This is a genomic window from Noviherbaspirillum massiliense JC206, from assembly GCF_000312045.1.
Classification (GTDB): domain Bacteria; phylum Pseudomonadota; class Gammaproteobacteria; order Burkholderiales; family Burkholderiaceae_D; genus Noviherbaspirillum; species Noviherbaspirillum massiliense.
The window spans coordinates 2,617,546-2,674,234 of record NZ_HE978634.1; the positions used below are offsets into that span (position 1 = coordinate 2,617,546).

Consider the following 56,689-nt stretch of genomic DNA (forward strand, 5'->3'; position numbering starts at 1 on the left):
ATTCGTATCATCTCAACATGACGATGCGATCATCGACATGACGATAGAAGCAGCGCGGAAGTCGTTTGCCGCGATTGCGTGATTGACCCGGCCTTCCTGTTGATGAGTATTGGAGGAAGGCCGCACTCTCCTACTTGAGCCAGCCGCGCCGGCGGAAATACCAAAATGGCGCGATCGCGCTGCCCAGCATGAGCGCTAATGCGAAGGGGTAACCCAGGTCCCACTGCAACTCCGGAAGGATCCTGAAGTTCATCCCATAGATGCTGGCAATCAGGGTCGGCGGCAGGAAAGCGACGCTGGCGACCGAGAAAATCTTGATGATCTTGTTCTGGTTGATGTTGATGAAACCAACCGTCGCGTCCATCAGGAAGTTGATTTTGTCGAACAGGAATGCGGTGTGCCCATCCAGGGATTCGATATCGCGCAAGATTTGCCGGGCTTCCTCGAACTGATCTGAATTCAGCAGGCGCCCACGCATCAGGAAGCTCACCGCGCGGCGCGTATCCATCATGTTGCGGCGGATGCGACCGTTCAAGTCTTCTTCCTGAGCGATCGCATTCAAGGCCTGTGCCGCATCCTGGTCTGTCAGTTCCTTCTGCAGTACGCTGCGACTGACGTCTTCGAGGCTTTGATAAATGCCCTCCAGTGCATCTGCAGAATATTCGGCATCGGTGGCGTACAGGTCGAGCAGCACATCCTTGTAATCCTCAATGGACCCGGGACGGGAACGTGCACGCATGCGCACCAGACGGAAGATGGGCAGATCATGCGCGTGCACCGAAAACAGCATGTTCCGGGCAAGGATGAAGGCAACGGTGACTGTGCGAGATGGCCCATCTGCTTCGTCCAGCAGGAAATCGGTGCGCAAGTGCAAATCGCCGTTTTCAGCTTCGTAATAACGGGCCGACGCTTCAATGTCCTTTACCTCATCCTCCCCCGGCAAGGTCACGCCATAAATGCTCTTCACCCATGCGCGCTCGTCATCGTTCGGATCAGTCAGATCCACCCATATCGGCGCAAGCTTTTCGAGGTCGTTTCGGCTTTCTATATTGACTTGATTCAGACGTCCGTTTTGCAAGACGAAAACATTAATCATGTGTTCTCCCGGCCCTGCGCCTTCCGTCAAGCACAGGACATCCTGCAGTCTCATACTGCAAGTTAAATCAATCTTTCAAGGGAACGCGACCATGAACATGGTCAGAACGCGCCCACCCACCAGTATGGCGAGAGGCGCCTTGCAAGGACGTGCCGAGAAGCGCTATCTCGCCAGAATGCCATCTTTCGACGGCGTATCAGTTGTAAAGGGACTCCCCAACTCCGGGTCTCCACGAACGAAAACAGCGCAAGTGTACTGACATCAATCAGGGCAGGCAAGCGCAGGGCGACAATCATCGTTGCCATTCGAATGTCTTGCTTTATGTTTGCTCAATCAGGCAAGCTTTCCGCGGCATTCGACGCGTGGCAGTCTGCACCTTATTGCCATTAATGCAATGGCCGGCAAGCCAAAGTCGCGCTGCAACCTGTAGAGCAGGCGCTCTTCAGGGCAGCTCCGCGCCGCTCATGCGCCGCAGGATCAAATCAGTACGCCGTGACAGGTAGGCGGAACCGCGATGCTTGTCATAAAAGCGCGGTCTGGGCAGCATGACCGCCAGGCGGGCCGCCTGGACCGAATTCAGATTGGCCGCGGAAATGCCGAAGTAATGCTGGGCTGCGGCTTCGGCGCCGAACACGCCGTTCCCCCACTCCACGACATTGAGATAGATTTCGAAGATCCGCTCCTTGTCCATCCAGTACTCGAGCATGTAGGTGATGACCACCTCCTGCGCCTTGCGCACGTAGCTGCGCTCGCCGGACAGGAACAGATTTTTGGCCAGCTGCTGCGTGATAGTGGAACCGCCGGCGACCACCTTGCCCTTCTTTGCATTCTTTTCATACGCCTTTTGCAGCGCTTCCCAGTCGACGCCTTCATGCTCGGAAAAATTCGCGTCTTCCGATGCAATGATTGCGCGCTTGAGATTTTTCGATATCCGGTTGTAGGGAATCCACTTATGCTTGAGCTGAGCCTTGGGATTCCTTTCGCGCAGCACATCCAACTGGTGGCGCATGAAACTTGTGGAAGTCGGATTGTGGTCGACCCACCACCAGATCTGCACGAAGAAATACAGCTGAATCGCCAGCACGACGGCAATCGGCGCGAGAATCAGCCACAGGATCAGCTTGCGCAGCAACTTCATGATCGTTACAACTGACTGCGCAATTTTTCAAAGACGGGAGCAGTCGCCGGGCGCACGTCGCGCCAGACGTGAAAGGCTTCCGCCGCCTGCTCGACCAGCATGCCCAGGCCGTCACGCACAATGGCGCCATGTTGTGCGGCAAAGCGCATGAATGCCGTCGGTCCCTTCCCATACATCATGTCGTAGGCCAGCGCCTTTACAGAAAATACGCCAGGCGCAACGGGAGGAACCTCATCAGCAAGGCTGGACGAGGTGGCATTGATGACGATATCGAACGTGCCGCGCAAGGAGGCAAAATCGCATGATCGAAGATTGCCAGTGCCGGCAAACTGCTGCACAAGCACTTCGGCCTTGGCCGGCGTACGATTGGCAACCACCAGCTCATCCGGCTGCTCCTGCAGCAAGGGCAGAATCGCGCCGCGTGCCGCGCCACCGGCGCCGAGCAGAAGCACGCGCCTGCCCTTGATCGCCACTTCGGCATTGTACGTAATGTCAGTCACGAGACCGACGCCGTCGGTGTTGTCACCGAGGATGGCGGAACCGTCGAATTTGAGTGTGTTGACTGCGCCGGCAGCCCGCGCCCGCTCGGTTAGTTCGGTCACCAATGCAAAGGCTTCGAGCTTGAAAGGCACGGTGACATTCGCGCCCTTGCCGCCTTGCGCAATGAAGTCCCGGACGGTGGCGGCAAAGCCATCCAGCGGTGCCAGCATGCGCCCGTACGACATGGCTTGACGAGTCTGGGCGGCAAAGCACGCATGGATTTCCGGTGATTTGCTATGCGCGATCGGGTTACCGATCACCACGTAACGGTCAAGCATTTCAGTCAATTCTGGTTTCCGCGCAGCTCGGCTTGCAAGCCTTCTTCTCGGGTGAACTTGAAGCGGGTGATGACTTCCCACACGTCATCCTTGCCCCTGGTGCGCATGTTTTCGGGGAAACGTCCGAAGGGTGCTGCCCGTCGCACGATGCGCAGGGCGGCCTCATCCAGCGCAGGGTTGCCCGACTTCCGCTCGACCCGCGCACCGCCTTCCTTTTCGTAGATTGAGCCGTCCTGATAGATTGGAATGTATACCACCAGCTCGCCATACAGTTTCTTGCCATCCTTCTGCGGGAAGTTCAGCGTACCGATATTCTCGATCCGGGTTTGCAGGTTCTTGTAGTACATCGCGTACTCGACTTGCTGCGTGCTGGGCGTGATCTGCGTCTTCTTGGGGCGCTTGTTGTAGTCCTCGATGTTCTTTGAAATTTCCGCTATCCGACGTGCAATTGCCTTGTCATGCTCGTTGAGGTCGGCGCCGTCCGGATTCGGCATTGCATCCTTGGGATTATTGGCATCTGCCTTGACCGAAGTGGCAAAAGGCGTCTTCTTGACCATCTGCGCCAGCATCCGCTGCTTCTTTTCCAGCTCCTCGACGCGACGCCTGGTCTCCTTAAGGCTGGTGCCATCTTCACTCTTGCGCATGTCCGGCAAAGGCGACTTGGCACGCCCGGCATCGGCGTCGCCGCCGCCATCCAGGTTGGCCTGCGCCAAAGCGTCAGCCTTAAGCGGCTTCTTGTCATGCTTCGCATTGACGAGAATGACTTCCAGTCCGGGATCAGCCGGTTTCAAATGAAAGGCATCGGGGGCAACGAAGCGCACAGCCAGCAATGCGCCATGGACCAGCAAGGAAAGTGCAACCGCGATGGTCAGGGTAGGATTTTGAGCAAGCAGCTTCACGCGTAGAGTGGCAGGCGAATGCAGAAGTCTTGAATTTTACGATAAAGGTCGCCGGTTTTAAGAGAACTGTTCCATTCCGTCACATTACTCTTGTACCGATTCCGCATCGATTTCGGTTTCGTTCGTAGCAATTTCGCCATCGATGACAGCCACAGCTTCCTCTTCCGCCGCCGCTGTCGTCATTTCCAGCAAGCGTGCCTCGACCGCCAGATCGACTTCATCCCAGCGGATCAGCTCCAGCCTGACCTGAGTGCCGCGCGCTGCCGCCGGCATGCCCGGCAACCTGATCACCAAAGGAATATCTGTCAGGCGCAGCAACTCCTCCTTCAATACCACGGCTTCGACATGCCGCGCATTTTCCTGTGCCAGCCAGCGCAAACACCAGTAGCGCTCCATGTTCGACTGGAAATCGGCATAAGCGGCATAGGCGGCATCAAACGCGGAGACTATCGCGAACAGGTCCGCATCCTTCGGCTTGAACGGCGCTGCCAGAGGTGCAGTCACGCCATGCTCGACGCAAGCGAGGATCTGCCACTGGTTTACCAGGTCGGGATAGCGACGCAGGGGCGACGTGCTCCAGGCGTACTGGTCAACTCCTAAACCTTGGTGGGGTGCTGCATGCGTCAGCATGCGCACCTGCATCTTTGCCGCCCAGCCGCCGCCCCCTCCCCCCTGGCTGCGATAAATTCCCGGCACGCCATGGTCGTGCAAGAGCTTGCCCCAGGTGCTGTTGGCGAAAATCATCAACTCCGCCACGATCTTGTCGAGAGGCGCACCACGCTTGCGACGCGTGATGGTCACCACGTCGTCTTCGACATAAAAATTGAAGTCCACCCGATTGGTCTGTTCCGGCCTCAGGCCAAAGCCCTCGCGTTTGACCATGCGCGCCTTCTCCAACACTTGCGCCCATTTCCACAACAGGGCGATGTCGTCCTTGTGTGCATAATCACCGGTGCCTGCGTTCAGACTTTCTGCGGTAATGAGGTCATCCAGATCGTTGTGGCGCAGGTTGACTGCAATCGGCACGGCCTCCGCCCTGGTCTCGGTCGAAATCACCGACCAGTCGCTGGGGTCCAGGTTCGCATACAGCGATACCGCGGGACATGTCCTGCCTTCCGCCAGCGTGAAGGCATCCACCAGTGCATCGGGCAACATGGTGATCTTGTCACCCGGCATATAGACTGTGGACAAGCGCTGGCGCGCGATAGCATCAATAGCGTCGCCGTGCCGGATGCCGAGCGCCGGCGCCGCGATGTGGATGCCGACGCGGATGGTGCCGTCGGCTTGCTTCACGACGGAAAAGGCATCATCGATTTCCGTGGTAGTCACGTCGTCGATGGAGAATGCCTGAACATCCGCAACGGGCAGCGTTGAAATGACGGGAACATCCACGGCGGGAAAGCCGGTGCCTTTCGGGAAGTGCTCGAACAGGAATTTCGACAGATGCAATTCCTTGGCCGACGCAATCCCGCCTACCGACAGCATCAGACGTTGCGGCGAAGTTTGCAGCTCGTTGCACGCGGCATCGAATGCCTTGTATTCGATGCTGTTCTTGTCGGGCTTGAACAGCAGCTGCAAGGCCAGCGGCTGCATCGTTGCCGGCAGGCGCCCTGCCTTCAATTCGTCCACATACTGCGCCTGGATCAGTGCCTGCTGCTTTTTCTTTTCAATGCCGGCGAGCGCGGCCTTCAAGGACGCCTCGGGAGCTGCCTTGTAGCGGCCCTTGCCCTTCCTGTAAAAATAGATCGGTGCGCTGTGCAGCTTCAATAACAGTCCTGCCGCCTCATGCGGCCTGGGCTCATGACCGAAATATTCGGCGCCCAATTCGGCATAGCCGAACTCTTCCAGGCCTGCGACTTCCCAGAGGAAGTCGAGATCGATCTCGTCAGAAACCGACTGCGCCTGCGTCATCAACTCCGCCGGCGCCGGCGCTGCGAATTGCAGCAGCACATCCTTCGCCCTTACCTTTACCCGTTTTCCGGTTTGCGTCTCGACCTGATAGGCTTCGCCCTGCTGCGACAGGATAGCGCCGGCCTTGAAGTCGCCGGATTCTTCGAAGAATAAATTCATTGCGTGTTTTGCTGACTAGTGGATCGAACAGAACCGATCGTTTGTTTGCTGGGACCTGATTGTTGCCGCGTACCGGTAGCCGTCCTCATGCCAGGTCGACATCCCGAGATGCAGACCAGGCTTTCCGGGAGTAAAATCTACTGCCGCGAGGAGGATGATTGCTATGCTTCTTCCGGGTAGCCGCAGAAAGCCAGGACTTGTCCGGCATATCGGGCGAAATCGGACAAGCCATGATCGCCGCCTTCGATCACATATTGCCGGGCGCCGGGATAGTGCGCAACCATTTCCCTCCAGTCGAGCACCTCGTCGCCCTTGGCTGCGATCAGGAAATAGCGTTCCGGCTGTGAAATGCGATCAATGGCAAGCGCTTTCAGTTCCTCAATATAAGCCGGCTTGAATTCGAAGGGCTCGCCCGAATGGTATGTGGTCGTCACGCCCACATATCGCTCCAGCTCACGCGGCGGCTTGACTGCGGGATTCAGCAATACCGCGCGGCAGCCCAGTTGCTCGGCGAGCCAGCTTGCGTAGTAGCCGCCGAGCGATGAACCGATCAAGGCCAAATCTTGCGGCGGATACTGGCGCGCGATGTCTGTAGCCATTGCGACTGCTTCACGGGGAGAGGCAGGCAATTGCGGACAGAGGTATTCGCTGCCATGCCCCATTGCCTCCATGCGGTCTGCGAGCAGGCGCGCCTTGAAGGATTGCGGCGAGGAACGAAAGCCATGCAGATAGAGAATCATTTCCCAAGTGCATCCAGGATCTTCTGATGCACGCCGCCAAAGCCGCCATTGCTCATCACGAGGATATGATCGCCCTGACGCGCCGCCTTCACGATGGCCTGCACCAGTGCAGTTATGTCATCGTATGCGCCGGCACGTTCTCCGAGTGGCTCCAAAGCTTCACCTAGGTTCCAGCCGAGCGCATCCTTGCCGCTTTTCGCGCCGTAGCCAAACACCAGGTCGGCATCGACCAGGCTACCTGGCAAGGCCTCTTTCATGGTGCCGAGCTTCATCGTATTGGAGCGCGGCTCCAGTACTGCAAGAATCCGCGCACCGCCGACTTTCTTGCGCAGGCCGGCCACCGTGGTGGCAATCGCCGTCGGGTGGTGCGCGAAATCATCATAGACCGTGATGCCGTTGACCGCGCCGCGCACTTCCATGCGACGCTTGACGTTTTCAAACCGGGACAGCGACTCGATCGCCTGGACTGCCGGCACACCGGCGTGGCGCGCAGCACCGATCGCGGCCAGGGCATTCAGGCGATTGTGTTCGCCGGTCAGCGACCATCGGACGGTACCCAGCAGGTCGCCGTTGAAGAGAACATCGAAGCTGCCATCACCGTGTTCTGTCAGGCTCCAGCCCGCGGCATCTTCAGCCACGCCAAACCTTTCCTTTTCACTCCAGCATCCGCGCGCAATGACGCGCTCCAGCGATGCTTCGCGGCCGTTGACGATCAGTCTTCCCACGCCCGGAACGGTGCGCACAAGATGGTGAAACTGGGTTTCGATCGCAGCCAAGTCGGGAAAGATATCCGCATGGTCGTATTCGAGATTGTTCAGGATCGCCGTCTTCGGACGGTAGTGCACGAACTTGCTGCGCTTGTCGAAGAAGGCGGTGTCGTATTCATCGGCTTCGATCACGAAGAAGCTTGAACCGGCCTCCTTGCCAGACAATCTTGCAGAGATGCCGAAATTCATCGGCACGCCGCCGATCAGGAATCCCGGATGGTAGCCCGCATCTTCCAGTATCCACGCCAGCATCGAAGATGTCGTGGTCTTGCCATGGGTTCCGGCTACTGCAAGCACCCATTTGTCCTGCAGAATATGTTCGCCTATCCATTGCGGCCCCGAGATATAAGGCAAGCCGCGATTGAGGATTTCTTCCATCAGAGGATTGCCCCTCGACACGACGTTGCCGATCACGAACAGGTCGGGGTTGAGCTTGACCTGTTCCGGGCCGAATCCTTCTATCAATTCTATGCCTTGCGCTTCAAGCTGCGTGCTCATGGGCGGATAGACGTTGCTGTCGCATCCGGTCACTCTGTGACCGGCTTCTTTAGCAAGCACTGCAAGACCACCCATGAAGGTGCCGCAAATGCCAAGGATATGGATATGCATGGTAGAGTTTCAAATCAGACAAGAGGGCGTTAGACAAGCACGAACGCTTTTCAAAACGGAGCCGAGATTTTACCCGACGCGCAGCCTTGCGCTTACGGAGTATCATGAAGAGATGAATACAACCAACATCGAATCTCTGCGCGCCGAAATTGCTGCAACGGCTGCACGCATGATTGCGGAAGATGGTGCCGACTACGGCACCGCCAAGCGCAAGGCGGCCAAACAGATACTCGGCAACACCAAAGTACGCGGCGATTTCATGCCGGACAATGCGCAGATCGAAGAAGAGGTTCGTCAGTACAATGCCCTGTTCTTCGGCGATACACAACCGGCTCGTCTGCTGCAGCTTCGCAAGCTTGCCTTGCGCCTGATGGAAGAACTCGAAGTCTTCTCGCCCTACCTGACCGGCGCAGTATTGAACGGTACGGCCGGCGAACATTCGGACATTCATTTGCAGCTGTTTACCGAAAGTGCGAAGGACGTCGAAATTTTTCTTCTTAATAAGAATGTGGATTTCGAGGTCTCCGAAACCGCCCACTTCAGGAAACGCACTGAACCGGTCGAGACCCTGAGTTTCATGTGGAGCAACGAAGGCGTACATCTTGCCTTATATGAAACGGACGATTTGCGGGGTGCAGTTCGGGCGACGGATGGGCGCGTTGTGCGCGCCGACGCGAATGCATTGCGCGCATTGATTACAGAGACAGAAGAATAATGAAAAGAAAATTCGTGACCTTGGCAATTGTGGCATTGGTGGCCGGCGCACTTGGGCTTGCCGTTGGGCTGAAAAAACACGAAGCCAGCCCGGCTGAAAGCACTGCGGTTGCCAATCTGCTGAACCAGTCAATGACCAACCTCCAGGGCAATCCAGAATCGCTGTCGAAATGGAAAGGCAAGGCCTTGGTTGTTAATTTCTGGGCAACCTGGTGCGAACCATGTGTGGAGGAAATGCCGGAACTGTCCGCATTGCAGGCGCAACTTCAACCCAGGAATATACACATCCTGGGAATCGGGATCGATTCTCTCGACAATGTGGCCCGTTTTGCCGAGAAATACAAGATCGCCTATCCCTTGTATATCGGCGGAATGAGCGGATCGGAGCTGTCGCGCCAGCTCGGCAACAAGGCCGGAGGTCTGCCTTTCACCGTTTTGGTCGGATCGGATGGCAAGGTCAGAAAGACATATCTTGGCCGCCTGAAAATGCAGGAATTGCGACAGGACCTTGAGTCGCTTTGAAGGACATCGCATTTCCGCTTGCCAATCTGCATTATTTGGCGGCAAAATGCGGCATCCTCGTCAAACGGCATTATTCTTCCATGGCAAAAAACATCCTTCTGCTCAATGGGCCAAATCTGAATTTACTGGGCACCCGTGAGCCGGAAGTCTATGGAAGAGTTACGCTGGCTGACATTGAAAAGGCAGCCTTCGAGCAGGCGCAGCGTGCCGGCGCAAAGCTTGAATGCTTTCAGAGCAACCATGAAGGCGCACTGATTGATCGCATTCATGCCGCAAAATCTTCCGGTACAGATGCGATCGTCATCAATCCTGCAGGTCTTACTCACACGAGCGTCGCTTTGCGTGATGCTTTGTCCGGCGTGGCGATCCCGACGGTGGAAGTCCATATTTCCAACATCCACCAGCGCGAATCGTTTCGCCATCATTCCTTCATCTCGCCAATTGCGGTTGGCGTAATTTGTGGCCTGGGCGTCGAAGGCTATCGCCTTGCGATCGACTTTGCGCTCAACAATCTCTAACTTCGATTATCTGTCCACAAAGCGCTTATAATTGTGGCGATTTTCCACACTGAAAACAATTCCGGGGATTTCAACATGGATTTGAGAAAACTGAAAACGCTGATCGACCTCGTTGCCGAATCAGATATCGCCGAGCTGGAAGTGACCGAGGGCGAAAGCAAGGTCCGCATTGTCAAATCTTCCGGAGCCCAACCGGGGCAGGTCGTGATGATGCAGCCGCAAGCGGCGCCGCAAGCACTTGCTGCCCCCGTTGCTGCTCCCGCTGCATCCCAGGCGGCACCCAGCGCTCCGGCAGAACCTCAAGGCCATGTCGTCAAGTCCCCGATGGTCGGCACCTTCTACCGGGCGTCCTCACCGGGCAATCCTCCTTTCGTCGAAATCGGTTCGACAGTCAAAGCGGGCGACACACTGTGCATCATCGAGGCAATGAAGCTCCTGAATGAAATCGACGCCGATGCTTCGGGCGTCATCAAGGAAATCCTGGTAGAGAACGGCCAGCCCGTTGAATTCGGCCAGCCGCTTTTTGTGATCGGTTAAGTGCCGCGCATCCGGCACGTCCGGACTCCCGACTGTGCCGCGCCGCCTTTTAACGCCGTCTCTTAACGCATCACCCTCCACTTATGTTTGAAAAAATCCTCATTGCCAATCGTGGCGAAATTGCGCTGCGTATCCAGCGCGCCTGCCGCGAGATGGGCATCAAGACCGTGGTCGTCCACTCGGAAGCCGACCGCGAGGCGAAATATGTGAAACTCGCCGACGAATCCGTCTGCATTGGCCCGGCCCCCTCTGCGCAGAGCTATCTGAACATGCCTGCGATCATCAGCGCTGCGGAAGTCACCGATGCCGAAGCCATCCACCCCGGTTACGGCTTCCTGTCGGAGAATGCCGATTTCGCCGAGCGCGTTGAGAAATCCGGGTTCGTCTTCATCGGGCCGCGCCCCGAATCGATCCGCCTCATGGGCGACAAGGTGTCGGCCAAGAATGCCATGATCAAGGCTGGCGTGCCTTGCGTGCCCGGCTCGGACGGCGCACTGCCGGACGATCCGAAGGAAATCATCCGCATCGCCCGCAAGGTCGGCTATCCCGTCATTATCAAGGCAGCGGGTGGCGGTGGCGGCCGCGGCATGCGCGTGGTTCACACTGAAGCCGCCCTGCTCAATGCCGTCACCATGACCAAGACGGAAGCCGGCGCGGCATTCGGCAATCCGGAAGTCTATATGGAGAAATTCCTGGAAAACCCACGCCACGTGGAGATCCAGGTGTTGGCCGATGAATTCAAGAATGCCGTCTGGCTGGGCGAGCGCGACTGCTCGATGCAGCGTCGCCACCAAAAGATCATCGAGGAAGCGCCGGCACCCGGCATCCCGCGCAAGCTGATCGAACGCATCGGCGAGCGGTGCGCGGAAGCCTGCCGCAAGATCGGCTACCGTGGCGCCGGCACCTTCGAGTTCCTGTATGAAAATGGCGAGTTTTATTTCATTGAAATGAATACCCGCATCCAGGTTGAGCATCCGGTCACCGAGATGATCACGGGCGTTGACCTTGTGCAAGAGCAGATCCGGGTGGCTGCCGGTGAGAAGCTGCGCTTCAAGCAGCGCGACATCGTACTGACCGGTCATGCGATCGAATGCCGTATCAATGCGGAAGACCCGTTCAAGTTCATCCCCTCCCCTGGAAGAATCATTTCCTGGCATGCTCCCGGCGGTCCCGGCATCCGGGTCGATTCGCATGCCTATGCTGGCTACTTCGTGCCGCCGACCTATGATTCAATGGTAGGCAAGGTGATTGCTTACGCTCCAACCAGGGAGCAGGCAATCAAGCGCATGCAGATCGCCTTGTCCGAAATGGTGGTGGAAGGGATCCAAACCAATATCCCCCTGCATCGCGATCTGATGGTGGATGCTCGCTTCATCGAAGGCGGTACCAACATTCACTATCTCGAACAGAAGCTGGCCGCCAAGCCCGACTTGCCGAAGGAGACAGGCTGACCAGCGGAGCGGAAGGCACTTGTCCATGAGCTGGATTGAAATCGTCATCGAAGTGTCGCGCGATCATGCAGAGGCCTTGTCCGATGCATTGATCGAAGCCGGCGCCTTGTCGGTCTCGGTGGAAGATGCCGATGAAGGCACTGAAGCGGAGCAACCGCTGTTCGGCGAACCCGGCATGGAGCCGGCGGAAGCCGCATGGGAACGCAGCCGCGTAGTGGCTCTGGCGTCGGCCGATGTCGACTCCGAAGCGCTGGTTGCGGAAGCGGCGGCGATGAGCGGACTGGACTTCGGAAAATCTTCCGGTCCCGAGTTCACGACGAGGCCGGTTGCGGAACAGGATTGGGTGCGCCTGACGCAATCGCAATTCGATCCCATTCATATCGGCAAAAACATCTGGGTAGTGCCGAGCTGGCACGACGCGCCCGATCCCTCTGGTCTTGTGCTGGAACTGGATCCCGGCCTTGCCTTCGGTACGGGCAGCCATCCGACTACCCGCCTCTGCATGGAATGGCTGGAAGCCCATGCACTGCAGGGGCGCACGGTGCTCGATTACGGTTGCGGCTCCGGCATTCTGGCAATGGTCGCGAAAAAGCTTGGCGCGGCCAAGGTGGCTGGCGTCGATATCGATCCGCAAGCGATTGAGTCGGCGCGCCATAACGCGGTGCGCAATCATTGTGAAATCGACTACTGGCTGCCCGAGGAATTCTCTGCGGTCACCGGATCAGGAAGCTTTGACGTCGTAGTGGCCAACATTCTCTCCAGCCCGCTGAAACTGATGGCGCCCATGCTCGCTGCCCGCGTCGCGCCCGGCGGCATGCTGGTCTTGTCGGGGATTCTCGCGCGGCAAGCCGATGAAGTCGCTGCTGCCTACGCGCCATTCATCACGATGTCGGTCTGGGCGGAACACGAGGGCTGGATCGCCCTGTCCGGACAACTCGGCCAGGGCGCCGGCTCCCAGTAACTGCAATGGCGCTCGCTACCCAATGTCCGCACTGTCACACGACATTCCGGGTCGCGCATGACCAGCTGAAACTGCGCTCCGGCCTGGTTCGCTGCGGCGCCTGCAAGCAGGTTTTCAACGGCATCGAGCATTTGCTGCGCCTGGATGAAGTCGCTGCGCCATACGGTCCAGAGGCACCTGTACCCGCCAGTGATACGCAGCGGCCTTCCGCATTCACCCCGCCTGCCACTCCAGCGGACACATCTAGTCCGATTCAGGAAGAGACCACGCCCGCAGAATCGGCGGTACAGGCGGCAGAACCGGCTTCCGAGAGTGCCCCTCCCGCGGAGCCCGCACCATCGGCCCCGTTGGCGCCATCCGACAACGAACAGGACGTTGATCCGCTCCAGCGGATGACCCTGATCGATTTCGCCGATCCGGGAGAGTTTCAACCCTCCACGCATCCCATGACCGAGTCGCCCCCGGTCGGAGCGGACGCAGGCGAAGCCGATCCGCTGGCAAAGGCGATTGATGAACTCCAGAGCAGGCCGATGCGCGGCGAAAAGAAAGCGGCGCCGCACAAAGCCGGTGAAAACGAGCCACAGAGCGATGAGATCGACGACGAGCCGAGCTTCGTCAAGCAGGGCAAGCGGCGCCAGCGCATCAGCCGAGCACTGCGCCTCATTACCTCGGTCGGCTCGCTGCTCCTGCTGCTGATACTGTTGGCGCAGGGCATGTACCTTTTCCGCAACCAGATTACCGCTTCCTATCCGGCCGCAAAGCCCGTGCTTATCGAAAGCTGCAAGCTGCTTGGCTGCGAGGTAGGCTTGCCGGCCCGGATTGATGCAGTATCCCTCGAGTCGAGCGAACTGCAGGCGCTGCAGCAGGACAAGAATGTCTTTCTGCTAAATGCCCTTCTGCGCAACCATGCATCGACGGCGCAGGTCTGGCCGAATATCGAATTGACGCTCCTCGATGCGAATGAAAAGCCGGTGGCGCGCAAGGTATTTACGCCTCGTGACTATCTTCCTGTCTCCCAGAATGTGGCGAAGGGCTTCGACCCGAAATCGGAGCAGCCAGTCAAACTGTATTTAGAAATTTCTGGACTGAAAGCCGCAGGCTACCGGGTCTACCTGTTTTATCCTTGAAGGACTGGAAGCAGCAGGCTTGCCAATACCGACTCCTTCTCACTTGACGACGGCATATCTATGACATCCCTTATCTGCGGCTCGCTGGCCTTCGATACCATCATGTCCTTCCACGGGCGCTTTTCGGAAGCACTGCTGGCGGACCAGCTGCACAAGATCAATGTCTCCTTTCTGGTTCCGGGCTTGAGGCGGGAATTTGGCGGCTGCGCCGGCAATATCGCTTACAACCTGAAGCTGCTCGGCGGCGATCCACTGATCATGGCAACCGTGGGTCAGGATGCTGCGCCCTATATCGAGCGTCTGCAGCAGCTGCAGATTTCGCAGCGCTGCATACGCTCGATCGAGTCCTCCTATACGGCGCAAGCCTTCATTACTACCGATGCGGCGGGCAACCAGATCACCGCCTTCCATCCCGGCGCAATGACCTACTCCCATCACAACCGGATCGCGGAAGCAGGGTCGGTCAAGCTCGCGATCATTGCGCCGGACGGACGCGACGGCATGCTGCAGCATGCGCAGGATTGCGCGGAACTCGGCATACCTTTCATCTTCGACCCGGGCCAGGGAATGCCGATGTTCAGCGGGCCCGAACTCGACTCCTTCATCGACCTTGCCACTTACGTCGCAGTCAACGATTACGAAGCTGAATTGTTAACCGAGCGCACCGGTCACAGCCTGGCTGACATTGCCGAAAGGCTCTCCGCCTTGGTGGTTACGCGTGGAGAACTCGGTGCCGAGATTTTCACTGGCGGCGAACGCATCGATATTCCTTGCGTCGAAGCAGATAAGGTTGTGGATCCGACTGGCTGCGGCGATGCCTTCCGGGCCGGGATGCTGTTTGGCTTGACGAATGGCATGGACTGGCCTACCACTGGCCGGCTTGCCAGCCTGATGGGCTCCATCAAGATTGCCTATCAAGGTGGCCAGAACCACGCCCCGACAGTGGCCGAAATCGAGGACCGCTTCCAGCGTGCATTCGGCTACCGCTTCTAGAACGCGCATGCCCGGCCTGCGCGTAAGGAAGGGCAATGAGACTTTCTGAACGATGGTATGCGGGCATGTCGGCAATCCTGTTGACCGCTTGCGCTATGGATCCCCAGTCGCCCTTGCCCTCAACCGAGGGGACGCTCCTGGTGCAAGGCGGCGAAGTGGTTGACGTTCGGGATGTCACAACCCGTAGCGCACAGACTTCGGGCATAGGTTCCGTCATCGGTGGAGTAGCTGGCGCTGTCCTCGGCAGCAGGATCGGCAGCGGCAATGGTCAAGCCATAGCCGGGGTCGGCGGTGCGCTGGGTGGAGGCATGGCTGGCAATGAACTCGAAAAGGCTACGCGCGGATCAAATTTGACCACAGAACTGTCCGTCCGCCTCGACAATGGAGAGGTGCGTACCTATAAGATCGATCCGGGCGATTCTTTCCGGATCGGGGAACGTGTGACAGTGACTACCAGGAATGGAATTGTGCGCGTAGCACGTCCGTGACCGATGGCATAAGGCCCGAAAGGCGCATCAGGGAACGAACGCTCGCCTGGCCAGTTCTACCGTTACCGAGCTGGCGCGTACTTCGACAATCTTGCGCCTGCTGCTTTGCCCATGGGTAATCTGCACGGACGTCTTTGGCACATCGAGGATCTCTGCAGTGTAGCGGATCAAGGCTTGATTCGCCTTTCCGTCCACCGGCGCAGCATGTAGGCGGATCTTCAGGATGTCTTCTTGAACGCCGGCCACTTCACTCTTCCTTGCGTTCGGCGCGACTTGCAGGACCAGGCGGATTCCGCCGGGGATCGCGGATCACCAATCCTGGTTCACAGAGATGAGACGATCAGGGTGCTTACCAACCGCAACCCGATCTGCAACAGCAGGAGGGCAATCAACGGGCTGAGATCGATGTTGCCGATCAGGGGAACGACGCGGCGCAAGGGGCGCAGGAGAGGATCGTTCAGTGCCTGGACAAAGGGTGCCAGCGGCGCATGCGGATTTACCCAACTGAAAATGGCTTCGAGTATGAGCAGCCCCATGAAGCCGTAAAACACCCATTCGAAGAAACGTAATACCGACAGTGGCACCAGGAGTTCGGGCGCGAGACCGGAAGTGACGGCGAGGTCGATCGCAGTCGCAGCTACAATGACGAGAATGGCGCCAATCAGGCTGGCCCAATCATATCCCCCTACGCCGGGCAGCAGGCGCCGCAACGGACGTACCAGCCAGTCTGATAGCTGAAAGATGAAGTGGCTGATCGACACTGGCGGGCGCACACGGACGACCTGCATCCAGAACCGCAACAGCAGCACGCCTCCCAGCAGACCGGCGGCGGTATCGACGATCAGGGTAAAGATACTATGCAGCACAGCTTATTCTCCCAATAAAAAACCCGTTGTGTGACACCAGACCACACAACGGGCATTGTGCCTGAACTCAATCAGGCGTCCAAGCGAGCTTGGTTATTACGGACGGGTGCCGGTCGGAAACGGCCAAGCCGCTGCCGGGTTCAACACTGTCTTTACCGCAGGCGCTGCAGCAGCGGCCGGCTTGGCAGCCGGCTTTTTAGCGGCGGCTTTTTTCGGAGCAGCGGCTTTCTTCGGAGCGGCAGCTTTCTTGGCTACCGGCTTCTTAGCAGCAGCTTTCTTCGGAGCGGCGGCTTTCTTGGCTACCGGCTTCTTAGCAGCGGCTTTCTTCGGAGCGGCGGCTTTCTTGGCTACCGGCTTCTTAGCAGCGGCTTTCTTAGCCACCGGCTTCTTGGCGGCTGCTTTCTTAGCAGCGGGTTTTTTCTTTGCGGCTGTTGCCATTTGTTTCTCCTTCACGTGATGGAAAAAATCAAACTACGAGGTTGTAAACCCGCCTGACTCATCGCGATGGGTTCGGCGGATTATTCATCGGCACAAGCATGTTCGTCGCTTGCGCTAATGAATACGGCACCAGCTGAACTGCTGCATCCCCTCATTCATGCAGCACTTCAGCCTTCATTGGTTACCCTCTTTTCCGGTGATCGCGCACGGTGGCGAAAACCCAGGGGCGGTTCGGCGCAGAATCAGACAGCGCTGCCGCGTTCGTAACCAAGAAAAACGCCAGCACCAAGGCCAGCGCAGGAATACCCTTTCCGAAAAATCAACAGATTTTTCAAAGAAAACGCCGCCTTGCCTGACTCGGTCAGACGCAGCGGCGCTAGCAAATAGGATCGGCTCAGTCTTCTACTGTCCATTAAACTTGGTTGCAGCCTCTTAGTGTTGCGGTCGTCTCTCTTTTCGATTTTTTCGACCGCTCTTGTCTCTCCACCGCTTCGCTTTAGCGCGAAGTCCTTCTTGACTTACTCCCAGCTCAGCGCACCACCAGTTTGGTATTCGATCACGCGTGTCTCGAAGAAGTTGCGTTCCTTTTTGAGATCGATCATCTCGCTCATCCACGGAAAAGGATTTTCTTCCTGAGGGAACAAGGGATCGAGACCGATCTGCTGAGCGCGGCGATTTGCGATGAACCGAAGGTATCCTTTGAACATCGGCGCATTCAAACCCAATACTCCACGCGGCATTGTATCTTCTGCATAACGATATTCCAACTCTACTGCACGTAAAAACAACGCTTTGAGCTCTTCGCGGAACTCCGCAGTCCACAAATGCGGGTTCTCCATCTTGATCGTATTGATCAAATCGATCCCGAAATTGCAGTGCATCGACTCGTCACGCAGGATGTACTGATACTGTTCTGCTGCTCCCATCATCTTGTTCTGACGGCCCAACGCGAGAATCTGCGTGAAGCCGACGTAGAAGAAAAGACCTTCCATCAGGCATGCAAACACGATCAGCGAGCGCAGCAGCGTCTGGTCTGCTTCCACCGTACCGGTCTTGAATTCCGGATTGGTCAGCACGTCGATGAACGGAATCAGGAATTCATCCTTGTCCCGGATCGAGGGAACCTCGTGGTACGCATTGAAGATCTCGCCTTCATCCAAGCCCAGCGATTCCACGATGTACTGGTAGGCATGGGTGTGGATCGCTTCCTCGAACGCCTGACGCAGCAGATACTGGCGGCACTCCGGCGCGGTGATATGCCGATAGGTGCCAAGCACGATATTGTTGGCAGCCAGGGAATCGGCGGTCACGAAGAAGCCGAGATTGCGCTTGACGATGCGGCGCTCGTCTTCGGTAAGACCGTTCGGGTTTTTCCAAAGTTCGATGTCGCGCTGCATGTTGATCTCTTGCGGCATCCAGTGGTTGGCGCAGCCAGCCAGGTATTTGTCCCAGGCCCATTTGTACTTGAAGGGCACCAGCTGGTTGACGTCGGTCTGGCCATTGATGATGCGCTTGTCGGCAGCGTTCACGCGGCGACCGTCATCGACTGGTGCAGTCTGGCTTGCGGCCATTTGCGGTGGCAGCGCGGTATTCCCGAGGTGAGGAATTGAGGAAGCGTGCGCCGCGGACGGCATCACGGGTGCCAGCCCAGGCTGCAGTGCCGGGGCAGGTTTTGCGGCGGGGGCAATTTCGTCATCCCAACTAAGCATAGTCATTCAATCCTTACTGACATTGTAGAGATACTTGCTCTGTGTTCAAGCAAGCGCAGGCTGAAAGCCTGCGCTGCCTCATAGTCCAGAGCCCGTGTATTACTGGCAGGCCTCGCACTCTTCGAAGCCGGGATCACCCGGGCGCATCATGCAGACCGGGCCGGCCGGCTCTTCTGCTGCCATGACCGGCGCCGCATTCGCCGCCGGAATGGCGCCAAGGGTACCGGTCGCGGACACTGCGTTGAGTGCGCCCGCCTTGGTGGTCGACTTCTCGGCATGGGTAGCGCCGATTGTGCGGAGGTAATAGGTCGTCTTCAGTCCACGCAGCCAGGCCAGCTTGTAAGTCTCGTCGAGCTTCTTGCCGGAGGCTCCCGCCATGTAGATGTTGAGCGATTGCGCCTGGTCGATCCACTTCTGGCGGCGCGACGCGGCTTCGACCAGCCACTTCGGCTCGACCTCGAACGCGGTTGCATAGAGATCGCGCAGATCCTGCGGAATGCGGTCGATCTTTGCCAGGCTGCCGTCGAAGTACTTCAGGTCGGAGACCATCACCTCATCCCACAGGCCACGTGCCTTCAGGTCGCGCACCAGGTGCTCGTTGATTTCCGTAAATTCACCCGACAGGTTCGACTTCACGTACAGGTTCTGATATGTCGGCTCGATGCAGGCAGATACGTCGATGATGTTCGAGATGGTCGCCGTCGGCGCGATCGCCACGCAGTTCGAGTTGCGCATGCCGTACTGCTTGATACGCTCGCGCAATGCCGGCCAATCCATGGTTTCGGACGTATCGACTTCCAGGTAGCCGCCGCGTTCCTCGGCCAGCAGTTTCAGCGAATCCTGCGGCAGGATGCCACGGTCCCACAGCGAACCGCGGTAGGAGCTGTAGCGGCCGCGCTCTTCGGCGAGTTCGGTCGATGCCCAGTACGCGTAGTAGCAGACGGCTTCCATCGAGCGGTCGGCAAATTCCACTGCTTCCATCGAGGCATACGGGATGCGCATCATGTGCAGGCAGTCCTGGAAGCCCATGATGCCCATGCCGACCGGACGATGGCGCAGGTTGGAGTCGCGCGCCTTCTTCACCGCGTAGTAATTGATGTCGATCACATTGTCGAGCATGCGCATTGCCGTGCGGATCGTCTTCTGCAGCTTGGCATGATCCAGCTTGCTGTCCTTCATGTGGGCCGGCAGGTTGACCGAGCCGAGGTTGCAGACCGCGATTTCGGAATCGTTGGTATTCAGCGTGATCTCGGTGCACAGGTTGGAGCTGTGGACCACGCCGACATGCTGCTGCGGCGAACGGATGTTGCACGGATCCTTGAAGGTGATCCAGGGATGGCCGGTCTCGAACAGCATGGACAGCATCTTGCGCCACAGGTCGAGCGCCTGCACCTTCTTGAACAGCTTCAGCTCTCCGCGGGCGGCCTTGGCTTCATAGCCGGTATAGGCTTCCTCGAAGGCCTTGCCGTACTTGTCATGCAAATCCGGGCAATCGCTCGGGGAGAACAGGGTCCACTCTCCCTTTTCCATCACGCGCTTCATGAACAGGTCGGGAATCCAGTTCGCGGTGTTCATGTCGTGCGTGCGGCGGCGGTCGTCGCCGGTGTTCTTGCGCAGGTCGAGGAATTCCTCGATATCCATGTGCCAGGTCTCAAGATAGGCGCAGACCGCGCCCTTGCGCTTGCCGCCCTGGTTCACCGCAACAGCGGTGTCGTTGACCACTTTCAGGAACGGCACCACGCCCTGCGACTTGCCATTGGTGCCCTTGATGTGCGAGCCGAGAGCGCGTACCGGGGTCCAGTCGTTGCCAAGGCCGCCGGCGTACTTGGCGAGCAGCGCGTTTTCCTTGATCGCCTCATAGATGCCATCGAGGTCGTCGGCCACTGTGGTCAGGTAACAGGAAGACAGCTGCGACCGCTGGGTGCCGGAATTGAACAGGGTCGGCGTCGAGCTCATGAAGTCGAAGGACGACAGCAGGTTGTAGAACTCGATGGCGCGTGCTTCGCGGTCGATCTCGTTGAGCGCCAGGCCCATCGCGACCCGCATGTAGAAGGCCTGTGGCATTTCGATGCGGGTTCCCTGGATGTGCAGGAAATAGCGGTCATACAGGGTTTGCAGGCCGAGGTAGCCGAACTGCAGGTCGCGTTCCGGCTTGAGCGCCTCGGCCAGCTTCTTCAGGTCGAACTGCGCCAGCTTCGAATCCAGAAGATCGGCCTCGATGCCCTTCTTGATGAATTTCGGGAAGTAATCGAGGTAGTGCGACTGCGCGTCGTTTTGCGCAACTTCCTGGCCGAACACTTCCTTGCGGATGGTGTGCATCAGCAGGCGGGCCGTGACCTTGCTGTAGGCCGGGTCCTTTTCCATCAGCGCGCGGGCGGCGAGGATCGCCGACTTGTGCAATTCCTCGACCGGCACGCCGTCATACAGGTTCTTGACGGTCTCGGACAGGATCGCTTCGGGATCGACATGCTTTTCCAGACCAACGCAGGCGGAGGTGATCAGCTTGCGCACTTCGCCGATGTCCAGCGGACGGCGCTGGCCGTTTTCGGAAACATGCAGTTGCGGCGCATCGCTTGCCGCTTTTGCCGATTGCTGCTGAGCACGCTCCTCCATGCGCTTTGCGCGGTACAGCACATAGGCGCGCGCCACATCGTGCTCACCGGAGCGCATCAGGGCCAGCTCAACCTGGTCCTGCACATCTTCGATGTGGAACGTACCGCCAGCCGGCTGACGGCGCACCAGCGCCGACACCACACTCGCGGTCAATTGCTCCACCAGCTCGCGCACGCGGGCCGAGGCAGCTCCTTGGCCGCCATTGACCGCGAGGAAGGCCTTGGTCATCGCAATGGAGATTTTCGAGGGTTCGAAACCGACGACGGCGCCGTTGCGGCGGATGATCTTGTAATCGCCGAGATTGGTAGCCAGATTGGCTGCGGGCGAAGTGGAACCGGTTCCGGGAGAGGCCAGACCGAATTCGTTTACGGATTTCATGGAAACTTCCTGAGTAGAGTGCATCTAGCCTCCTTAGATTTTCACGACAGCTTTTCAGCTGCTTGTGGTTATCAATTAGAACCTCGGGCCTACCCCGGGTTCACGCAGACTTCTTTACGGCGCGCATGCCAAATGCATGTTTTCATTCGACTTTCACGCCAAGGATTCGCCTCGACGGGCGGGGCGCTCACGAGTCTGTCAACGCTTACTATCCAAATTCACATCAAGACAACGCGAATCGCCCCAAGGGAACCGCGACCACTATATATAGTGCTTATCGCTTCGATTCGGACTAATTCTAGTGCCGACGCAGGCCAGGCGCAATCATTTTTTTATGGAAACCACAAGAAATTAATGCGCTTAATCAATTGACTTTTTGCGCGCGAAATGACAGACGCAAGGCGCAAGCTGACAGATTGGCGGCGGGCCCGACGGGTCGCTACCCTTGCAGTGCTAGACGGTAGCGCATCCAGTCGAAGAATGGACCAGGATCGGTCTTTCGTCCCGGCGCGATGTGCTCATGCCCGACCACATCGGTCAATGGATAACGGGAGCGCAGGGCATGTGTGAGGGCGATCAAGGCATCGTACTGATTTGATGCAAACGGCTCGAAGTCGGTGCCTTCCAGTTCGATCCCGATCGAGAAATCATTGCAGCGCTCCCTGCCGCAGTACGAGGAAACGCCGGCATGCCAGGCACGATCATTGGCAGAAACAAACTGCAAGACTTTGCCATCACGGCGGACCAGGAAGTGCGCGGACACCTTCAAACCACGCAGTTGATTGAAGTAGGGATGAGCGTCGCAATCGAGCTGATTGGTAAACAGGTCGGCGATATGATTCCCGCCGAACTGACCAGGTGGCAGACTGATGTTATGAATCACCAGCAGATCGATCTTGGTATCGGCCGGACGCACATCGAAGTTGGGCGACGGGAGGCGCACGACGCCGTCGCACCATCCGTCGGAATTGACGCGAAATCTCGCCATCATTCCGGCTCATGGATGGAGAGGCGCTGCATGCGATACCGCAGCTGCCGGAAACTGATGCCGAGCAGTTCGGCGGCCTGAGTGCGGTTGAAGCGGGTTTTCGCCAGGGCCCGGCGGATGATTTCCCGTTCAACGTTATCCAGGTGCTCTGGCAAAGAATGCGGCAAGTCTTCGGCGAGCGCCGGCTGTGCCGGAGCAGGCGCATGCGTCGCTCTCTCGGGCTTGGACTGCGGCACCGCCGCTGATTCCCCAATAGCCGGCTCGGATGGCGCAGTACGCAGCGTCTCGGGTGCAACCGGTGCGCCTACCTGTTTCAGGGCGAGGTCGGCGACTTCGATCACACCGTCATTGGCAAAAGCCAGGGCGCGCTCGAGGATGTTCTCGAGTTCGCGCACGTTTCCGGGAAAGGGATAAGACTTCAATGCATCCAGCGCCTGGGCGGAAATGGCCGCCCGGCTGCCTCGCGGCGCCAGACGCGCAAGTATGCCCTCCGCCAGCAGGCCGATGTCGTCCAGCCGCTCGCGCAACGGTGGCAAGCGCAGTTCGATGACATTCAGGCGATAGTACAAGTCTTGCCGAAACTTTCCCTTTTCGACGCATTCGGCGAGATTCTGATGGGTTGCGCTGATCAGCCGCACATCCACCGGCTCCTCGACCGTGGCGCCCACCTTGCGCACCCGCCGCTCCTGAATGGCGCGCAGCAGCTTGACCTGCATCGCGAGCGGCAGGTCGGCCACTTCATCGAGCATGAGTGTGCCGCCATTGGCTGCCTGGAAGAAACCGTCACGGTCATCGGCAGCACCGGTGAATGCCCCCTTGCGATAACCGAAAAATTCCGCTTCCATCAAGGCTTCCGGGATGGCACCGCAGTTGACCGCGATGAAGGGCTTGTCGGCACGGGCGCTATGCGCATGGATATCGCGGGCAGCAAGCTCCTTGCCGCTGCCCGACTCCCCGGTGATCGCTACCGGCGCCATGCTGCGCGCCAGGCGCACGATCTGCGCGCGCAAATCCCGCATTACTGCCGACTCGCCTACCAGACGCGACACGGCCGTCGCAGCGTGCTCAGGGTGGGCGAGCTCATCGGATTTATTGATGCGCAAAGCCGACTGGACCATCTGCCGCAATTGATCCAGCGCAACCGGCTTAGACAGATAGTCGAAAGCACCCGCCTTCAGCGCCGCAACCGCGTTGTCGGCACTGCCGAAGGCGGTAATGACGGCAACCAGCGTATTTTTGTAATTACCGGACACTTCCCGCACCAACTCGATGCCGACACCGTCGGGCAACCGCATGTCGGTCAGGACCATTGCATATTCAGTCTGCGCCAGGTACTCGCGCGCCTTGCCGATCGAATCGGCGCTGTCGACATCGAGCCCCATCTTGAGAAGCGTAATTTCCAGCAGCTCCCGCAAATCGGCTTCATCGTCAACGATCAGGATACGAGGGGAAGTCATGTCAATATTCGTATTATTGGTTCGCCTGCGGCGGCAGTCAGAGTGGCGCGGGCACGGTGAAAGTAATCACGAACCTGCCGGTCGGCTCGCTGCGGCCTTCATGAAAACCGTCCGCCCTATATTCATAGTCGAGCATCGCACCGTTATTCAAGCACAATTCGCGCGCAACGTAGAGCCCCAAGCCCGTGCCTTTGCTGGATGTTGTATAAAACGGCTCGAACAGATGCGCACGCACCTCGGGCTTGATGGTCGGCCCGTCATCCTGCACATGCAGCTCGAGGCGGTTGGCAACTTCTGCAACCAGCCGGATGCGAATGCTGCCATCCCGGCCGCTTGCGTAGCGCAACGAGTTCGACAGCAGGTTCACGATAACCTCACGCAAGTGCAGGGGGTCGAACCGCACCCGGTAATGCCGCATGTCGTCCATCCGGATCAGTCCCGGCCGGACTGCGTGCGCGTCCCGGAACTCGTTCAGGATATCGGCACAAAAGGCAGCCAAGTCAATCGGTTCACTGCTCGACTGCGCCTTGCGCGAGAGCTTCAGGATATCTTCGATCAGCCGATTCAGGCGAGCCACGTTGTCGCCGACGATCTTCAGCAGCCGGGCCTGTGTCGGGCTGCCCTCTTCTTCAGCCATTAGCGACGCCGCATGCGAAATTGCCGACAGCGGATTGCGCACTTCATGCGCGATACTGGCAGTCAGCCGCCCCATCGATGCCAGTTTCAACTCCTGGGCCCGATTCTCTATTTCCGTCACATCCTGAAGAAAGATGACCGTGCGCTCGTCTGCCAGGTCGCCGGTTTCCACGGGCACAAAGCGCAGCTGAAGGCGTGATCCGAGCTCCCGGCGCACATCCCGATACGACGCTCCCATCTGGAGGGTCGTGACTTCATCGAGCGGCTTGATCATTACAAAAACCGGGGCCTCGGCAGCAGGTTTCCCGTGCAAGACATTTGCCCAGGAAAAGAAGGCTTCGGCAATCGGCGCGAGCGATGGATTGTCGGCCAGCCTGTCACGAGCCCTGCCGCCGGACAGGATCAGTCCGAGCATGCGTTCTGCCGCTGGATTGCCGGCAAGTACCGTCGTGTCGCGCTCGATGACCAGAATACCGTCATCCATATCAGCAATGACGAGCCGGTTGATCGCTTCCTGGACCCGTAGATCATTGCCGCGCTGCACCGCCAGTGTCTCTTGATTGATCAGTCGCGCCGCCAGCCGGTTGGTCACGAATACGGCCGCAAAGAATGCCGCACCATACAGACCGGGCTGGAGCATGGTGGCATCTATTGCGGCATACAGTATTTGATAGCCGGCGACCGCCAGCAATATCAAGGTAACCACGGAGGCGAAAAACAGGGCGAGTACCAGGGGCGCCAGGATCGCGCCGCCGGACAGCGGGAACAAGTACAGGATCGCCAGCCCGCTTTTGGCGCCACCGGCCAAAATGTACAGCATCGAGATCACGACGATGTCCGCCGTCACTTGCGAGGTCAACTGGAACAGGAAACGACGCCGGAAATAGCTGGCTGCAGCGGCGAATCCAATCGCCACCAGCAAATAGACGAGGCAAGTATCCCAGTCCAGGAGATGGTTACCCTGCTCCCCGCCCCCCTTCAGATTAAAGAAGATGAAGATGAGCAGGACAAAGGCAATGACGATCCGCGTGACGCAGAAAGTCTGCAGCGTACGCCAGAGGGTGTCGCGAGGCGCGACGAGATTGGAGGCGGCTTCCCGTTTCATTCGGATGCCAGCTTCAGGATGCGCCGTGCTGGCGGCGATGCTCTTCGCAGCAGAACATTGCGCCGGAAGAGCTGACCACTGCTTCGGAAGCAGGCACGTGCACCCCGCAAAGCACGCATTGAACCATCGACTCGATGCGATCTTGTTCGGGTTGGCGCGCCCCGCTGCCCGAACTGTCCTGAGGGGCAGACAACTTCTTTATCCAGAATGCAATCAGGAATGCGAAGGCCAGCAGTACAAGCAATTTCATGCCAAGCCTCGGTGCAGAACGACTTCCAGCACGAAACGACTGCCGACATAGGCAAGCAGCAGCGTGGCAAAACCGGTGAGCGTGAAAGTCAAGGCTGTCTTGCCTCGCCAGCCGCGCCATTTCCTCCCCGCGAGGAGAAGGCCGAACAAGACCCAGGACAGCATGGTGAAGATATTCTTGTGGTCCCACTTGAAAGGTATGCCGAACAATTGCTCCGAGAATACGATCCCGGACAATACCGTAAGCGTCAGCAGACCGAAACCGAAAGCAATCAGGCGAAACAGCAGCTTTTCCATCGACAGCAGGGCCGGCAGCCGGTCGAGTGCCGCAGCCAGCCAGCCTTCGCGCAGCATTCCGCGACCGGTATGCAGTTTCGATTCCTGCAATGCCATCAAGACTGCATGAAAGGCAGCAATCGTCAGCGTGCTGTAGGCGAGAATCGCGATCGCAATATGCCAGGAGAACAAGGGAGATTTGCCGCTGAGCGGCACGACACTACCGGGGAACAGCGCGGGCAGAATGACCACCACTGCTGCGCTAGGCAGGACCAAGACCCGCAAGCCATCGAGGGCGAAATTGCGGTTTTCCAGCCAGTAGGCGGCCACGGTAATCCACAAGGTGGCCGACAGCATGACGGCAAATCCGACCCTCAGGGAGCCCGGTGCAAGCACGTCCGCCCACAACGCGCCGCCATGCAGAAGCCAGCCGGCCGCCGTGCCTGCCGCTATCGTGGCACGCCGGTCCGCCGGCAATATTGCGCAGCCAAGATAGAGCAAGGATGCCAAAACGAAGAAGTAGGTCTGCATCATGCACAGGAGATTGAGCGAACTTCGAGTTTACACCATGTAATTGCCTTCCCAACGGGCATAGGCATGGAGCGCAGCCGCTTGCAGTCCAATGCGCTGTCTGCACAACACCTTGTCTGCCACTGGCGTCCGGCTTGGGTCTGGATGATGCAAGCGTTTATGCATTGACAATTCCAATCCGGACCGCTGCATGGATAGGATTGCGCGCACCAGCGCCCAGGAAGAAAGGCTGGCAGCGTGCATCGGTTAAAATGAAAGCCTCATTCTGGCGCGCGTTCGTGCGCGCATCCCCAGCCCGAATACTTGATACATCACCATTTTTTATGCTCGACAATCTCACTCAACGCCTCGCCAAAGTTGTCAAAACCATGCGCGGCGAAGCCCGCCTCACTGAATCCAATACCGCCGAAATGCTGCGCGAAGTGCGCATGGCCTTGCTCGAAGCGGACGTAGCGCTACCCGTCGTGCGCGAATTCATTGCGCGAGTCAAGGAAAAGGCGGTCGGAGAGGAAGTGATCGGTTCCCTGACCCCAGGCCAGGCGCTCGTCGGCGTCGTGCAGCGCGAACTGGCTGCCATCATCGGCGCCGACCTCGGCCCGGACGCCTCCCAGCTGAATTTCGCCACCCAGCCTCCGGCTGTCATCCTGATGGCCGGCCTGCAAGGCGCCGGCAAGACCACGACCGTCGGCAAGCTGGCCAAATACTTGCGGGAAGAAAAAAAGAAAAAGGTGTTGACGGTATCCACCGACGTTTACCGACCGGCGGCGATCGGCCAGCTTGAAACGGTGACTGCCCAGGTCGGCGCCGATTTTTTTCCGTCCAAGCCCAGCGACAAGCCGGTCGATATTGCGGTTGCCGCCGTGGATTACGCCAGGAAGCATTACCACGACGTGCTCCTGATCGATACCGCCGGCCGCCTTGGCATCGATGAAGCCATGATGCAGGAAATCGCGGCGCTGCATGCCGCGGTCAAGCCGATTGAGACGCTGTTCGTCGTGGATGCCATGCTCGGCCAGGACGCGATCAATACCGCCAAGGCCTTCAACGATGCATTGCCGCTGACTGGCGTCGTCCTGACCAAGCTCGATGGCGATGCCCGCGGTGGCGCAGCGCTTTCGGTGCGTAACATCACCGGCAAGCCCATCAAATTCGCCGGCGTAGGCGAGAAGCTCGACGGACTGGAAGCCTTCGATCCGAACCGGATGGCCAACCGCATCCTCGGCATGGGGGACATCCTGGCGCTGGTGGAAGAAGCGCGCAAGGGCGTGGACATGGAGGCCGCCCAAGACCTGGCTCAGAAGATCAAGGGCGGCGGCAAGTTCGACCTGAACGACTTCAAGGCCCAACTCTCGCAGATGAAGAAGATGGGCGGTCTGGCCGGCCTGATGGACAAGCTGCCGGCCCAGTTCCAGCAGGCCGCCAGCGGCGCCAGTATGGATCAGGCAGAGAAGCAGGTGCGCCGGATGGAAGGCATCATCAATTCCATGACGCCGCAGGAACGCGCCAAGCCGGAATTGATCAAGGCTTCGCGCAAGCGCCGCATTGCTGCCGGCGCCGGCGTGCAGGTACAGGAGGTCAACCGCATGCTTTCCCAGTTCGAGCAGATGCAGTCGATGATGAAAAAGCTCAAGGGCGGCGGCATGATGAAAATGATGCGCAGCATGAAGGGCATGCTCCCGGGGATGCGCTGATCCTCTTCCGAGGTCGCAACGGTCTCGAATTCCTCATCTTCAGGCGAAGGAATGGGGTTGGGGAATTCGGGCCGGTCCGCATACTGGTCGACTGCCTATCCAAAGGGGTAGCGCTGTCCTTAGTTTTCCATGCTGGCCGGCGCTGATCTCCAGACTGTCCCCTCCTCCGCCAAGCCACTCTCCAATCTGACCCGCCCTCTGGCTGTACTACCACTACCCATCATTTGGGCGAGCCGTTCAGTCTCACAACGACGTCCATTCACACCGGGCACGCCCCCCCGGCGATCTGCAAAAAGTATGCAGCATAGAGTGCCGCTGAGTCTCGCGACGCCACTGTTTGCATCGCGCCTGCATCCTTTCACGCTCCCTCTGCAAAGCCAGTGGCGCCAAGCCCACAAATGCGAGAGAAAGCGTGCAAAAAAGACTTGCATACATGGCAAAACCGCACCACTATTAGCGGTGCGTAAATGACGCATATTCCCAACACACTTTGTGAAGGAGGCTTGAAGATGGCAACAGCCAAAAAGTCCGCGGCCAAACCAGCCGCCAAGAAGGCCGCTGCGAAAAAACCGGCAGCAAAGCCGGCAGCCAAAAAGGCTGCAGCTAAACCCGCCGCAAAAAAAGCAGCTCCCGCCAAGAAGGCAGCAGCAAAGCCGGTAGCGAAAAAAGCGGCAGCAAAACCGGCAGTGAAGAAAGCTGCCCCGGCAAAGAAGGCAGCAGCAAAGAAAGCCGCTCCAGCCAAGAAAGCGGCAGCAAAGAAGACCCCGCGCAAACCTAACGCCGCATTCATGAAGCCGATGACCCCCTCGCCGGTACTCGGCGCTGTAATCGGTGCCAATCCGGTTCCGCGTACCGAAGTGACCAAGAAGGTCTGGGACTACATCAAGAAAAATAAACTGCAGGATGAAGCCAACAAGCGCATGATCAATGCCGACGATAAGCTGAAAGCCGTGTTTGGCGGTAAGAAGCAAGTGTCGATGTTTGAGATGACGAAGCTCATCAACGGCCACCTGCAATAATTTCTTTCCAAGAGCCAAAACAAAAACGCCCGCATTGCGCGGGCGTTTTTGTTGGTGTATACCCTGCGTAGGTGCTTCCTGCACCTGATTGGTGGGGGACCATCAAGTAGCTGCTATTGATCCCCCTTGTATTCCCACTGCTTCCATGCGGCCAGAACCGCATTCGGATATTCCGGCCGACCGCGACTCCCGTTGTACCGCCCCAGTGCAAGAAAGAGATTGCCGCCCTCCATATCGATATACATGCGCAGGATCGAGCAGCCGTAGCGCAGATTGGTCTGCATGTGGAACAGCTTGGCACGGTCTCCATCGCCAATCACGCGCGTCCAGAACGGCATGACCTGCATGTAACCATGAGCGCCGACCGGCGATACGGCATATTTGCGGAAGGCCGATTCCACCTGGATCAGGCCGAGCACCAGCGCCGGTTCGAGCCCTGCCCGCTTCGCCTCGTACCACGCAGTTTCCAGGAATTCGCGCCGCACCTGCCGGTCAGGCAGCCTTTTCTTCAGGCGCTCCGACATCTCTCCTAGCCAGCGCAGATAGTGGATGCGTTCCCGAATGTCTGAAAATTGCGGTTTGGGCGGGCGGGCATCGGTGATCGCGTTGGCCAAGGCAATGCGTACCGAGTCTGCAAGCGCTTCTTCCTTCTGGTTGCCGGCGCCGGCATGGGTGCAGGTCAGCAGCGCCGCGACAGCCAGGACGCGGCGCAACGGCAGGCTCAGAACCACGAGTCGCCAACCTCAGGCTGCAAGTTTGGCCTTGATGAAATCCAGCATTTGCCCGGACGGAACGGCGGTTGCTGCCGCATCCCTGCGGGCCTGGTATTCAAGCTTGCCTTCCTTGAGCCCACGCTCGCCGATCACCACGCGATGCGGTACGCCGATCAGTTCCCAATCGGCGAGCATGGCACCCGGGCGCTCGCCGCGATCATCCAGGATCACGTCGACGCCCGCTGCCGCCAAGCCGGCATACAGCTTGTCGGCTTCGGACCGGACGGCTTCGCTGCGGTCATAACCCATCGGGCACACCACGACCTCGAAAGGCGCGATCGCCGCAGGCCAGATGATGCCCTTATCGTCGAAATTCTGTTCGATCGCCGCGCCCAGGATACGGGTCACGCCGATGCCGTAGCAGCCCATCTGCATCAGCTGGGGTTTGCCGGATTCGTCGAGGTAGGTCGCTTCCATGTCCTTGGAATAGCGCGTGCCGAGCTGGAACACGTGACCGACTTCGATCCCGCGCTGGATGGCCAGTACGCCTTTGCCATCCGGGGATGGATCGCCCTCGACCACATTGCGCAGGTCGGCCACGATCGGTTCCGGCATGTCCCTGCCCCAGTTCGCGCCGGTGTAATGGAAATCGACCTGGTTGGCGCCGCACACGAAATCGCTCATGTTGGCAACAGTGCGGTCGGCCACCACATTGACCGGTTTCTGGGTGCCAATCGGACCGAGGTAACCGGGCGGCGTGCCGAACCATTCCACGATTTCCGCATCGCTTGCAAAGCGGTACTCGCTCAGGCCGGGAACCTTGCTCGCCTTTACTTCATTCAATTCATGGTCGCCGCGCAGAAGGAGCAGCCAGATTTCCTTCTTGGTCGTGCCTTCCTGCTCGCGCTCTACAGTGAGCACGATCGACTTGACGGTGCGCTCCAGGGGCAGGCCGAGCAGCTTGGCCACGTCTTCGCACTTAGCTTTGCCCGGAGTGGGTGTCTTGGTCAGCGCCTCGGTGGGAGACGGACGGGAATCAGTTAAAGCAACTGCCTCGGCCGCTTCCATGTTGGCGGCATAGTCGGAAGTCGGGCAGTAGACCAGTGCATCCTCGCCAGTATCCGCAATGACGTGGAACTCATGCGAGCCCGATCCGCCGATCGCGCCGTTATCCGCCGCGACAGCCCGGAACTGCAGGCCGAAGCGGTTGAAGATGCTTACATAAGCGTCATACATGATCTTGTACGACTTCTGCATGCCCTGCACATCGCGGTCGAAGGAATAGGCGTCCTTCATCGTGAATTCGCGTCCGCGCATCAGGCCGAAACGCGGCCGGCGTTCGTCACGGAACTTGGTCTGGATGTGATAAAAGTTGAGCGGCAACTGACGGTAGGATTTGATCTCGGTGCGTACAACGTCAGTAATCACTTCTTCCGAGGTCGGCTGGATGGCGTAATCGCGGCCATGGCGATCCTTGACCCGCATCAGTTCCGGTCCCATCTTGTCCCAACGTCCGGTCTCTTGCCAGAGTTCGGCAGGCTGGACAACCGGCATCAGCAATTCGATTGCGCCGGCGCGGTTCATTTCCTCGCGAATAATGTTTTCGACCTTGCGGATCACGCGCAAACCCATCGGCATGTAGGTGTATATGCCGGATCCGAGGCGTTTGATCATGCCCGCGCGGACCATCAGTTTGTGGCTGATGATTTCTGCGTCGGAAGGGGCTTCTTTAAGGGTAGAAATAAAAAATCGTGAGGCGCGCATGGCGGTGAATTCTTTTTAAAAAGAGAGAGTTATAATCGACTCAATTTTAAAGGATTAGCTGGCTGATGCACCCATTCTTCGAACAATTGATTCACGAGAGCGAACCTGTTCGGCGTGAACACGACTCCCGGACAAGGCGATTCGTGCCAGATTTGTAATGAGAGAGATGCAGCGGCCGCAGAAAGTTTGAGGTGCACTATGCTGGACCGTGAAGGCTTCCGCCCGAACGTCGGCATCATCCTGCTTAATACCAATAATGAGGTATGGTGGGGCAAGCGAGTGCGCGAGCATTCCTGGCAATTCCCCCAAGGCGGGATCAAGTTCGGCGAGACGCCGGAACAGGCAATGTTCCGGGAACTGGAAGAAGAAATCGGCCTGAGGGCGGAACACGTCAAGATCCTCGGCCGCACACGCGACTGGCTGCGCTATGAGGTGCCCGACCGTTTTATCAAAAGGGAAATCCGTGGCCATTACCGGGGCCAGAAGCAAATCTGGTTCCTGTTGCGCATGGTAGGCCGTGATTGCGACATCAATTTGCGTCTTACCGAGCATCCCGAATTTGATGCATGGCGCTGGCATGACTACTGGGTGCCGCTGGATGTGGTCATCGAATTCAAGCGCGATGTTTACCGAAAGGCGCTGCAGGAACTGTCGCGCTTTGTGACTCGGCCCGCCCAGCAAAATCATGGGCAGCGTCATGGTGCCCGGTACTTGCGCCAAACCCACCCGGCACGCTCCTCGGCCGAACCGAGCCCGCATGCGGCCAAACCCAAAGAGAAATAATTCCGGCTGATGCTCTCCAATAATTCATTCAATGCATATCCGGCAAACCGCTCGCGCCCGGCATGGAAGCAAGCACGGCTTGCCGCCATTTTCCTGGCCATGGCAACGCTCTGGCACGGCGCGTGGGCGCAGTCGCAGTTTGAAAAGGATTTCGACGATCAGGAAAAACCTTGGCAGGAAATTGCGGTGCAATTCCCTTCGGCACCGAATAACGAGAATTTGCTGCCTTTCTACGTCAGCCCGACCGCAACCCAGTCATTCGCAATCGATGCGCATTCGGTATCAGTCGGCACCGATGGCGTGATTCGCTACACCTTGGTGGCTCGCAGCGAAGAGGGGGCAACCAACATCAGCTATGAAGGCGTCCGCTGCCAGTCGTTTGAGAAAAAGCTGTATGCCTTTGGCCGTCCCGATGGTTCATGGTCGCGCTCCCGTCGTAATCAGTGGGAGCCGATTCCGACGAAGGTCGCGAATCGCCAGCATGCGGCACTTGCGCTGGATTATTTTTGCCAAGGAAATACTGTAGCCGGGAAGGCAGAGGATATTGTGAAAAGGATCCGCTACAAGCAACCGTTATCGGAACAAAGATAACGGAGTTAAGGCAGCCCCTTTAGTTCACAAGCCATCATCGGGCCACAAGTCATCATCGGGCACGCTGCCTCGTCTTTCCATCCCTGCAAACAAGCATGGAACAGCGGCCCTGAAAGTATGATTTACAGCAAGACCATGTTGTCGCGGTGAATCAGTTCCGGCTCTTCAACAAAGCCGAGAATGGCGGGAATCTCCCCTGACGGGTGGCGCATGATGCGACGTGCGTCTGAACTGCTGTAGTTCGTCATGCCGCGTGCAACTGCTCGTCCCGCTTCATCGATGCAGGTGATAACGTCACCTCTGCCGAATTCACCACTGACTTCAATGACGCCTATAGGCAGCAGGGATTTGCCTTCATGGGTGAGTTTCTGGACGGCACCCGCGTCGAGCATGACCTTGCCGGCAGTTTGCAGATGGTCGGCCATCCATTGCTTCCGTGCAGTCAATTGCGCCGTCTGCGCAACCAACTGGGTACCGATCGCTTCACCGTGCGCCAGCCGTACCAGCACTTGGTGTTCTCGCCCCCAGGCGATGACTGTGTGGGCACCTGAAGTCGCAGCCCGCTTTGCAGCCAGGATCTTGGTCAGCATGCCTCCGCGTCCGATACCAGTGCCGGCACCGCCTGCCATTGCTTCGAGAGCAGGGTCGCCTGCCTTGGCTTCGTGTACGAATTGCGCATTCGGGTCCTTGCGCGGATCGGCAGTGTACAGTCCCTTCTGGTCGGTCAGGATGACCAGCGCATCGCCTTCGATGAGATTCGCCACCAGAGCACCCAGTGTGTCATTGTCTCCAAACTTGATCTCATCCGTGACAACGGTGTCATTCTCGTTGATGATCGGCACCACCCCGAAGTGCAGCAAGGTGAAGAGCGTCGAGCGTGCATTCAGGTAGCGTTCACGGTCCGCCAAGTCGGCATGGGTCAGCAGTACCTGGGCAGTCCGAATATGATGCTGGCGGAAACTCGTCTCGTAGATTTGCGCCAGTCCCATCTGCCCGACTGCAGCGCAAGCCTGCAACTCGTGGATGCCTGTCGGCCTCTTGTCGAACCCCAAACGCTGCATGCCTTCCGCGATTGCGCCCGAGCTTACCAAGACCACCTCTTTGCCCAGCGCGCGCAGTTGCGCGATCTGCTCGGCCCACTTGGCGATGGCCCCATTGTCGAGCCCTTTGCCATCGTTGGTGACGAGTGAAGAGCCTACTTTGATGATGATGCGCTTGGCGTTCTGGATGACGGAATTCATGCTTTGTGTTGAACCAGGATTCGGAAAAACCATTGATGCGCGGATTGCCGAGCTACGTCAGGAAATTGCGCAAGCGCCTCGACCGCGCAACGCCTCGGTGGGGCGCCAACGCATCCAACCGCCATTGGCAGCCTTTCCTGCACCTAGTCCCATCAGTGATCAATCAGCTTGAAACGCGGGTCGTCGGGGTCGATCGATGCAATGCCTCGCGCCTCTTCCGCCATCCGGGTTTCTTCTGCACGGTGCTCCTGCTGACGCTGTTCAGCTAGGTAATCGTAGATCGCGACGATCAATTCTTCGCACCCTTCGCGGGTCAAGGCCGAGATTTCGAACACAGGCCCTTTCCAGCCGAAGCGCTTCACAAAATCCTTGACGCGTTTTCCGCGCTCCGCCTCCGGCACCATGTCCAGCTTGTTCAAGACCAGCCAGCGCGGCTTTTCGAACAGCGATTCGTCGTATTTCTTCAATTCCTTGACGATCGCCTTCGCTTCCTTCACCGGATCTACCGTATCCTCGAACGGCGCGAGGTCGACGATGTGCAGCAACAGGCGGGTGCGCTGCAGGTGGCGCAGAAACTGGTGCCCGAGGCCGGCGCCCTCTGCCGCGCCCTCGATCAGTCCCGGAATGTCCGCGATTACGAAGCTCTTTTCATGACTGACGCGGACGACGCCAAGGTTCGGATGCAGCGTGGTAAACGGATAATCGGCGATTTTTGGGCGGGCGTTGGATACAGCCGAAATGAAAGTCGACTTGCCTGCGTTCGGCATGCCGAGCAGGCCCACATCGGCCAGGACTTTCAACTCCAGCTTCAACTCACGCTGCTCGCCCGGCTTGCCGTCGGTCTTCTGGCGTGGCGCCCGGTTGGTGGAAGACTTGAAATGAATATTGCCCCACCCACCTTCGCCGCCCTTGGCGAGCAATGCCACCTGCCCGTGCTCGGTGAGGTCTGCAACTATTTCACCGCTGTTCTGATCCGTGATCAAGGTCCCGACAGGCATGCGCAGCATCACATCATCCGCGCCCTTGCCGTAGCAATCAGATCCGCGGCCGTTCTCGCCATTGCGAGCCCTGTGCAGTTTGGAGTAGCGGTAATCGACCAGGGTATTGATGTTGCGGTCGGCAACGGCCCAAATGCTGCCGCCCTTGCCGCCATCTCCCCCATCGGGCCCGCCAAATGGCCTGAATTTTTCACGGCAAAACGACGCGACGCCGTTGCCGCCGTCTCCAGCAATTACTTCGATTTTTGCTTCGTCGATAAACTTCATATTTTTGCCGCCAAAAACGAAAAAGGCCCTACCGCCGGCAGAGCCTTTTGATGAGAGGCTTTCGCCTTATGTCACGCCAAGTCAGCCTGACGCGATCAAGCAGGCTCAACCATGACAATGTGACGCTGCAGAGCACCTTTGGTGGTGAACTTCACCTTGCCGTCGACCAGCGCAAACAAGGTGTGGTCCTTGCCGATGCCGACGTTTTCACCGGGGTGCATGCGCGTACCGCGCTGGCGCACGATAATGCCACCCGCATTGATGCTTTGGCCGCCATAAACCTTGACGCCCAGGCGTTTCGACTCGGAATCGCGACCGTTGCGTGTAGTGCCGCCGCCTTTTTTGTGTGCCATTTAGAGACTCCTTGGTTTCCGGTTAGCTCGACACGCTTAAGCGTTGATCGAGACGATTTGCAGTTCGGTGTAATTTTGGCGATGGCCCTGACGCTTCTGGTAGTGCTTGCGGCGGCGCATCTTGAAAATTTTGACCTTATCGTGGCGACCGTGCGCCACTACCGTAGCCTGGACCTTGGCACCATTAACCAGCGGCGCACCAAATTTGATGGTGTCACCAGCACCCACTGCGAGCACTTGATCAAGGGTGATTTCGGAACCAATGTCAGCCGGTATCTGTTCTACTTTAAGTTTTTCGCCAGCAGCAACCTTGTATTGTTTGCCGCCGGTTTTTATGACCGCGTACATGTGAAACCTCATCAAATGATTAACAAAGATTTTTCCGCACCGCCAAATACCTAGGCAAATCGCGAAAACTTCCAATTATACATACACTTAGAATCGAAGTCAAAGCCACCTCGTAACCGAAAGCGCGCGCCACCCGCTACCCCTTCCACTTTTTCGAGGTTTGCGCATATTCCTGCGAATGCGAATTGTCATCGTATAATTCTCCTAATTCTCGAAATCTTGCTTTGCAGGTTTTATTTTGTCTGCCGCCCCCCAACCATCCACACAACACAAAATCACGCATTCGATTGCCGCAGACATGGAGGCCGTTAACACGGTTATCCGGCGGCGCTTGCGCTCGGACGTGCCGCTTGTTAATCAGATTGCGGAATACATTATCAGCGCAGGAGGAAAGCGGATTCGTCCGGCGCTCGTTCTGATGATTGCCAATGCATTCGGATATCGGGGCACTCATCATCATGAACTGGCGGCCGTCATTGAGTTCATCCATACCGCAACACTGCTTCACGATGACGTGGTGGACGAATCCTCGCTGCGCCGCGGACGCCAAACCGCCAATGCCATGTTCGGCAATGCCGCTTCGGTGCTGGTAGGTGACTTTCTCTATTCACGCGCCTTCCAGATGATGGTTGCCGTCGGCAACATGCGAATCATGGAAATACTCGCCGATGCGACGAATGTCATTGCAGAGGGAGAGGTGCTGCAACTGCTGAACATGCATGACCCGGATGTGACGGAAGAGCGCTATTTGCAAGTCATCCGCTCCAAGACAGCCAAGCTCTTTGAGGCAGCCGCCCAACTGGGTGCACTGATCGCCGGCGCTCCGGAAGAAGCAATAGCTGCCGCAGCAGAATTCGGCAGGTCCATAGGAACGGCATTCCAGCTGATCGACGATATGCTGGATTACTCGGGAAATGCGGCGGACATCGGCAAAAATGTGGGGGATGACCTGCGAGAAGGGAAGCCGACTCTGCCCCTGATTTATTTGATGCAAAACGGCACGCCTCAACAGAGACAATTAGTGCGCGCCTGTATCGAAACGGGGGATGAGAGCCATTTTGACGAAATTCTGTCCGCAATCACATCATCCGGCGCATTAGCATATACAAAGCGCGAAGCCGATAAAGCAGCGGAACAAGCGGCAACTGCGATTGCCACTCTACCTGATAGCAAATTTAAGGATTCCCTGCTACAATTATGCGCTTTCGCAGTGAACCGCAGTTACTGAGCAACTCAATTCAGTACACGTTCCTGCAATCGGGGTGTAGCTTAGCCTGGTAGAGCGCTACGTTCGGGACGTAGAGGCCGGAGGTTCGAATCCTCTCACCCCGACCACAGAATTACAAACAGCGGGTTACCTACCCGCTGTTTTTGTTTTCGGAACCCTAACCCGGAGCAGGGATTTTGACGGTGAAGGCGCGTTCGGGGCAGAAAGGCTGCCGCTTCGAATCCACTTGCCTCCATGAAGCATTGCTTCATATCCAATGAATGCCCCACGCGGGAATGATTTCGAACGTTACCGCATCATCAAAGTCACGGCATCTTTTCTAACGCCCCTCGCCTGACTTCGCTTTCCGACGTTTCCACTTCTACCGAACTACGTCTAACAGCTTCCCATTCTTGGCATACCGGCTTCAATAATGTCGTTCAGCCAAGCCAAACTTCGGTCGCGCCATAAAGGTCAATTGCAATGAGCAGCTTGCCGGGTTTGCGGGCCGACTCGGCAATAATGTGACAATCTGCCACATTGTCTTTACAAAAAAAATGCCCAGAGGCATCATCTATTGCAAATTAACAGGCTACTGGCGCAATTTTCCCCACAATTTATGGCCGCAGTTCTTCCAAATTCGGTTTCTGGCGTTGCTGTGTCCGGGTTGGCACGCGCCTTGGTCCAGGCCGGCCGACTGCAGGCGGCGCAGGCGGAAGCCTTGAACAAACAAGCAATTGCAGACAAGACGCCGTTCATTGATGTGCTTCTGGACAGTCGCGCCATCGACGCACGCTCTCTCGCAATGTTTTGTGCCGATACGTTCGGCTATCCGGCGCTGGATCTTTCAGCTTTCAATCCCAGCTTTCTGCAGGAAAATGTCATCAGCACCAAGCTGATGCAAAGTCAGCGGGTCCTTGCTTTGGCAAAGCGCGGCAACAAACTGTCTGTCGCCATTTCTGACCCGACCAATACTCAGACCCTAGACCAAATCAAGTTTCAGACCGAGCTGACAGTCGAGCCGGTCATTGTCGAGCACCCCGCTCTTCTCAAGCTGATCGACAAGCTCGGGCAGAGTACGGAGCAGAATCTCGAGACTCTCATCGGCGACGATCTTGATGTCGAATTGTCCGAGGAGGGGACAGCCGAACCGGGCGACGCAGCTACTGCCGATATCGATGACGCACCGGTCGTCAAGTTTTTACAGAAAATTCTGCTGGACGCGATCAACATGGGCGCGTCCGACCTTCACTTCGAACCATTTGAAAAGTTTTACCGAATCCGCTTCCGGGTCGACGGCGTGTTGCAGGAAATTGCGCAACCGCCACTGGCAATCAAGGAAAAGCTGGCGTCCCGCATCAAGGTCATTTCCAAGCTCGATATTTCGGAAAAACGGGTGCCGCAAGACGGTCGCATGAAGCTGGTGGTATCCAAAAACCGGACCATCGATTTCCGCGTAAGCACGCTGCCGACGCTGTTCGGCGAAAAGATCGTAATGCGTATCTTGGATGCGACTCAGGCGCAAATGGGCATCGATGCGCTCGGATACGATCCTGATCAGAAGGAACTCCTGCTCGACGCAATCCACCGTCCCTACGGCATGGTGCTCGTCACCGGGCCAACCGGTTCCGGCAAGACGGTATCGCTCTATACCTGCTTGAACATTCTGAATAAGCCGGGCATCAATATCTCGACGGCAGAAGACCCTGCCGAAATCAATCTTCCCGGCGTCAATCAGGTGAACGTGAATGACAAGGCCGGACTGACGTTTGCTGCCGCGCTGAAATCCTTCCTGCGACAGGACCCCGATATCATCATGGTCGGCGAGATTCGAGATCTCGAGACTGCGGACATCGCCATCAAGGCCGCACAAACCGGTCACATGGTGTTTTCAACACTGCATACTAACGATGCTCCGTCGACCCTCACCCGCTTGATGAATATGGGCGTGGCGCCGTTCAATATTGCGTCTTCTGTCATCATGATCACTGCTCAGCGCTTGGCGCGCCGGCTGTGTACCTGCAAGCAACCCACCTCCATTCCTGACGAGACGCTGCTCGAGGCGGGTTTTCAGGAAGACGAACTGGATGGTACCTGGGTGCCCTACAAACCCGTCGGGTGCGAGCGCTGCAACGGCAGCGGATACAAAGGACGGGTCGGCATCTATCAGATCATGCCGATTACCGAAGATATCGAGCGCATCATTCTGGCGCACGGCACGGCACTTGAGATCGAAGAGCAGGCAAGGCGCGATGGCGTGAAAACCTTGCGCGAAGCTGGCCTTGTCAAGGTCAAACAGGGATTGACCAGCCTGGAAGAAGTGCTCAGCTGCACCAATGAATAGTTGAAGGGGAGAAGGACATGGCAACTGCAGGGCGCAAGGCCGCAGGCGCAGCCGGCATGGCAAAAGAAATGATTTTTGCCTGGGAGGGCAAGGACAAGACGGGCAAGATTGTCCGCGGTGAGCTGCGCGCCCAGGGCGAAGCCGTGGTAAACGCGACATTGCGTCGCCAAGGCATTCTTGTCACCAAGGTCAAAAAGAAGACCTTCAAGAGTGGCAAGAAAATCACCGAGAAAGACATCACACTGTTCACCCGCCAGCTGGCGACCATGATGAAGGCAGGCGTGCCCTTGCTGCAGTCTTTCGATATCGTGTCGAAAGGCCATGCAAACCCATCTGTAGCCAAACTGCTTCAGGATATTCGGGCCGATGTGGAAACCGGAAGCAGTCTGAACCAGGCATTCCGTAAATTTCCGCTTTATTTCGATCCGCTGTTCTGCAACCTGGTTGCCGCGGGCGAGCAGGCTGGTATTCTGGAAGACTTGCTTACCAGGCTGGCGCTGTACAAGGAAAAGACCCTTGCGATCAAAGGCAAGATCAAGTCTGCGCTGTTTTACCCGATCTCCATCTTGGTGGTGGCGTTTGTCGTGACTTCGGTCATCATGATCTGGGTCGTGCCCGCCTTTAAGGAGGTATTCAAGAGCTTCGGTGCGGATCTGCCTGCGCCTACGCTGTTTGTCATGGCAATATCCGATTTCTTCGTCGCCTACTGGTACATCATATTTGGCGGCTTGTTTGCCGGCCTCTATCTGTTTTTCCAGTCTTGGAAGCGCTCCCCGAAAGTGCAGCGTTTCATGGACAAAACTTTGTTGCAAGCACCTGTGTTCGGCCCTGTCATCCGCAAAGGCACGATTGCGCGCTGGACCCGTACGCTGGCAACGATGTTTGCCGCCGGCGTTCCCTTGGTCGAAGCGCTCGACTCGGTCGGCGGCGCCTCGGGAAATGCTGTCTATGTTGATGCCACGAAAAAAATTCAGACCGAGGTGGCGACTGGCACTAGCCTGACGGTGGCCATGCAGAACGCCGAGGTATTTCCCAACATGGTCACACAAATGGTTTCGATCGGTGAAGAATCGGGTGCGCTGGATCAAATGCTTGGCAAGGTGGCCGATTTCTATGAGCAGGAAGTCGATGAAGCAGTCGAATCGCTCTCCAGCCTCATGGAACCGCTGATCATGGCCATCCTCGGTGTGCTGATTGGCGGTCTGGTAGTGGCAATGTATCTGCCCATCTTTAAACTTGGATCCGTGGTTTGATGCTGGACTTACTTCTGCTTGCGCCTCCGGGAAATGTCTATTCCACAGTACTGGCCGGTATTTTTGGCCTGCTCATCGGCAGCTTCCTCAATGTAGTCATTCACCGGCTCCCGAAAATGATGCAGCGGGAGTCGGATAACTACGTAGCGCATGAAAGCGGGAAGCCGCTTCCACATAGCGATCGCTACAATCTGATGGTGCCGCGTTCCGCGTGCCCGCATTGCGGGCACCGCATCGGCGCACTCGAAAACATTCCGGTCATCAGCTACCTCTTCTTGCGCGGCAAGTGCATCGAGTGCAAAGCGCCTATTTCGGTACGCTATCCCCTGGTAGAACTGCTGACGGGAGGGCTGTCGGCCTTCATGGTCTGGCACTTTGGCAGCGGATTGGCGGGACTGGGTACACTGGTGTTCACCTACCTGCTGATCGCGATGACCTTTATCGACGCCGATACGCAGCTGCTGCCGGACGACTTGACGCTGCCGCTTCTATGGTGCGGCTTGCTGGTCAATCTGAATGGTACTTTCGTTCCTCTTCAGGAAGCGGTGATTGGCGCTGTAGCCGGTTATCTGAGCCTGTGGAGTGTATATTGGCTGTTCAAGCTCACGACTGGCAAGGAAGGCATGGGCTACGGCGACTTCAAACTGCTGGCCGCGCTGGGAGCATGGCTTGGCTGGAAAATGCTCCCGGTAATCATTCTGCTGTCCTCGGTAGTCGGAGCGATCGTGGGAATCGCGTTGATTGTTTTCGTCAAGCGCGGCCGTGAAAACCCCATCCCCTTCGGCCCTTACCTGGCTGCCGCTGGGCTGATTGCGTTAATTTATGGGAAGGCAATGGTACAAGCCTATCTTGGCTTCCCTGTTTGAGCCATGACCAATTCCGGACCTCCGACGACCCGGTTTTCCGTCGGATTAACTGGCGGCATCGGCAGTGGGAAAAGCACCGTGACCGACATGTTTGCCGAACGCGGCGCAGCAATTGTTGACACCGACCAAATCGCCCACCAGTTAACAGCACCGGGAGGGGCTGCAATTGCGGCAATTCAATCCGAATTCGGCGATTCCTTCATCACCCCTTCCGGGGCCATGGACAGGGCCAGGATGCGTGCCCGCGTCTTTGCCGATTCAGAAGCGAAAAAGCGTCTGGAAGCGATCCTGCATCCGCTGATTCGCATCGAATCTGATCGTGCCGCCTCCCAGGTACCCGGCAGTTATCTGATCTTCGTAGTGCCGCTACTGGTCGAATCGGGAACGTGGAAGCAGCGCCTGTCTCGGGTCTGCGTCGTCGATTGCCCGGAACACTTGCAAGTAAAGAGGGTAATGAGCCGCAGTGGGCTAAATGAATCCCAGGTACTTGCTATCATGGCGACACAGGCAACGCGCCAGGCCCGGCTTTCTGCTGCGGACGATGTCATACTGAACGAAGGAAGTCAGGCTGACCTTCGACCGCAAGTGGACCGTCTTCATGCCTTGTATGCTGCATTGGCCGCAAAAGGCCGGTAAACTGCTGCATTTGTAATTTTCACGTGCTTCATTCAGAATCACGTATTTATTTCCCAGCCCAAATCCAAGGGGGATGCGACTTTGATCACCTACGAATACCCTTTTAACGAGCGTATTCGCACGCTGCTGCGGCTGGAAGACCTGTACGAAAAATTCATCTTCTTCCTGCATCAGGAGCATCCCCAGCAGCACCACATCGCCCTGTCAACGATTTTTGAAATGCTCGAAGTCGCCGGACGAGCCGATCTCAAGTCTGATCTGTTGCAAGAGTTGGAGCGCCAGAAGCAAACCCTGTTGGGTTTCAAATCCAACCCAAATGTCCAGGCCGAGCGACTGGATGCCATTCTGGCCGACGTCGACCGAAGCAGCGCAGCTCTCGTGGCGACGCAAGGCAAGACGGGCCAAAACGTGCGGGACAATGAATGGCTGATGAGCATTCGGGGACGAACCATCATCCCGGGCGGTGCTTGCGAATTTGATCTGCCTTCCTACTACGCATGGCAGCATCGTACGGCGCAGCAGCGCTTTGCCGATATCTCCAATTGGTTTGCGCCTCTGGTTCCGCTATTCGATGCCATCAGCGTAGTGTTGCGTCTACTAAGGGAATCTGGACGCTCAGCCAAGGCTATCGCCACCGGCGGTAGCTATCAGCAAATGTTGCAAGGCAAGGTCTACCAAATGCTGCGGTTGACCATTGATGAAAAGCTGGGGGCGATTCCGGAAATTTCTGCGAACAAATACATGCTGTGGATTCGCTTCACCGCGCAGGACGGAGACATGAAGCCTCGGCCCTTCGAAGGGGAAGTCCCGTTCGAACTAACCCTGTGCAATTTCTAGACTTGCCATGCCAACCGTCGTCAACTGCCCTACTTGCGGGAAAAAAGTTGAGTGGACCGAAAAAAACAAGTTCCGCCCCTTCTGCTCCGAACGCTGCAAGCAAATTGATCTAGGCGCTTGGGCGGAGGAGAAGTATGTAATCCCCTCCAAGGAACCTGTGGACGACGTTCCGCAAGATCCGGATGGAGATGGCCACGGGCGCAAGCCATAAGAGCACCGCGAAAGCCGCGCTGTATCAGGCGGCAAAGCGAAGCTGATCAAGCCATTTCAGCAAGGGAATCGTCGCCGGCAGCAAGGGTTCGACGCCAACGCTTCCCTGCCAGGCGAAGGCCTGGCCCTCCAGGCTCTGCGGCTCTCCGTGCCAGTCGCGACTAATATAGAAATGCAACCTCACATGGGCGTGCGGGTAGACGTACTCGACACCGCACCAGGGTTCCGCAGAGTTAATCCGAATGCCAAGCTCCTCGACAAATTCGCGCTTCAAGGCATCGAGGATATCCTCCCCCTTTTCCACCTTCCCGCCCGGGAATTCCCAGTAGCCCGCATAGGGCTTGCCATCCGGCCGCTGCCCCAGCAGCACGTCCCCATTTTGCTTCAACAGGATGCCGACGGCGACGTCGATTGGAGATGCAGGGGGCGCAGACATGTAAGGCCTGAGAAAACTTATCCGTTATGCGTTCAGCTTGCCCGCATAATCCTTGGCGAATTGCCAGGCAACGCGGCCTGAGCGCGATCCGCGCTGCAACGCCCAGCGCAGTGCATCGGGTTGGGCCGCTTCGATTTGGCTCGCATTGCAGCCGAAGTGGCGCAGCCAGTGTGCCACGATGTCCAGGTAGTCATCCTGCTTGAATGGATAAAACGACACCCACAGGCCGAAGCGCTCTGACAGGGAAATCTTTTCCTCAACCGTCTCCCCGGGATGCAAGTCTCCGTCGTCGGTATGCACATAGCTTGCATTGTCGGACATACGTTCCGGCATCAAATGGCGTCGGTTGGAAGTCGCGTAAATCAGCACATTGTCGGACTGAGCCGAGATGCTGCCATCGAGCGCGACCTTCAGTGCCTTGTAACCGCCCTCGCCTTCCTCGAAGGACAAGTCATCGCAGAAGATGATGAAGCGCTCCTTGCGTCCCGCCACGAGTTCCACAATGTCCGGCAAATCAGCCAAGTCTTCCTTGTCGACTTCAATCAGGCGCAAGCCTTGTTTCGCATATTGATTCAGGCAGGCCTTGATCAGGGACGACTTGCCAGTGCCGCGAGCGCCGGTAAGCAGCACATTGTTGGCCGGACGCCTTTCGACAAACTGGCGTGTGTTTTGATCGATCTGCTGCTTTTGAGTGGAGATATTGTGGAGATCGGACAAGGAGATTTGCGCAACATTCTTCACCGGCTGCAGGTATCCGCGACCGATTGCGCCACTGGATTTCCGCCACCGGAATGCGACTGCACTGTTCCAATCGGGCGCCGGGTTGGCTTGCGGAAGAATGGATTCGAGCCGGGTCAACAGCGCCTCGGCACGCGTCAGGAATTGATCAAGTTGCATCGTTGTTTGAAGTAGTATTTCAAGGCAGCGCAGCCGCCATGCATGCAGCATGGCGCCGTTTCATCGCTGCTGATTTTTCGGGAAGTGACAGCAGGGCCGACTCGGACTCAGGATCGATAATCGGCATTGATGCTGACATACTCGTGCGACAAGTCACAAGTCCAAATCGTCGCACTGGCACTGCCACGCGCCAGCTTGACCGTGATGGTGATTTCGCTCTGCTTCATCACACGCTGGCCATCCGCCTCCTGATAATCGGGATTGCGGCCACCATTCTTGGCCACCCAGACATCATCGAGATACAGGTTCAGCTTGGTGACATCGAGGTCGTCGACGCCAGCATAGCCGATCGCAGCCAGGATGCGCCCAAGATTCGGATCCGAAGCATAGAACGCAGTCTTGACGAGCGGAGAATGGCCGATTGCATACGCAATCTTGCGGCATTCCTCGACGCCCCTGCCCTCTTCCACTGCAACGGTAATGAACTTGGTCGCGCCTTCGCCGTCACGCACGATCATCTGCGCCAGTTCCTGAGCCAGTCCGGTAACCGCCGCAGCCAGCGCTGCATATTCCGGGGAAGCGGCATCAGTCACCATCAGGCCTGAAGCGCCGGTTGCAATCAGCATGAACGAGTCATTGGTCGAGGTATCGCCATCGATCGTGATGCAGTTGAAGGATTTGTCCGCCACTTCCTTGATCAGTTGATCGAGCACCGGCTGGACGATGCCCGCATCGGTCGCCAGGAAGCCAAGCATCGTTGCCATGTTCGGCTTGATCATGCCGGCGCCCTTGCTAATGCCGGTCAGCGTCACCGTCTTTCCACTAATGGTTACGGACCGCGAAGCCGCTTTCGGCTGGGTGTCGGTTGTCATGATCGACTCAGCCGCGTTATACCAGTTATCGGCTTTCAGATTTGCGATCGCCTTCGGCAGTCCGGCCTTGATCCGTTCCACGGGCAAGGGCTCCAGGATCACGCCAGTCGAGAATGGCAGGACTTGCGAGGGATCGCATCCAAGCAGGCCGGCCAAGGCGTCGCAAGTTGCATTGGCATTCGCCAGTCCCGGGGCACCAGTTCCGGCATTGGCATTGCCGGTATTGATGACAAGCGCGCGTATCGGCATGGCGGACATGCGGGCTGCTTCCAGGTGCGCCTTGCATACCTGCACGGGCGCGGCGCAGAAGCGGTTAGTGGTGAACACGCCCGCTACTGTTGCGCCAGGAGCCAGCTTCATGACCAGCAAATCCTTGCGGTTGGCCTTGCGCACGCCGGCTTCGGCATGGCCCAGTTCTATGCCGGGCACGGGTTTCAGGTTAGTGGCAACAGGAAGAGGAAGATTGACAGCCATAGGTTCGCAGGTGGGTCGGGAAAAATAGACAGGTATTGTAATCGTATCGTCAGGCAATGCGTGCTGCACCGCCAATGCGCGCGCGACTGAAACTGCCTGTCGCATCAGCAGGCTGCTCAACAAGCACAAAGGGCAGGTTCCCCCGCCCTTTCTTTGCAACATCCTAGGCCAACCTCGTTATGCCAGCTTGCCATGGCACTGTTTGTATTTCTTGCCGCTACCGCAGGGGCACGGATCATTCCGACCCACCTTGGGAACGGCATGCGCGACGGTTTGCGCCGGGGACGACTCTGCATTTGCAGTTGGCGCCAGCAACTCTTCGGGGGCGGCTTCGGAATCGAATTCCGCATGCTGGTAATGCACGTTCTCGACATGCGAGTGCGCCAGTTGCTCTTCGGCTGCATCAATCTCTTCGCGGGACTGGATCCGTACGGTCATGATGACCCGAACCACTTCGTTGCGAATCAGGTCCAGCATCTGGCCGAACAATTCGAAAGCTTCCCGCTTGTACTCCTGCTTCGGATTCTTCTGTGCATAACCTCGCAGGTGAATGCCCTGACGCAAGTGATCCAGTGCTGCCAAATGTTCGCGCCAGTGGCTATCAATGCTTTGCAGCATGACACTGCGCTCGAAGCCGGCGAAAGCATCCTTGCCGACCATATTGACCTTCGCGTTATAGGACTCGTCGGCGGCCTGCAGGACGCGCTCCAGCAATTCGTCATCCGTCAGATTAGGCTCTGCCTCGAGCATTGCGGACAGCGCCACCGGTAATTGCCATTCATTGGCCAGCGCAGCTTCCAGCGACTTGATATCCCACTGCTCTTCCACCGACTGTTCCGGCACATAGGCACGGAACACCTCGGTGAATACGCCATGCCGCAGCGACGCAATCATCTCCGAGATATCCTGAGACTCAAGCAATTCATTGCGCTGCTGATAGATCACCTTGCGCTGGTCGTTGGCGACATCGTCATATTCGAGCAATTGCTTGCGGATATCGAAATTGCGCGCCTCGACCTTGCGTTGTGCCGATTCAATGGAACGGCTGACGATGCCGGCCTCGATCGGCTCACCTTCCGGCATCTTCAGGCGGTCCATGATCGCGCGCACGCGATCGCCAGCAAATATACGCAGCAGCGGATCATCAAGCGAGAGATAGAAGCGCGACGATCCCGGATCGCCTTGACGGCCTGAGCGGCCGCGCAACTGGTTGTCGATCCGGCGCGATTCATGGCGCTCGGTGCCGATGATATGCAAGCCGCCCGCAGCCACTACCTGTTCATGCAGTGATTGCCATTCATCGCGCAGCTTCTGAGCGCGCGCCTGCTTTTCCTGCTCGCTCAGGGTTTCATCCGCCTCGATGAACTGGATCTGCTTCTCGACGTTACCACCCAACACGATATCGGTACCGCGGCCAGCCATGTTGGTTGCGATCGTGATCATTTTTGGGCGGCCGGCCTGGGCAACGATTTCCGCTTCGCGCGCGTGCTGTTTCGCATTAAGCACGTTGTGCGGCAATTTTTCCTTCTTCAGGATGCTGGACAACAGCTCGGAATTTTCAATCGAGGTAGTACCCACGAGAACCGGCTGGCCACGCTCGTAGCAATCCTTGATGTCGGCGATCATGGCGTTGTACTTTTCCTGCGCAGTCTTGTACACCTGATCCTGGCGGTCCTTGCGCTGGCTCGGCTTGTTGGGCGGGATGACCACAGTTTCCAGGCCGTAGATTTCCTGGAATTCGTAGGCTTCCGTATCCGCAGTACCGGTCATGCCAGCCAGCTTGCCGTACATGCGGAAGTAGTTCTGGAAAGTGATCGATGCGAGCGTCTGGTTCTCGGCTTGAATCTTGACGCGCTCCTTCGCCTCGACCGCCTGATGCAGGCCGTCGGACCAGCGGCGGCCTACCATGAGGCGGCCGGTGAATTCATCGACGATGATCACTTCGTTGTTTTGCACCACATAGTGTTGATCGCGGTGATACAAGGTATGGGCACGCAAGGCCGCATACAAATGGTGAATCAGGGTGATGTTGGCCGGATCGTAGAGCGAGGCGCCTTCGGGCAGCAGGCCCATGCGGGTCAGGATCTGCTCCGCCTTTTCATGGCCGGCTTCGGTCAGCAACACCTGGTGTGACTTTTCATCCTTGGTGTAATCGCCCGGCACCTCGATCTTGCCCTTGCCATCCGGAGTTTCTTCTCCAATTTGCTGGGTCAGCAGAGGCGGCACGGCATCCATCTTCAGGTACAGATCGGTGTGGTCCTCGGCCTGGCCGGAAATGATCAGAGGTGTTCTTGCTTCATCAATCAGAATTGAGTCCACTTCATCGACGACCGCGAAATTCAATCCGCGCTGCACGCGATCAGCGGCATCGTAGACCATGTTGTCCCGCAGATAGTCGAACCCGAATTCATTATTGGTGCCGTAGGTGATATCGGCAGCATAGGCAGCCTGCTTCGCAGAGTGATCTATCTGTGAAAGGTTGATGCCGGTAGTTAGACCAAGCCAGCCATAAAGCTTGCCCATCCATTCGGCATCGCGCTGGGCGAGATAGTCATTGACCGTAACTACGTGTACACCCTTGCCTGACAAGGCATTCAGGTATGCGGCCAAAGTCGCCATCAGAGTCTTACCCTCGCCAGTGCCCATTTCTGCAATCTTGCCGTAATGCAGCACCATGCCGCCAATCAACTGGACGTCGAAATGGCGCATTTTCAACACGCGCTTACTTGCCTCACGGCAAACCGCAAACGCCTCCGGAAGAATATCGTCCAGCTTCTCGCCTTTGGCGACACGGTCCTTGAATTCCGGCGTCTTGGCCTGCAGCTCGGCGTCCGACAACTTTTCCATCGCCGGTTCAAGCGCATTGATGTCGCGGACAGTCTTTTGATATTGCTTGATCAGTCGCTGATTGCGACTGCCGAAAATCTGGGTCAGTAATGACATGCTAGGTTTCTAGTAAAGGCGTCGTAAAACCCCATTGGGGAGTGCGCTGATTCAGGCCATACCGGCCGTACTTTTCGCGGCCAGCCAAATGGCGAATTTTATCATGCGCTCTCTCTATCTCCGGCAGGCATGAAAAAAGGCGCGGGAAAATGCCATGGCAATGCGGGCCATTTGCTAGAAGTCTGGAAACATTAGCCCGTCAGTGCAGTTCAGTACATGAACTTTTAAAATGTTGGGATCAAAGCGCCGGAAACAAGAGTTTTCGCGTTGGACTTGCGTATTTGGCGGGGAGATCAATTCCAGGACCAGGTGTGAGGACGAATCCCTCCCACCTGTATTTGCTCAATTCTGTGCCAGCGCGGCCAGTTTGGCTGGATTGCCGCCTGCGAGCAGAAATTTGTGCGGGTCCTGCTGAACACCCCGGACCAGCACTTCGAAATGCAAATGCGGTCCGGTTGAACGTCCGGTCGACCCTACCAAGGCGATCTGTTGCCCTCTCTTGACGATGTCGCCGACCTTCATCAACAGTTTCGAAGTGTGCGCATACCGGGTAACGATGTTGTTGCCATGATCGATTTCCAGCATATTGCCGTACTGGGGATGGAACTCGGCGGTGATGACGACGCCTCCCGCTGCAGCATGGATTGGGGTGCCGATCGGCGAGGGAAAATCGATGCCTTCATGGCGCACGTTACGACCGGTGAAAGGGTCCAGCCTCCAGCCAAATCCTGAGGAACTGTAGCTGACATTGACTGGCTGAATAGTCGGCAGCAGCTTGGATTTGATCTTATTGCTCATGAGCGTCGTTTCCACGACATTCATGTAATCGGAACGGCGCTCGACATCCTTTGCCAGTACGTCCAGGGTTGCCTGAAATTCCGCCATGCCAAGCGTCTTTTCATCAAGACTGGACGGCTCGGCGCCGCCCCGTCCCGGCAGCTCCTTGAAATTGAATTCTTCCGGCTTCACACCAGCCAAGCCTTGCACTCTTTCTCCAAGGGCATCAAGACGCATCAATTGCGCCTGCATCTCACCCACTCTCTTCGCCATTGCTGCAAGATTTTCCTTCACGTACTTTTCCGTTCTGCTGGCGTCGTCCTGTGTTGCAGACGCAACGATGGTGCGCACGAAAGGAAGGTTGAGCTGGCCAGCATGGCGAAAGGTCAAGTAATACAGCAGCGAAGAGCAGAGGAAGACAGCAACGACGAACAGGAATGTCGCCAGCAACAGGTGACGGTTGGACAAGGTGATCGATTTGGCGCGCGCAAAGCGCGAATTCACAAGGATGACTTGCATTTCAACTCCTCCGACTCGTGCGCTTCTACGAGCTGTGATAAGGTTGACTTATGAATCGTCCCGCTTATCCGTCGCATTTGCGTGCTAGCGCACGTTCTGTTCGTTCTTCGTCTGAATCCACAAAGGGGGCTGCGGATTTTTTGCAGGCACATGAGCAAGTCGCCTCGCTTCTACCTGCGGTTGCGCGCATCGCTGCACTGCAAAAAGATTGCGCCGCCATTCTCCCGACGTTTTTTGGCGCTTGCACCGTACTGCATTTCCAGTCCGGCCAGTTGGTTTTATCAAGCCCAACCGTAGCTCTTGCTGCCAAACTGAAGCAGCAGGTTCCGAAATTGCTAAAAGGCTTGCTGGACCTGAACTGGCAGGTTAATTCAATAAAAATCAAAGTGCAACAAAGCAATAGTTACCAGAATGTAACAAAACCCAAGAAATCCCCGCTGTCATCAGGAGCACTTTCCGCGCTCGCGAAACTTGCTCGGGACTTGGAAAATACGCCTCGGAATGGGAATCTGAAAGCGGCGATCGATGTGATGCTACGTCGGCACGGCAGGTCCGCGTAAAGGCGACACCGACGCAGCAAAAGAGAGATGGGGAGTGAAAACGCGGGAGGTTTCGCCTAGTTGAACGCCCACTCCTGCCCGGCCTGCTGAAGATAGGCGCTCGGCGCAGAATCGAGTGTATTGAAGGTCACGATTTCATAAGCATCGGGCTGCGCAAGCAAGGCGCGCAACAACTGATTATTCAGGGAATGGCCTGACTTGTGCGCGATATAACTGGCCAGCAAAGGGTGCCCAACCAGGTACAAGTCGCCAATAGCGTCCAGTATCTTGTGTCGGACAAATTCATTTTCATAGCGCAGGCCATCCGGATTCAGGATCCGATACTCATCCATCACGATGGCGTTTTCCAACGAACCCCCGCGTGCAAGACCCATTCCTCGCAAGGTTTCGACATCCTGCATGAATCCGAAAGTCCGTGCCCTTGCCACTTCCTTCACATAAGACTCGGTACCGAAATCGACTTCGGCAGTTTGTCCCGTGCCATCTACCGCTGGATGTTTGAATTCGATGAAGAACTTGAGCTTGAAGCCGTCATAGGGTTCGAGTCTGGCCCACTTTATCTGGTCGCCGTTGCCTTCGCTAACTTCCACAGGCTTCTTGACTCGGATGAATTTCTTGGGCGTGCTCTGCTCTTCCAGGCCGGCCTGCTGCAACAGAAAGACGAAGGAGGCGGCCGATCCATCCATGATGGGAATTTCTTCGGCAGTGACATCGATATAAATATTGTCGACGCCAAGACCCGCACAAGCTGACATTAAATGTTCGACCGTAGAAACTTTGACACCGCCCTTGTCCAAGGTCGACGCCATGCGCGTATCACCAACACCAATCGCGCTGGCGGGCAAGTCGACTACGGGGTCGAGATCGACCCTGCGAAATACGATTCCGGTATCGGGAGGAGCGGGACGCAAGGTCAATGTGACCTTGGTGCCGGAGTGAAGTCCGACGCCGACTGTCTTGACAACTTGTTTCAGGGTCCGTTGCTTAAGCATGCTGCATTATAACAACTTACCCATGAGTCAGTTGTTATGTGATGTAACCGTTGCGAGCGAGCCACGGCAAATATCAAGCCGCTTCCACTTCCGGCAATCTCTATCTAAAAAAACGGCGCATGCGCGCCGTTGTCGTGCAATCAGTGAATTAATTCACCCTAGTTGCGTCAGCAAAGTTTCCGCGTTCGAAACCTCGAATTTGCCGGGCTGCTCGATATTCAGCTGCTTTACCACACCATCTTCGACCAGCATGGAGTAACGCTGCGAACGGATACCCATGCCCCTTGCGGTGAGATCGAACTCGAGACCGAGGGCTTTGGTGAATGCCGCGCTGCCGTCGCCCATCATGCGGACGACGCCGGTTGCCTTCTGGTCCCGCCCCCATGCGCCCATGACGAAGGCATCATTGACCGAAATGCACCAGATCTCGTCGACTCCCTTGGCCTGGAAGGCATTTGCATGCTTTACATATCCCGGCACATGCTGTGCCGAACAAGTCGGAGTAAAGGCGCCGGGCAAGCCGAAGATGGCAATCTTCTTGCCTTTCACCAGATCGGCGACATTGAAGGTGTTCGGTCCGATGGCACAGGCCTCGGTGGGAGATTCGATAAATTCGGTAAGTGTGCCTTCCGGCAGGCGGTCGCCGATCTTGATAGTCATCTGATGTCCTCTTGTCGTATTTCCCAGCATAGGCAAATGAAACGCCGCGCCATAAAGACGCGGCATGCAAATCTCAGTATGCCCTGATCCTGGTTTTCTTGCAGCGCCCCTACAAGTCGGCGACAGGACTCATCCCTGCTGGGCGAATCCTGTCATGCCGCAGCCATCAGTCCGCCTGCTTGCGCAGGAAGGCCGGAATGTCATAGGTTTCCATGCCATTCTTTTCCAGCGCGCGCACGGTTTCCGAAGCGGACTCGCGACGCCAAACCGCAGGAGCCTTCAGTCCGCCGAAAGCCGATCCTGCCTGCCCGCCCTGTGACCCGCCTGCCGCCACCGGCTCATTGTGGGTTCCTGTGCGCAGGACCGGCGTCTGGACGAGCTGAACGTTTTTCCGTGCGCGACCGAGACCGGTTGCCACCACGGTCACGCGGATGTTGTCGCCCATTTCATCGTCGTACGCAATACCCTGTGCGATCGAGGCATCGGGTGCGGCAAAGGCGCGCACGGTGGCCATGACTTCCTTGATTTCCTTGCCCTTGAGGTTGCGGCTGGCGGTCACGTTGACCAGCACGCCGCGCGCGCCGGACAAGTCGATGCCGTCAAGCAGAGGCGAAGCCACTGCCTGCTCAGCCGCAATACGGGCGCGATCGACGCCGGAAGCCGTTGCGGTACCCATCATGGCCTTGCCCTGCTCGCCCATGATTGTCTTGACGTCGTTGAAGTCGACATTGATGTGCCCCGGCACATTGATGATTTCAGCGATGCCGGCGACCGCGTTGTTCAACACATCGTCGGCATGCTGCAGCCATTCGATCATGCTGTCGTCTTCGTAAATCTCTTCCAGCTTCTCATTCAGGATCACGATCAGGGAATCGACGTGCTTGCTCAGCTCTTCCAGGCCTTGATCGGCGATTTCCATGCACTTCGCGCCCTCATACGAGAACGGCTTGGAAACCACGGCCACCGTCAGCGCGCCGAGAGTCTTCGCAACTTCAGCAACGACCGGCGCAGCACCAGTGCCGGTGCCGCCGCCCATGCCGGCGGCGATGAACACCATGTGCGCACCGCGCAACGCGTCTTCGATGCGCGCACGCGACTCTTCTGCAAGCGCACGACCCACTTCCGGCTTCATACCGGCACCCAGACCGGACTCGCCGATCTGGATGACGTTATGTGCCAGCGATTGTTTCAACGCCTGCGCGTCGGTATTGGCAGCAATGAATTCCACCCCCGACACGCCTTTGTTGATCATGTGCTGGACGGCATTTCCCCCTGCGCCGCCGACGCCTACGACCTTGATCACTGTGCCGTTTGATGCATTGTCAAGCATATCGATTTCCATGATGACTCCCTATCAAATATGCAGTTCTCAGTCGTTAGTCATCACGCGGTGTGCTGACTAGCAACTGCAAACTGCCGGTTATTACATTAAAAAAGTTGATATCGTGAAGACTGCCCGACCAGCTTTCCGAGACGGCCGGATCGACTGTCGGGCCCACCCATTACGACCTTAAAAATTCCCCAAAAACCATTCCTTCATGCGCTGCCAGATTGCCTTTACCGATCCGTCCTGACGCGTCACGATGTGCCCGCGCAGGTATTGCTTTTTCGCTTCCAGCAAGAGGCCGAGAACGGTTGCGTAGCGCGGGCTGCGCACCACATCCGCCAGTTGCCCGCTGTATTCCGGCGTGCCAAGACGCGCCGGCTTCAGAAAAATATCCTCAGCCAGTTCCACCATACCGGGCATCATTGCCGATCCACCGGTCAGGACAACGCCGGACGACAGCACTTCCTCGTAGCCGGACTCACGCACCACCTGGTGCACCAGCGCAAACAATTCCTCGACACGCGGCTCGATCACGGCGGCCAGCGCTTGGCGCGAAAGGAGTCGCGATCCGCGGTCGCCCAGCCCCGGGACTTCCAGGGTTTCACCCGGATCAGCCAGTACCTGCTTGGCCACGCCGTAACGAAGCTTGATTTCTTCCGCTTCCGCCGTCGGCGTGCGCAGCGCCATCGCGATGTCATTGGTAATCTGGTCGCCCGCGATCGGGATCACTGCAGTATGGCGAATCGCACCTTCGGTGAAGATCGCGACATCGGTCGTGCCGCCACCCATGTCGATCAGGACGACACCGAGTTCCTTTTCATCGGGCGTGAGAACTGCATCAGCCGAGGCCATCGGCTGCAGAATCAGGTCGGACACTTCCAGCCCGCAGCGACGCACGCACTTGATGATGTTCTGCACGGCAGACACCGCGCCGGTGACGATGTGTACCTTGACCTCGAGTCGAATGCCGCTCATGCCGATCGGCTCACGCACATCTTCCTGGCTGTCGACAATGAATTCCTGGGGCACCGTGTGCAGGAGCTGCTGGTCGGTCGGAATGTTCACCGCCTTGGCCGTTTCGATCACGCGTGCCACATCGGTGGCCGTGACTTCCTTGTCCTTGATGGCCACCATGCCGCTCGAATTGAAGCTGCGAATATGGCTGCCGGCGATCCCGGTGTACACATTCCTGATCTTGCAGTCGGCCATCAGCTCGGCTTCTTCCAGCGCGCGCTGGATCGATTCGACGGTCGCCTCGATGTTGACCACTACGCCTTTCTTGATCCCCTTCGACTCGTGCTGCCCCAAGCCGATGACTTCATGCCTCCCGTTTGGCATGACCTCGGCCACGACTGCCACCACTTTCGAAGTGCCGATGTCGAGGCCGACAATCAGATTCTTTGCGTCTTTTGTCATATTGTTCCGCTTACCTTTTTTTCCCATCCAGCCCCAGGGCCAGTCCATGCGCCTTCAACGCCAAGCCGTTCGGATACCGCATGTCCACACTTTCTATCCTGTCCTGCAATTGCGCCACCAGCTGCGGATAAACACTGATCAACCGATCCACCCTTTCCTTCAAGGTAGTGCTGCTCTGCTCCCGCCCCAGCTCCACGGAGATGCCGTTGTCCAGCTTCACCGTCCAGGCGTAACGCCTGGACAACTGCACCGACTCCGGAGCAACGCGAATGGGCGTAAACCAGTCCTGCAGCTCGCGATAGCGCGCCACCACTTCCTTTTCGCTCCCCTCCGGCCCGGCGAACTCCGGAAGCTCGCCGTCCTCTTCCGCTTCAGCCAGATTGGCGGTGAACACGTCGCCCTTCGCCGAAAGCAGGCGTCCATCCTCTCCCCAGGTGCCCAGCGGCTGATGTTCTTCAATCGTCACGATCAGCTGGTTCGGCCACTCGCGCCGCACCGTTGCCTTGCGCACCCAGGGAACGGCTTCGAATGCCTGGCGCACCGCATCCAGGTTCACCGAGAAAAAATTCCCCTTGATGCGCGGCAGTGCCGTGTTGCGCACGGTTGAAGCATTAACGCGCCGCAGCTGTGTTGCGCTTACACCTTCCACCCGTATCAGCTTCAGCGTGAACATCGGACGCTGCGCGATCCACCAAAAACCGGCGGCAACCAGGCTCAGCGCCAGCAAGCCCAGCAGCGCGTTAGTGATTGCATTCAGCATTCGAACGTCGTGCCACATGATTCGGTCTTTTTCTTCCCGCTTATTCCGGACGCCAGTCGTTCGACGGTTTCATGTCCAGATCTGCCGAACGCAGAATCTCGACACACAAATCTTCATAATCCATACCAGCAACCTTGGCGGACATGGGCACCAGCGAATGCCCGGTCATTCCGGGCGATGTATTAATCTCCAGCAAGAACGCTTCATTGTCCACTGCGCGCAACATGAAATCGACGCGGCC

At 57.5% G+C, this 56,689-nt stretch carries 55 protein-coding genes, 1 tRNA gene and 1 pseudogene (2 of these 57 running past the window's edge); 23 read left to right on the plus strand and 34 right to left on the minus strand.

The features are described 5' to 3' along the window. Positions 1-82: the end of a glutamate-1-semialdehyde 2,1-aminomutase gene (gene hemL, locus HGHM_RS12790; protein ID WP_019141931.1), read on the plus strand. Its footprint begins 1,202 nt before the window's first position; 82 of the gene's 1,284 nt are visible here — the last part of the coding sequence; its start codon lies beyond the left edge, outside the window; it ends in the stop codon at positions 80-82. Between the two features lie 48 nt (positions 83-130). Here hemL and corA read toward each other — a convergent pair whose 3' ends face one another. The 7 genes from corA to mpl form a co-directional block, all read right to left on the minus strand. Continuing rightward, positions 131-1,096 carry a magnesium/cobalt transporter CorA gene (corA, locus tag HGHM_RS12795; protein ID WP_026075979.1) on the minus strand — a complete coding sequence of 322 codons (966 nt, stop codon included), beginning with the start codon at positions 1,094-1,096 and terminating at the stop codon, positions 131-133. Between the two features lie 442 nt (positions 1,097-1,538). Next, the gene (mtgA, locus tag HGHM_RS12800) at positions 1,539-2,234 is read right to left on the minus strand and encodes a monofunctional biosynthetic peptidoglycan transglycosylase (RefSeq protein WP_019141933.1); all 696 of its coding nucleotides are present in this window, start codon (positions 2,232-2,234) and stop codon (positions 1,539-1,541) included. 5 nt (positions 2,235-2,239) lie between these two features. Beyond that, complete coding sequence (aroE, locus tag HGHM_RS12805; RefSeq protein WP_019141934.1) at positions 2,240-3,052, minus strand: shikimate dehydrogenase; 813 nt, start codon at positions 3,050-3,052, stop codon at positions 2,240-2,242. A 5-nt stretch (positions 3,053-3,057) separates the two neighbouring features. Then, positions 3,058-3,951 carry a TonB C-terminal domain-containing protein gene (locus HGHM_RS12810; protein ID WP_019141935.1) on the minus strand — a complete coding sequence of 298 codons (894 nt, stop codon included), beginning with the start codon at positions 3,949-3,951 and terminating at the stop codon, positions 3,058-3,060. 84 nt (positions 3,952-4,035) lie between these two features. Next, complete coding sequence (locus HGHM_RS21285; RefSeq protein ID WP_019141936.1) at positions 4,036-6,021, minus strand: ribonuclease catalytic domain-containing protein; 1,986 nt, start codon at positions 6,019-6,021, stop codon at positions 4,036-4,038. A gap of 161 nt (positions 6,022-6,182) precedes the next feature. After that, positions 6,183-6,761 carry a YqiA/YcfP family alpha/beta fold hydrolase gene (locus tag HGHM_RS12820; RefSeq protein ID WP_019141937.1) on the minus strand — a complete coding sequence of 193 codons (579 nt, stop codon included), beginning with the start codon at positions 6,759-6,761 and terminating at the stop codon, positions 6,183-6,185. Beyond that, entirely contained in the window at positions 6,758-8,137 is a 1,380-nt protein-coding gene (mpl, locus tag HGHM_RS12825; protein ID WP_019141938.1) for a UDP-N-acetylmuramate:L-alanyl-gamma-D-glutamyl-meso-diaminopimelate ligase, read from the minus strand. Before mpl ends, HGHM_RS12820 begins: the two co-directional genes overlap by 4 nt. 112 nt (positions 8,138-8,249) lie before the next feature. On the opposite strand from mpl, the gene HGHM_RS12830 reads away from it, so the two are divergent. The 9 genes from HGHM_RS12830 (at position 8,250) to HGHM_RS12870 (ending at position 15,448) form a co-directional block, all read left to right on the plus strand. Further along, complete coding sequence (locus HGHM_RS12830; RefSeq protein WP_019141939.1) at positions 8,250-8,852, plus strand: hypothetical protein; 603 nt, start codon at positions 8,250-8,252, stop codon at positions 8,850-8,852. Next, entirely contained in the window at positions 8,852-9,373 is a 522-nt protein-coding gene (locus HGHM_RS12835; RefSeq protein WP_019141940.1) for a TlpA disulfide reductase family protein, read from the plus strand. The genes HGHM_RS12830 and HGHM_RS12835 overlap by 1 nt, the downstream gene beginning before the upstream one ends. Before the next feature lie 80 nt (positions 9,374-9,453). After that, positions 9,454-9,891 (plus strand): type II 3-dehydroquinate dehydratase, encoded by a 438-nt coding sequence (gene aroQ, locus HGHM_RS12840; RefSeq protein ID WP_026075981.1) that lies wholly within the window; start codon positions 9,454-9,456, stop codon positions 9,889-9,891. 75 nt (positions 9,892-9,966) lie between these two features. Continuing rightward, complete coding sequence (gene accB, locus HGHM_RS12845) at positions 9,967-10,428, plus strand: acetyl-CoA carboxylase biotin carboxyl carrier protein (RefSeq protein ID WP_019141942.1); 462 nt, start codon at positions 9,967-9,969, stop codon at positions 10,426-10,428. Positions 10,429-10,511: 83 nt separating this feature from the next. Further along, on the plus strand, positions 10,512-11,879 hold the full coding sequence (accC, locus tag HGHM_RS12850) for an acetyl-CoA carboxylase biotin carboxylase subunit (protein ID WP_019141943.1): 1,368 nt from the start codon (positions 10,512-10,514) through the stop codon (positions 11,877-11,879). A 25-nt stretch (positions 11,880-11,904) separates the two neighbouring features. Beyond that, positions 11,905-12,840 (plus strand): 50S ribosomal protein L11 methyltransferase, encoded by a 936-nt coding sequence (prmA, locus tag HGHM_RS12855; protein ID WP_019141944.1) that lies wholly within the window; start codon positions 11,905-11,907, stop codon positions 12,838-12,840. Positions 12,841-12,845: 5 nt separating this feature from the next. After that, positions 12,846-13,967, plus strand: coding sequence for a DUF3426 domain-containing protein (locus tag HGHM_RS12860; protein ID WP_019141945.1), 1,122 nt, complete (start codon positions 12,846-12,848; stop codon positions 13,965-13,967). A gap of 60 nt (positions 13,968-14,027) precedes the next feature. Beyond that, complete coding sequence (locus tag HGHM_RS12865) at positions 14,028-14,960, plus strand: carbohydrate kinase family protein (RefSeq protein ID WP_019141946.1); 933 nt, start codon at positions 14,028-14,030, stop codon at positions 14,958-14,960. Positions 14,961-14,995: 35 nt separating this feature from the next. Next, positions 14,996-15,448, plus strand: a complete 453-nt coding sequence (locus HGHM_RS12870) for an outer membrane lipoprotein (protein WP_026075982.1) — start codon at positions 14,996-14,998, stop codon at positions 15,446-15,448. 27 nt (positions 15,449-15,475) lie between these two features. On the opposite strand, the gene HGHM_RS12875 is transcribed toward HGHM_RS12870, so the two are convergent. The 10 genes and pseudogenes from HGHM_RS12875 to HGHM_RS12920 form a co-directional block, all read right to left on the minus strand. Beyond that, positions 15,476-15,751 carry a DUF167 domain-containing protein gene (locus HGHM_RS12875; RefSeq protein WP_026075983.1) on the minus strand — a complete coding sequence of 92 codons (276 nt, stop codon included), beginning with the start codon at positions 15,749-15,751 and terminating at the stop codon, positions 15,476-15,478. A gap of 20 nt (positions 15,752-15,771) precedes the next feature. Beyond that, positions 15,772-16,314 (minus strand): YggT family protein, encoded by a 543-nt coding sequence (locus tag HGHM_RS12880; RefSeq protein WP_019141949.1) that lies wholly within the window; start codon positions 16,312-16,314, stop codon positions 15,772-15,774. Between the two features lie 96 nt (positions 16,315-16,410). After that, positions 16,411-16,743, minus strand: a pseudogene (locus HGHM_RS12885) (histone H1-like repetitive region-containing protein); the annotation flags it as partial. 527 nt (positions 16,744-17,270) lie between these two features. Beyond that, positions 17,271-18,461 (minus strand): ribonucleotide-diphosphate reductase subunit beta, encoded by a 1,191-nt coding sequence (locus HGHM_RS12890; RefSeq protein WP_026075984.1) that lies wholly within the window; start codon positions 18,459-18,461, stop codon positions 17,271-17,273. Positions 18,462-18,560: 99 nt separating this feature from the next. Continuing rightward, complete coding sequence (locus HGHM_RS12895; protein WP_019141952.1) at positions 18,561-21,452, minus strand: ribonucleoside-diphosphate reductase subunit alpha; 2,892 nt, start codon at positions 21,450-21,452, stop codon at positions 18,561-18,563. A 439-nt stretch (positions 21,453-21,891) separates the two neighbouring features. Beyond that, positions 21,892-22,440 (minus strand): 1,6-anhydro-N-acetylmuramyl-L-alanine amidase AmpD, encoded by a 549-nt coding sequence (gene ampD / locus HGHM_RS21290; RefSeq protein ID WP_019141953.1) that lies wholly within the window; start codon positions 22,438-22,440, stop codon positions 21,892-21,894. After that, positions 22,440-23,897 carry a sigma-54-dependent transcriptional regulator gene (locus HGHM_RS12905; protein ID WP_019141954.1) on the minus strand — a complete coding sequence of 486 codons (1,458 nt, stop codon included), beginning with the start codon at positions 23,895-23,897 and terminating at the stop codon, positions 22,440-22,442. Before HGHM_RS12905 ends, ampD begins: the two co-directional genes overlap by 1 nt. Positions 23,898-23,934: 37 nt before the next feature. After that, the gene (locus HGHM_RS12910; protein ID WP_019141955.1) at positions 23,935-25,638 is read right to left on the minus strand and encodes a sensor histidine kinase; all 1,704 of its coding nucleotides are present in this window, start codon (positions 25,636-25,638) and stop codon (positions 23,935-23,937) included. Positions 25,639-25,651: 13 nt separating this feature from the next. Then, positions 25,652-25,888, minus strand: coding sequence for a PP0621 family protein (locus HGHM_RS21295; RefSeq protein ID WP_019141956.1), 237 nt, complete (start codon positions 25,886-25,888; stop codon positions 25,652-25,654). Further along, a complete protein-coding gene (locus HGHM_RS12920; RefSeq protein WP_026075986.1) occupies positions 25,885-26,694 on the minus strand; it encodes a cytochrome C assembly family protein in 810 nt (269 codons plus the stop codon). The genes HGHM_RS21295 and HGHM_RS12920 overlap by 4 nt, the downstream gene beginning before the upstream one ends. A gap of 323 nt (positions 26,695-27,017) precedes the next feature. Here HGHM_RS12920 and ffh point away from each other — a divergent pair, with 323 nt between their 5' ends. Both ffh and HGHM_RS12935 read left to right on the plus strand, forming a co-directional pair. Further along, positions 27,018-28,385 carry a signal recognition particle protein gene (ffh, locus tag HGHM_RS12930; RefSeq protein ID WP_019141959.1) on the plus strand — a complete coding sequence of 456 codons (1,368 nt, stop codon included), beginning with the start codon at positions 27,018-27,020 and terminating at the stop codon, positions 28,383-28,385. A gap of 509 nt (positions 28,386-28,894) precedes the next feature. Then, positions 28,895-29,404: an SWIB/MDM2 domain-containing protein gene (locus HGHM_RS12935; RefSeq protein WP_019141960.1), complete on the plus strand. Its 510-nt coding sequence runs from the start codon at positions 28,895-28,897 to the stop codon at positions 29,402-29,404. Positions 29,405-29,517: 113 nt separating this feature from the next. On the opposite strand, the gene HGHM_RS12940 is transcribed toward HGHM_RS12935, so the two are convergent. Further along, a complete protein-coding gene (locus HGHM_RS12940) occupies positions 29,518-30,129 on the minus strand; it encodes a lytic transglycosylase domain-containing protein (protein WP_245549265.1) in 612 nt (203 codons plus the stop codon). Positions 30,130-30,147: 18 nt separating this feature from the next. Beyond that, positions 30,148-31,881 carry a proline--tRNA ligase gene (locus tag HGHM_RS12945; RefSeq protein ID WP_026075987.1) on the minus strand — a complete coding sequence of 578 codons (1,734 nt, stop codon included), beginning with the start codon at positions 31,879-31,881 and terminating at the stop codon, positions 30,148-30,150. Positions 31,882-32,079: 198 nt separating this feature from the next. Between HGHM_RS12945 and HGHM_RS12950 the strand changes: the two genes are divergently transcribed. Both HGHM_RS12950 and HGHM_RS12955 read left to right on the plus strand, forming a co-directional pair. Then, positions 32,080-32,664 carry an RNA pyrophosphohydrolase gene (locus HGHM_RS12950; RefSeq protein WP_019141963.1) on the plus strand — a complete coding sequence of 195 codons (585 nt, stop codon included), beginning with the start codon at positions 32,080-32,082 and terminating at the stop codon, positions 32,662-32,664. Positions 32,665-32,673: 9 nt separating this feature from the next. Beyond that, on the plus strand, positions 32,674-33,255 hold the full coding sequence (locus HGHM_RS12955; protein ID WP_019141964.1) for a CNP1-like family protein: 582 nt from the start codon (positions 32,674-32,676) through the stop codon (positions 33,253-33,255). A 122-nt stretch (positions 33,256-33,377) separates the two neighbouring features. Here the strand turns inward: HGHM_RS12955 and proB are convergent, their stop codons facing one another. The 4 genes from proB to rplU all read right to left on the minus strand — a co-directional run bounded on the left by proB (position 33,378) and on the right by rplU (position 36,462). Beyond that, positions 33,378-34,496, minus strand: a complete 1,119-nt coding sequence (proB, locus tag HGHM_RS12960; RefSeq protein WP_019141965.1) for a glutamate 5-kinase — start codon at positions 34,494-34,496, stop codon at positions 33,378-33,380. A 152-nt stretch (positions 34,497-34,648) separates the two neighbouring features. Then, positions 34,649-35,761 (minus strand): Obg family GTPase CgtA, encoded by a 1,113-nt coding sequence (cgtA, locus tag HGHM_RS12965; protein ID WP_019141966.1) that lies wholly within the window; start codon positions 35,759-35,761, stop codon positions 34,649-34,651. Between the two features lie 95 nt (positions 35,762-35,856). Beyond that, entirely contained in the window at positions 35,857-36,114 is a 258-nt protein-coding gene (gene rpmA / locus HGHM_RS12970) for a 50S ribosomal protein L27 (protein ID WP_019141967.1), read from the minus strand. A gap of 36 nt (positions 36,115-36,150) precedes the next feature. Next, complete coding sequence (gene rplU, locus HGHM_RS12975) at positions 36,151-36,462, minus strand: 50S ribosomal protein L21 (RefSeq protein WP_019141968.1); 312 nt, start codon at positions 36,460-36,462, stop codon at positions 36,151-36,153. A 238-nt stretch (positions 36,463-36,700) separates the two neighbouring features. Here rplU and ispB point away from each other — a divergent pair, with 238 nt between their 5' ends. From ispB to yacG, 8 genes are all read left to right on the plus strand, one after another. Continuing rightward, entirely contained in the window at positions 36,701-37,690 is a 990-nt protein-coding gene (ispB, locus tag HGHM_RS12980) for an octaprenyl diphosphate synthase (protein WP_034348520.1), read from the plus strand. A gap of 30 nt (positions 37,691-37,720) precedes the next feature. Next, positions 37,721-37,797, plus strand: a tRNA-Pro gene (locus HGHM_RS12985). A 491-nt stretch (positions 37,798-38,288) separates the two neighbouring features. After that, positions 38,289-40,013: a type IV-A pilus assembly ATPase PilB gene (gene pilB / locus HGHM_RS12990; protein ID WP_051155297.1), complete on the plus strand. Its 1,725-nt coding sequence runs from the start codon at positions 38,289-38,291 to the stop codon at positions 40,011-40,013. A 17-nt stretch (positions 40,014-40,030) separates the two neighbouring features. Further along, positions 40,031-41,266 carry a type II secretion system F family protein gene (locus HGHM_RS12995; RefSeq protein ID WP_019141971.1) on the plus strand — a complete coding sequence of 412 codons (1,236 nt, stop codon included), beginning with the start codon at positions 40,031-40,033 and terminating at the stop codon, positions 41,264-41,266. Beyond that, positions 41,266-42,132, plus strand: coding sequence for a prepilin peptidase (locus HGHM_RS13000; protein WP_019141972.1), 867 nt, complete (start codon positions 41,266-41,268; stop codon positions 42,130-42,132). Before HGHM_RS12995 ends, HGHM_RS13000 begins: the two co-directional genes overlap by 1 nt. 3 nt (positions 42,133-42,135) lie before the next feature. Beyond that, complete coding sequence (gene coaE, locus HGHM_RS13005) at positions 42,136-42,768, plus strand: dephospho-CoA kinase (RefSeq protein WP_019141973.1); 633 nt, start codon at positions 42,136-42,138, stop codon at positions 42,766-42,768. Positions 42,769-42,849: 81 nt separating this feature from the next. After that, positions 42,850-43,605: a cell division protein ZapD gene (gene zapD, locus HGHM_RS13010; protein WP_019141974.1), complete on the plus strand. Its 756-nt coding sequence runs from the start codon at positions 42,850-42,852 to the stop codon at positions 43,603-43,605. A 7-nt stretch (positions 43,606-43,612) separates the two neighbouring features. Next, on the plus strand, positions 43,613-43,816 hold the full coding sequence (yacG, locus tag HGHM_RS22680) for a DNA gyrase inhibitor YacG (RefSeq protein ID WP_075111720.1): 204 nt from the start codon (positions 43,613-43,615) through the stop codon (positions 43,814-43,816). Positions 43,817-43,840: 24 nt separating this feature from the next. On the opposite strand, the gene HGHM_RS13015 is transcribed toward yacG, so the two are convergent. From HGHM_RS13015 to HGHM_RS13035, 5 genes are all read right to left on the minus strand, one after another. Beyond that, a complete protein-coding gene (locus HGHM_RS13015) occupies positions 43,841-44,251 on the minus strand; it encodes an NUDIX domain-containing protein (protein WP_019141975.1) in 411 nt (136 codons plus the stop codon). 24 nt (positions 44,252-44,275) lie between these two features. Continuing rightward, entirely contained in the window at positions 44,276-45,148 is an 873-nt protein-coding gene (locus HGHM_RS13020; RefSeq protein ID WP_034349031.1) for an ATP-binding protein, read from the minus strand. 107 nt (positions 45,149-45,255) lie between these two features. Next, positions 45,256-46,494, minus strand: coding sequence for a bifunctional glutamate N-acetyltransferase/amino-acid acetyltransferase ArgJ (gene argJ / locus HGHM_RS13025; protein ID WP_026075992.1), 1,239 nt, complete (start codon positions 46,492-46,494; stop codon positions 45,256-45,258). Between the two features lie 177 nt (positions 46,495-46,671). After that, the gene (secA, locus tag HGHM_RS13030) at positions 46,672-49,437 is read right to left on the minus strand and encodes a preprotein translocase subunit SecA (protein ID WP_019141978.1); all 2,766 of its coding nucleotides are present in this window, start codon (positions 49,435-49,437) and stop codon (positions 46,672-46,674) included. A gap of 342 nt (positions 49,438-49,779) precedes the next feature. Continuing rightward, positions 49,780-50,733, minus strand: coding sequence for a M23 family metallopeptidase (locus HGHM_RS13035; RefSeq protein ID WP_019141979.1), 954 nt, complete (start codon positions 50,731-50,733; stop codon positions 49,780-49,782). 50 nt (positions 50,734-50,783) lie between these two features. Here HGHM_RS13035 and HGHM_RS13040 point away from each other — a divergent pair, with 50 nt between their 5' ends. Further along, a complete protein-coding gene (locus HGHM_RS13040; RefSeq protein ID WP_075111721.1) occupies positions 50,784-51,293 on the plus strand; it encodes a hypothetical protein in 510 nt (169 codons plus the stop codon). 56 nt (positions 51,294-51,349) lie between these two features. Here the strand turns inward: HGHM_RS13040 and lpxC are convergent, their stop codons facing one another. The 6 genes from lpxC to HGHM_RS13070 all read right to left on the minus strand — a co-directional run. Then, positions 51,350-52,285: a UDP-3-O-acyl-N-acetylglucosamine deacetylase gene (gene lpxC / locus HGHM_RS13045; protein ID WP_019141981.1), complete on the minus strand. Its 936-nt coding sequence runs from the start codon at positions 52,283-52,285 to the stop codon at positions 51,350-51,352. Positions 52,286-52,438: 153 nt separating this feature from the next. Next, a complete protein-coding gene (locus HGHM_RS13050) occupies positions 52,439-52,945 on the minus strand; it encodes a peroxiredoxin (RefSeq protein WP_019141982.1) in 507 nt (168 codons plus the stop codon). A gap of 166 nt (positions 52,946-53,111) precedes the next feature. Further along, positions 53,112-54,287, minus strand: coding sequence for a cell division protein FtsZ (gene ftsZ / locus HGHM_RS13055; protein ID WP_019141983.1), 1,176 nt, complete (start codon positions 54,285-54,287; stop codon positions 53,112-53,114). Between the two features lie 168 nt (positions 54,288-54,455). Next, entirely contained in the window at positions 54,456-55,688 is a 1,233-nt protein-coding gene (ftsA, locus tag HGHM_RS13060; RefSeq protein ID WP_019141984.1) for a cell division protein FtsA, read from the minus strand. Between the two features lie 10 nt (positions 55,689-55,698). Then, positions 55,699-56,466 (minus strand): cell division protein FtsQ/DivIB, encoded by a 768-nt coding sequence (locus HGHM_RS13065; protein ID WP_026075994.1) that lies wholly within the window; start codon positions 56,464-56,466, stop codon positions 55,699-55,701. 22 nt (positions 56,467-56,488) lie between these two features. Beyond that, positions 56,489-56,689, minus strand: partial view of a D-alanine--D-alanine ligase gene (locus HGHM_RS13070; RefSeq protein WP_019141986.1) — the end only. 786 nt of this gene lie beyond the right edge of the window; the window shows 201 of its 987 coding nt (coding positions 787-987); its start codon lies beyond the right edge, outside the window — the gene reads right to left on this strand; the stop codon is at positions 56,489-56,491.

What these genes read in the sequence shown, in the direction of transcription:
- corA (WP_026075979.1), bottom strand. Translation starts at nt 1,096, where the DNA reads ATGATTAATGTTTTCGTCTTGCAAAACGGACGTCTGAATCAAGTCAAT.
- mtgA (WP_019141933.1), bottom strand. Translation starts at nt 2,234, where the DNA reads ATGAAGTTGCTGCGCAAGCTGATCCTGTGGCTGATTCTCGCGCCGATT.
- aroE (WP_019141934.1), bottom strand. Translation starts at nt 3,052, where the DNA reads ATGCTTGACCGTTACGTGGTGATCGGTAACCCGATCGCGCATAGCAAA.
- HGHM_RS21285 (WP_019141936.1), bottom strand. Translation starts at nt 6,021, where the DNA reads ATGAATTTATTCTTCGAAGAATCCGGCGACTTCAAGGCCGGCGCTATC.
- HGHM_RS12820 (WP_019141937.1), bottom strand. Translation starts at nt 6,761, where the DNA reads ATGATTCTCTATCTGCATGGCTTTCGTTCCTCGCCGCAATCCTTCAAG.
- mpl (WP_019141938.1), bottom strand. Translation starts at nt 8,137, where the DNA reads ATGCATATCCATATCCTTGGCATTTGCGGCACCTTCATGGGTGGTCTT.
- HGHM_RS12830 (WP_019141939.1), top strand. Translation starts at nt 8,250, where the DNA reads ATGAATACAACCAACATCGAATCTCTGCGCGCCGAAATTGCTGCAACG.
- HGHM_RS12835 (WP_019141940.1), top strand. Translation starts at nt 8,852, where the DNA reads ATGAAAAGAAAATTCGTGACCTTGGCAATTGTGGCATTGGTGGCCGGC.
- aroQ (WP_026075981.1), top strand. Translation starts at nt 9,454, where the DNA reads ATGGCAAAAAACATCCTTCTGCTCAATGGGCCAAATCTGAATTTACTG.
- accB (WP_019141942.1), top strand. Translation starts at nt 9,967, where the DNA reads ATGGATTTGAGAAAACTGAAAACGCTGATCGACCTCGTTGCCGAATCA.
- accC (WP_019141943.1), top strand. Translation starts at nt 10,512, where the DNA reads ATGTTTGAAAAAATCCTCATTGCCAATCGTGGCGAAATTGCGCTGCGT.
- prmA (WP_019141944.1), top strand. Translation starts at nt 11,905, where the DNA reads ATGAGCTGGATTGAAATCGTCATCGAAGTGTCGCGCGATCATGCAGAG.
- HGHM_RS12860 (WP_019141945.1), top strand. Translation starts at nt 12,846, where the DNA reads ATGGCGCTCGCTACCCAATGTCCGCACTGTCACACGACATTCCGGGTC.
- HGHM_RS12865 (WP_019141946.1), top strand. Translation starts at nt 14,028, where the DNA reads ATGACATCCCTTATCTGCGGCTCGCTGGCCTTCGATACCATCATGTCC.
- HGHM_RS12870 (WP_026075982.1), top strand. Translation starts at nt 14,996, where the DNA reads ATGAGACTTTCTGAACGATGGTATGCGGGCATGTCGGCAATCCTGTTG.
- HGHM_RS12890 (WP_026075984.1), bottom strand. Translation starts at nt 18,461, where the DNA reads ATGCTTAGTTGGGATGACGAAATTGCCCCCGCCGCAAAACCTGCCCCG.
- HGHM_RS12895 (WP_019141952.1), bottom strand. Translation starts at nt 21,452, where the DNA reads ATGAAATCCGTAAACGAATTCGGTCTGGCCTCTCCCGGAACCGGTTCC.
- ampD (WP_019141953.1), bottom strand. Translation starts at nt 22,440, where the DNA reads ATGGCGAGATTTCGCGTCAATTCCGACGGATGGTGCGACGGCGTCGTG.
- HGHM_RS12905 (WP_019141954.1), bottom strand. Translation starts at nt 23,897, where the DNA reads ATGACTTCCCCTCGTATCCTGATCGTTGACGATGAAGCCGATTTGCGG.
- HGHM_RS12910 (WP_019141955.1), bottom strand. Translation starts at nt 25,638, where the DNA reads ATGAAACGGGAAGCCGCCTCCAATCTCGTCGCGCCTCGCGACACCCTC.
- HGHM_RS21295 (WP_019141956.1), bottom strand. Translation starts at nt 25,888, where the DNA reads ATGAAATTGCTTGTACTGCTGGCCTTCGCATTCCTGATTGCATTCTGG.
- HGHM_RS12920 (WP_026075986.1), bottom strand. Translation starts at nt 26,694, where the DNA reads ATGCAGACCTACTTCTTCGTTTTGGCATCCTTGCTCTATCTTGGCTGC.
- ffh (WP_019141959.1), top strand. Translation starts at nt 27,018, where the DNA reads ATGCTCGACAATCTCACTCAACGCCTCGCCAAAGTTGTCAAAACCATG.
- HGHM_RS12935 (WP_019141960.1), top strand. Translation starts at nt 28,895, where the DNA reads ATGGCAACAGCCAAAAAGTCCGCGGCCAAACCAGCCGCCAAGAAGGCC.
- HGHM_RS12945 (WP_026075987.1), bottom strand. Translation starts at nt 31,881, where the DNA reads ATGCGCGCCTCACGATTTTTTATTTCTACCCTTAAAGAAGCCCCTTCC.
- HGHM_RS12950 (WP_019141963.1), top strand. Translation starts at nt 32,080, where the DNA reads ATGCTGGACCGTGAAGGCTTCCGCCCGAACGTCGGCATCATCCTGCTT.
- HGHM_RS12955 (WP_019141964.1), top strand. Translation starts at nt 32,674, where the DNA reads ATGCTCTCCAATAATTCATTCAATGCATATCCGGCAAACCGCTCGCGC.
- proB (WP_019141965.1), bottom strand. Translation starts at nt 34,496, where the DNA reads ATGAATTCCGTCATCCAGAACGCCAAGCGCATCATCATCAAAGTAGGC.
- cgtA (WP_019141966.1), bottom strand. Translation starts at nt 35,761, where the DNA reads ATGAAGTTTATCGACGAAGCAAAAATCGAAGTAATTGCTGGAGACGGC.
- rpmA (WP_019141967.1), bottom strand. Translation starts at nt 36,114, where the DNA reads ATGGCACACAAAAAAGGCGGCGGCACTACACGCAACGGTCGCGATTCC.
- rplU (WP_019141968.1), bottom strand. Translation starts at nt 36,462, where the DNA reads ATGTACGCGGTCATAAAAACCGGCGGCAAACAATACAAGGTTGCTGCT.
- pilB (WP_051155297.1), top strand. Translation starts at nt 38,289, where the DNA reads ATGGCCGCAGTTCTTCCAAATTCGGTTTCTGGCGTTGCTGTGTCCGGG.
- HGHM_RS12995 (WP_019141971.1), top strand. Translation starts at nt 40,031, where the DNA reads ATGGCAACTGCAGGGCGCAAGGCCGCAGGCGCAGCCGGCATGGCAAAA.
- HGHM_RS13000 (WP_019141972.1), top strand. Translation starts at nt 41,266, where the DNA reads ATGCTGGACTTACTTCTGCTTGCGCCTCCGGGAAATGTCTATTCCACA.
- coaE (WP_019141973.1), top strand. Translation starts at nt 42,136, where the DNA reads ATGACCAATTCCGGACCTCCGACGACCCGGTTTTCCGTCGGATTAACT.
- yacG (WP_075111720.1), top strand. Translation starts at nt 43,613, where the DNA reads ATGCCAACCGTCGTCAACTGCCCTACTTGCGGGAAAAAAGTTGAGTGG.
- HGHM_RS13015 (WP_019141975.1), bottom strand. Translation starts at nt 44,251, where the DNA reads ATGTCTGCGCCCCCTGCATCTCCAATCGACGTCGCCGTCGGCATCCTG.
- HGHM_RS13020 (WP_034349031.1), bottom strand. Translation starts at nt 45,148, where the DNA reads ATGCAACTTGATCAATTCCTGACGCGTGCCGAGGCGCTGTTGACCCGG.
- argJ (WP_026075992.1), bottom strand. Translation starts at nt 46,494, where the DNA reads ATGGCTGTCAATCTTCCTCTTCCTGTTGCCACTAACCTGAAACCCGTG.
- secA (WP_019141978.1), bottom strand. Translation starts at nt 49,437, where the DNA reads ATGTCATTACTGACCCAGATTTTCGGCAGTCGCAATCAGCGACTGATC.
- HGHM_RS13035 (WP_019141979.1), bottom strand. Translation starts at nt 50,733, where the DNA reads ATGCAAGTCATCCTTGTGAATTCGCGCTTTGCGCGCGCCAAATCGATC.
- HGHM_RS13040 (WP_075111721.1), top strand. Translation starts at nt 50,784, where the DNA reads ATGAATCGTCCCGCTTATCCGTCGCATTTGCGTGCTAGCGCACGTTCT.
- lpxC (WP_019141981.1), bottom strand. Translation starts at nt 52,285, where the DNA reads ATGCTTAAGCAACGGACCCTGAAACAAGTTGTCAAGACAGTCGGCGTC.
- HGHM_RS13050 (WP_019141982.1), bottom strand. Translation starts at nt 52,945, where the DNA reads ATGACTATCAAGATCGGCGACCGCCTGCCGGAAGGCACACTTACCGAA.
- ftsZ (WP_019141983.1), bottom strand. Translation starts at nt 54,287, where the DNA reads ATGGAAATCGATATGCTTGACAATGCATCAAACGGCACAGTGATCAAG.
- ftsA (WP_019141984.1), bottom strand. Translation starts at nt 55,688, where the DNA reads ATGACAAAAGACGCAAAGAATCTGATTGTCGGCCTCGACATCGGCACT.
- HGHM_RS13065 (WP_026075994.1), bottom strand. Translation starts at nt 56,466, where the DNA reads ATGTGGCACGACGTTCGAATGCTGAATGCAATCACTAACGCGCTGCTG.